Source organism: Pedobacter gandavensis, assembly GCF_032678465.1.
In the GTDB taxonomy this organism is placed as follows: Bacteria; Bacteroidota; Bacteroidia; order Sphingobacteriales; family Sphingobacteriaceae; genus Pedobacter; species Pedobacter gandavensis_B.
The window spans coordinates 57,672-114,945 of record NZ_JAVTSK010000014.1; the positions used below are offsets into that span (position 1 = coordinate 57,672).

62 protein-coding genes and 1 tRNA gene (2 of these 63 only partly in view) are annotated in these 57,274 nt (G+C 39.1%); 9 read left to right on the forward strand and 54 right to left on the reverse strand.

Going from position 1 to position 57,274, the window contains the following annotated elements:
• Both dnaK and R2Q94_RS20445 read right to left on the reverse strand, forming a co-directional pair.
• Positions 1–750 carry the 5' portion of a molecular chaperone DnaK gene (gene dnaK / locus R2Q94_RS20440; RefSeq protein ID WP_316823346.1) on the reverse strand. It extends 1,161 nt beyond the left edge of the window, so 750 of the gene's 1,911 nt are visible here — the first part of the coding sequence; it begins with the start codon at positions 748–750; its stop codon lies beyond the left edge, outside the window.
• A 172-nt stretch (positions 751–922) separates the two neighbouring features.
• Positions 923–2,134, reverse strand: coding sequence for an SAM-dependent methyltransferase (locus R2Q94_RS20445; protein WP_316823347.1), 1,212 nt, complete (start codon positions 2,132–2,134; stop codon positions 923–925).
• A gap of 228 nt (positions 2,135–2,362) precedes the next feature.
• Here R2Q94_RS20445 and R2Q94_RS22270 point away from each other — a divergent pair, with 228 nt between their 5' ends.
• A complete protein-coding gene (locus R2Q94_RS22270) occupies positions 2,363–2,719 on the forward strand; it encodes a 2'-5' RNA ligase family protein (RefSeq protein WP_410478579.1) in 357 nt (118 codons plus the stop codon).
• A 70-nt stretch (positions 2,720–2,789) separates the two neighbouring features.
• Here the strand turns inward: R2Q94_RS22270 and rplQ are convergent, their stop codons facing one another.
• The 31 genes from rplQ to R2Q94_RS20600 form a co-directional block, all read right to left on the reverse strand.
• Positions 2,790–3,299, reverse strand: a complete 510-nt coding sequence (gene rplQ, locus R2Q94_RS20450; protein ID WP_316823348.1) for a 50S ribosomal protein L17 — start codon at positions 3,297–3,299, stop codon at positions 2,790–2,792.
• 92 nt (positions 3,300–3,391) lie between these two features.
• Complete coding sequence (locus tag R2Q94_RS20455; protein WP_316823349.1) at positions 3,392–4,384, reverse strand: DNA-directed RNA polymerase subunit alpha; 993 nt, start codon at positions 4,382–4,384, stop codon at positions 3,392–3,394.
• Positions 4,385–4,462: 78 nt separating this feature from the next.
• Positions 4,463–5,071 (reverse strand): 30S ribosomal protein S4, encoded by a 609-nt coding sequence (gene rpsD / locus R2Q94_RS20460; protein WP_062550420.1) that lies wholly within the window; start codon positions 5,069–5,071, stop codon positions 4,463–4,465.
• 64 nt (positions 5,072–5,135) lie between these two features.
• Positions 5,136–5,525 (reverse strand): 30S ribosomal protein S11, encoded by a 390-nt coding sequence (gene rpsK, locus R2Q94_RS20465; RefSeq protein ID WP_041878538.1) that lies wholly within the window; start codon positions 5,523–5,525, stop codon positions 5,136–5,138.
• A 21-nt stretch (positions 5,526–5,546) separates the two neighbouring features.
• Entirely contained in the window at positions 5,547–5,924 is a 378-nt protein-coding gene (gene rpsM, locus R2Q94_RS20470) for a 30S ribosomal protein S13 (RefSeq protein ID WP_062550421.1), read from the reverse strand.
• An 81-nt stretch (positions 5,925–6,005) separates the two neighbouring features.
• Positions 6,006–6,122 carry a 50S ribosomal protein L36 gene (gene rpmJ, locus R2Q94_RS20475; protein ID WP_073232286.1) on the reverse strand — a complete coding sequence of 39 codons (117 nt, stop codon included), beginning with the start codon at positions 6,120–6,122 and terminating at the stop codon, positions 6,006–6,008.
• 1 nt (position 6,123) lies between these two features.
• The gene (gene infA / locus R2Q94_RS20480; RefSeq protein ID WP_008244555.1) at positions 6,124–6,342 is read right to left on the reverse strand and encodes a translation initiation factor IF-1; all 219 of its coding nucleotides are present in this window, start codon (positions 6,340–6,342) and stop codon (positions 6,124–6,126) included.
• 71 nt (positions 6,343–6,413) lie between these two features.
• Positions 6,414–7,199, reverse strand: coding sequence for a type I methionyl aminopeptidase (map, locus tag R2Q94_RS20485; RefSeq protein WP_316823350.1), 786 nt, complete (start codon positions 7,197–7,199; stop codon positions 6,414–6,416).
• An 8-nt stretch (positions 7,200–7,207) separates the two neighbouring features.
• Entirely contained in the window at positions 7,208–8,545 is a 1,338-nt protein-coding gene (secY, locus tag R2Q94_RS20490; protein ID WP_316823351.1) for a preprotein translocase subunit SecY, read from the reverse strand.
• Between the two features lie 13 nt (positions 8,546–8,558).
• A complete protein-coding gene (gene rplO, locus R2Q94_RS20495) occupies positions 8,559–9,005 on the reverse strand; it encodes a 50S ribosomal protein L15 (protein ID WP_062551181.1) in 447 nt (148 codons plus the stop codon).
• Between the two features lie 109 nt (positions 9,006–9,114).
• The gene (gene rpmD, locus R2Q94_RS20500; protein WP_062550424.1) at positions 9,115–9,294 is read right to left on the reverse strand and encodes a 50S ribosomal protein L30; all 180 of its coding nucleotides are present in this window, start codon (positions 9,292–9,294) and stop codon (positions 9,115–9,117) included.
• 4 nt (positions 9,295–9,298) lie between these two features.
• Complete coding sequence (gene rpsE / locus R2Q94_RS20505; RefSeq protein WP_062550425.1) at positions 9,299–9,817, reverse strand: 30S ribosomal protein S5; 519 nt, start codon at positions 9,815–9,817, stop codon at positions 9,299–9,301.
• Between the two features lie 18 nt (positions 9,818–9,835).
• A complete protein-coding gene (gene rplR, locus R2Q94_RS20510; protein WP_062550426.1) occupies positions 9,836–10,189 on the reverse strand; it encodes a 50S ribosomal protein L18 in 354 nt (117 codons plus the stop codon).
• 5 nt (positions 10,190–10,194) lie between these two features.
• Positions 10,195–10,752, reverse strand: coding sequence for a 50S ribosomal protein L6 (gene rplF, locus R2Q94_RS20515; protein ID WP_316823352.1), 558 nt, complete (start codon positions 10,750–10,752; stop codon positions 10,195–10,197).
• A gap of 18 nt (positions 10,753–10,770) precedes the next feature.
• Positions 10,771–11,169: a 30S ribosomal protein S8 gene (gene rpsH / locus R2Q94_RS20520; protein ID WP_316823353.1), complete on the reverse strand. Its 399-nt coding sequence runs from the start codon at positions 11,167–11,169 to the stop codon at positions 10,771–10,773.
• A 115-nt stretch (positions 11,170–11,284) separates the two neighbouring features.
• The gene (rpsN, locus tag R2Q94_RS20525) at positions 11,285–11,554 is read right to left on the reverse strand and encodes a 30S ribosomal protein S14 (protein WP_316823354.1); all 270 of its coding nucleotides are present in this window, start codon (positions 11,552–11,554) and stop codon (positions 11,285–11,287) included.
• Positions 11,554–12,123 (reverse strand): 50S ribosomal protein L5, encoded by a 570-nt coding sequence (gene rplE, locus R2Q94_RS20530; RefSeq protein ID WP_316823355.1) that lies wholly within the window; start codon positions 12,121–12,123, stop codon positions 11,554–11,556. The genes rpsN and rplE overlap by 1 nt, the downstream gene beginning before the upstream one ends.
• The gene (gene rplX / locus R2Q94_RS20535) at positions 12,123–12,461 is read right to left on the reverse strand and encodes a 50S ribosomal protein L24 (RefSeq protein WP_202986093.1); all 339 of its coding nucleotides are present in this window, start codon (positions 12,459–12,461) and stop codon (positions 12,123–12,125) included. Before rplX ends, rplE begins: the two co-directional genes overlap by 1 nt.
• A gap of 1 nt (position 12,462) precedes the next feature.
• On the reverse strand, positions 12,463–12,831 hold the full coding sequence (gene rplN / locus R2Q94_RS20540) for a 50S ribosomal protein L14 (protein WP_062550431.1): 369 nt from the start codon (positions 12,829–12,831) through the stop codon (positions 12,463–12,465).
• Between the two features lies 1 nt (position 12,832).
• Positions 12,833–13,087, reverse strand: a complete 255-nt coding sequence (rpsQ, locus tag R2Q94_RS20545) for a 30S ribosomal protein S17 (RefSeq protein WP_037442595.1) — start codon at positions 13,085–13,087, stop codon at positions 12,833–12,835.
• Positions 13,088–13,100: 13 nt separating this feature from the next.
• Positions 13,101–13,313, reverse strand: coding sequence for a 50S ribosomal protein L29 (rpmC, locus tag R2Q94_RS20550; protein ID WP_182957301.1), 213 nt, complete (start codon positions 13,311–13,313; stop codon positions 13,101–13,103).
• Positions 13,314–13,388: 75 nt separating this feature from the next.
• A complete protein-coding gene (rplP, locus tag R2Q94_RS20555; RefSeq protein ID WP_062550433.1) occupies positions 13,389–13,811 on the reverse strand; it encodes a 50S ribosomal protein L16 in 423 nt (140 codons plus the stop codon).
• A gap of 38 nt (positions 13,812–13,849) precedes the next feature.
• Positions 13,850–14,695, reverse strand: a complete 846-nt coding sequence (gene rpsC / locus R2Q94_RS20560) for a 30S ribosomal protein S3 (protein ID WP_316823356.1) — start codon at positions 14,693–14,695, stop codon at positions 13,850–13,852.
• A gap of 5 nt (positions 14,696–14,700) precedes the next feature.
• On the reverse strand, positions 14,701–15,063 hold the full coding sequence (rplV, locus tag R2Q94_RS20565; protein WP_316823357.1) for a 50S ribosomal protein L22: 363 nt from the start codon (positions 15,061–15,063) through the stop codon (positions 14,701–14,703).
• A 7-nt stretch (positions 15,064–15,070) separates the two neighbouring features.
• A complete protein-coding gene (gene rpsS, locus R2Q94_RS20570; protein WP_182957304.1) occupies positions 15,071–15,337 on the reverse strand; it encodes a 30S ribosomal protein S19 in 267 nt (88 codons plus the stop codon).
• Positions 15,337–16,161 (reverse strand): 50S ribosomal protein L2, encoded by an 825-nt coding sequence (gene rplB, locus R2Q94_RS20575; protein ID WP_316823358.1) that lies wholly within the window; start codon positions 16,159–16,161, stop codon positions 15,337–15,339. Before rplB ends, rpsS begins: the two co-directional genes overlap by 1 nt.
• A gap of 21 nt (positions 16,162–16,182) precedes the next feature.
• Positions 16,183–16,473: a 50S ribosomal protein L23 gene (gene rplW / locus R2Q94_RS20580; RefSeq protein ID WP_316823359.1), complete on the reverse strand. Its 291-nt coding sequence runs from the start codon at positions 16,471–16,473 to the stop codon at positions 16,183–16,185.
• 1 nt (position 16,474) lies between these two features.
• Positions 16,475–17,104 (reverse strand): 50S ribosomal protein L4, encoded by a 630-nt coding sequence (gene rplD / locus R2Q94_RS20585; protein WP_316823360.1) that lies wholly within the window; start codon positions 17,102–17,104, stop codon positions 16,475–16,477.
• Positions 17,105–17,108: 4 nt separating this feature from the next.
• Positions 17,109–17,726, reverse strand: a complete 618-nt coding sequence (gene rplC / locus R2Q94_RS20590; RefSeq protein ID WP_316823361.1) for a 50S ribosomal protein L3 — start codon at positions 17,724–17,726, stop codon at positions 17,109–17,111.
• Between the two features lie 148 nt (positions 17,727–17,874).
• Positions 17,875–18,270, reverse strand: coding sequence for a DUF1634 domain-containing protein (locus tag R2Q94_RS20595; RefSeq protein WP_316823362.1), 396 nt, complete (start codon positions 18,268–18,270; stop codon positions 17,875–17,877).
• Positions 18,267–19,103, reverse strand: a complete 837-nt coding sequence (locus R2Q94_RS20600) for a sulfite exporter TauE/SafE family protein (RefSeq protein ID WP_316823363.1) — start codon at positions 19,101–19,103, stop codon at positions 18,267–18,269. Before R2Q94_RS20600 ends, R2Q94_RS20595 begins: the two co-directional genes overlap by 4 nt.
• Positions 19,104–19,282: 179 nt before the next feature.
• Here R2Q94_RS20600 and R2Q94_RS20605 point away from each other — a divergent pair, with 179 nt between their 5' ends.
• Positions 19,283–19,888, forward strand: coding sequence for a hypothetical protein (locus R2Q94_RS20605; RefSeq protein WP_316823364.1), 606 nt, complete (start codon positions 19,283–19,285; stop codon positions 19,886–19,888).
• A 56-nt stretch (positions 19,889–19,944) separates the two neighbouring features.
• Here the strand turns inward: R2Q94_RS20605 and rpsJ are convergent, their stop codons facing one another.
• The 5 genes from rpsJ to R2Q94_RS20630 form a co-directional block, all read right to left on the reverse strand.
• Complete coding sequence (gene rpsJ / locus R2Q94_RS20610; protein ID WP_008244591.1) at positions 19,945–20,250, reverse strand: 30S ribosomal protein S10; 306 nt, start codon at positions 20,248–20,250, stop codon at positions 19,945–19,947.
• A 62-nt stretch (positions 20,251–20,312) separates the two neighbouring features.
• Entirely contained in the window at positions 20,313–22,427 is a 2,115-nt protein-coding gene (fusA, locus tag R2Q94_RS20615) for an elongation factor G (RefSeq protein ID WP_316823365.1), read from the reverse strand.
• Between the two features lie 18 nt (positions 22,428–22,445).
• Positions 22,446–22,913, reverse strand: coding sequence for a 30S ribosomal protein S7 (rpsG, locus tag R2Q94_RS20620; RefSeq protein ID WP_062550444.1), 468 nt, complete (start codon positions 22,911–22,913; stop codon positions 22,446–22,448).
• A gap of 16 nt (positions 22,914–22,929) precedes the next feature.
• Positions 22,930–23,343: a 30S ribosomal protein S12 gene (rpsL, locus tag R2Q94_RS20625; RefSeq protein WP_008244597.1), complete on the reverse strand. Its 414-nt coding sequence runs from the start codon at positions 23,341–23,343 to the stop codon at positions 22,930–22,932.
• A 370-nt stretch (positions 23,344–23,713) separates the two neighbouring features.
• A complete protein-coding gene (locus tag R2Q94_RS20630; RefSeq protein ID WP_316823366.1) occupies positions 23,714–23,935 on the reverse strand; it encodes a VF530 family protein in 222 nt (73 codons plus the stop codon).
• A 108-nt stretch (positions 23,936–24,043) separates the two neighbouring features.
• On the opposite strand from R2Q94_RS20630, the gene R2Q94_RS20635 reads away from it, so the two are divergent.
• The 3 genes from R2Q94_RS20635 to R2Q94_RS20645 all read left to right on the forward strand — a co-directional run bounded on the left by R2Q94_RS20635 (position 24,044) and on the right by R2Q94_RS20645 (position 27,246).
• On the forward strand, positions 24,044–24,685 hold the full coding sequence (locus R2Q94_RS20635) for a hypothetical protein (protein WP_316823367.1): 642 nt from the start codon (positions 24,044–24,046) through the stop codon (positions 24,683–24,685).
• An 87-nt stretch (positions 24,686–24,772) separates the two neighbouring features.
• Positions 24,773–25,903, forward strand: coding sequence for a sorbosone dehydrogenase family protein (locus R2Q94_RS20640; RefSeq protein WP_316823368.1), 1,131 nt, complete (start codon positions 24,773–24,775; stop codon positions 25,901–25,903).
• A 71-nt stretch (positions 25,904–25,974) separates the two neighbouring features.
• On the forward strand, positions 25,975–27,246 hold the full coding sequence (locus R2Q94_RS20645; RefSeq protein WP_316823369.1) for a mechanosensitive ion channel family protein: 1,272 nt from the start codon (positions 25,975–25,977) through the stop codon (positions 27,244–27,246).
• 79 nt (positions 27,247–27,325) lie between these two features.
• Here R2Q94_RS20645 and R2Q94_RS20650 read toward each other — a convergent pair whose 3' ends face one another.
• The 3 genes from R2Q94_RS20650 to R2Q94_RS20660 all read right to left on the reverse strand — a co-directional run bounded on the left by R2Q94_RS20650 (position 27,326) and on the right by R2Q94_RS20660 (position 30,507).
• On the reverse strand, positions 27,326–29,287 hold the full coding sequence (locus tag R2Q94_RS20650; RefSeq protein ID WP_316823370.1) for a M1 family metallopeptidase: 1,962 nt from the start codon (positions 29,285–29,287) through the stop codon (positions 27,326–27,328).
• 71 nt (positions 29,288–29,358) lie between these two features.
• A complete protein-coding gene (locus R2Q94_RS20655) occupies positions 29,359–30,093 on the reverse strand; it encodes a hypothetical protein (protein ID WP_316823371.1) in 735 nt (244 codons plus the stop codon).
• 63 nt (positions 30,094–30,156) lie between these two features.
• On the reverse strand, positions 30,157–30,507 hold the full coding sequence (locus tag R2Q94_RS20660; RefSeq protein ID WP_316823372.1) for an arsenate reductase: 351 nt from the start codon (positions 30,505–30,507) through the stop codon (positions 30,157–30,159).
• Positions 30,508–30,722: 215 nt separating this feature from the next.
• Between R2Q94_RS20660 and R2Q94_RS20665 the strand changes: the two genes are divergently transcribed.
• Genes R2Q94_RS20665 through R2Q94_RS20675 form a run of 3 tightly spaced genes read left to right on the forward strand, consistent with a single transcriptional unit; the run spans position 30,723 to position 36,652 of the window.
• Complete coding sequence (locus R2Q94_RS20665; protein WP_316823373.1) at positions 30,723–34,196, forward strand: response regulator; 3,474 nt, start codon at positions 30,723–30,725, stop codon at positions 34,194–34,196.
• 1 nt (position 34,197) lies between these two features.
• Positions 34,198–35,025, forward strand: coding sequence for a protein-glutamate O-methyltransferase CheR (locus R2Q94_RS20670; protein WP_316823374.1), 828 nt, complete (start codon positions 34,198–34,200; stop codon positions 35,023–35,025).
• 37 nt (positions 35,026–35,062) lie between these two features.
• Positions 35,063–36,652 (forward strand): response regulator, encoded by a 1,590-nt coding sequence (locus R2Q94_RS20675; protein WP_316823375.1) that lies wholly within the window; start codon positions 35,063–35,065, stop codon positions 36,650–36,652.
• Positions 36,653–36,657: 5 nt separating this feature from the next.
• On the opposite strand, the gene pth is transcribed toward R2Q94_RS20675, so the two are convergent.
• The 4 genes from pth to R2Q94_RS20695 all read right to left on the reverse strand — a co-directional run bounded on the left by pth (position 36,658) and on the right by R2Q94_RS20695 (position 39,011).
• Positions 36,658–37,218 carry an aminoacyl-tRNA hydrolase gene (gene pth / locus R2Q94_RS20680; protein ID WP_316823376.1) on the reverse strand — a complete coding sequence of 187 codons (561 nt, stop codon included), beginning with the start codon at positions 37,216–37,218 and terminating at the stop codon, positions 36,658–36,660.
• A gap of 107 nt (positions 37,219–37,325) precedes the next feature.
• Positions 37,326–37,904, reverse strand: a complete 579-nt coding sequence (locus R2Q94_RS20685) for a 50S ribosomal protein L25/general stress protein Ctc (RefSeq protein ID WP_316823377.1) — start codon at positions 37,902–37,904, stop codon at positions 37,326–37,328.
• A 23-nt stretch (positions 37,905–37,927) separates the two neighbouring features.
• Complete coding sequence (locus R2Q94_RS20690) at positions 37,928–38,869, reverse strand: ribose-phosphate pyrophosphokinase (protein WP_316823378.1); 942 nt, start codon at positions 38,867–38,869, stop codon at positions 37,928–37,930.
• Positions 38,870–38,940: 71 nt separating this feature from the next.
• Positions 38,941–39,011: transfer RNA gene (locus R2Q94_RS20695), tRNA-Gln, on the reverse strand.
• Between the two features lie 473 nt (positions 39,012–39,484).
• Here R2Q94_RS20695 and R2Q94_RS20700 point away from each other — a divergent pair.
• Positions 39,485–42,511, forward strand: coding sequence for a DUF2723 domain-containing protein (locus R2Q94_RS20700; protein ID WP_316823379.1), 3,027 nt, complete (start codon positions 39,485–39,487; stop codon positions 42,509–42,511).
• 228 nt (positions 42,512–42,739) lie between these two features.
• Here R2Q94_RS20700 and R2Q94_RS20705 read toward each other — a convergent pair whose 3' ends face one another.
• From R2Q94_RS20705 to R2Q94_RS20745, 9 genes are all read right to left on the reverse strand, one after another.
• Positions 42,740–43,702 (reverse strand): acetyl-CoA carboxylase carboxyltransferase subunit alpha, encoded by a 963-nt coding sequence (locus R2Q94_RS20705; protein WP_316823380.1) that lies wholly within the window; start codon positions 43,700–43,702, stop codon positions 42,740–42,742.
• Positions 43,703–43,830: 128 nt separating this feature from the next.
• Complete coding sequence (locus R2Q94_RS20710; protein ID WP_316823381.1) at positions 43,831–45,180, reverse strand: MFS transporter; 1,350 nt, start codon at positions 45,178–45,180, stop codon at positions 43,831–43,833.
• Positions 45,181–45,193: 13 nt separating this feature from the next.
• Entirely contained in the window at positions 45,194–46,951 is a 1,758-nt protein-coding gene (locus tag R2Q94_RS20715) for an alpha-amylase family glycosyl hydrolase (RefSeq protein WP_316823382.1), read from the reverse strand.
• Positions 46,948–49,263, reverse strand: coding sequence for a glycoside hydrolase family 65 protein (locus R2Q94_RS20720; RefSeq protein ID WP_316823383.1), 2,316 nt, complete (start codon positions 49,261–49,263; stop codon positions 46,948–46,950). Before R2Q94_RS20720 ends, R2Q94_RS20715 begins: the two co-directional genes overlap by 4 nt.
• Before the next feature lie 198 nt (positions 49,264–49,461).
• Positions 49,462–50,130 carry a beta-phosphoglucomutase gene (pgmB, locus tag R2Q94_RS20725; protein ID WP_316823384.1) on the reverse strand — a complete coding sequence of 223 codons (669 nt, stop codon included), beginning with the start codon at positions 50,128–50,130 and terminating at the stop codon, positions 49,462–49,464.
• Positions 50,131–50,140: 10 nt separating this feature from the next.
• Complete coding sequence (locus R2Q94_RS20730) at positions 50,141–51,985, reverse strand: glycoside hydrolase family 13 protein (RefSeq protein WP_316823385.1); 1,845 nt, start codon at positions 51,983–51,985, stop codon at positions 50,141–50,143.
• Positions 51,986–52,072: 87 nt separating this feature from the next.
• The gene (locus R2Q94_RS20735; protein ID WP_316823386.1) at positions 52,073–53,086 is read right to left on the reverse strand and encodes a SusE domain-containing protein; all 1,014 of its coding nucleotides are present in this window, start codon (positions 53,084–53,086) and stop codon (positions 52,073–52,075) included.
• 19 nt (positions 53,087–53,105) lie between these two features.
• Positions 53,106–54,692, reverse strand: a complete 1,587-nt coding sequence (locus R2Q94_RS20740; protein WP_316823387.1) for a RagB/SusD family nutrient uptake outer membrane protein — start codon at positions 54,690–54,692, stop codon at positions 53,106–53,108.
• 11 nt (positions 54,693–54,703) lie between these two features.
• Positions 54,704–57,274, reverse strand: the 3' portion of a protein-coding gene (locus R2Q94_RS20745; RefSeq protein ID WP_316823388.1) for a TonB-dependent receptor. It continues 411 nt past the right edge of the window; 2,571 of the gene's 2,982 nt are visible here — the last part of the coding sequence; the start codon falls outside the window, past its right edge — the gene reads right to left on this strand; it ends in the stop codon at positions 54,704–54,706.

A 57,274-nucleotide genomic window follows, 5' to 3' on the forward strand; every position in this document is an offset into this window, starting at 1 on the left:
TGGATCTTGATTCAAGTCCATACCATACTCGTTTTTGAATTCAGCGGCTAACCAATCAATAATAACGTGATCAAAGTCATCACCACCTAGGTGAGTATCACCATCAGTAGATTTTACTTCAAATACACCATCACCTAATTCTAATACTGAAACGTCATGAGTACCACCACCACAGTCAAACACAACGATTTTCATGTCTCTTTGTGCTTTATCCAAACCGTAAGCTAATGCAGCTGCAGTTGGCTCGTTGATGATACGTTTCACTGTTAAACCAGCAATTTCACCAGCTTCTTTAGTAGCCTGACGTTGTGCGTCATTAAAATAAGCAGGAACAGTAATAACTGCTTCTGTTACTTCATGACCTAAAAAGTCTTCAGCCGTTTTTTTCATTTTCTGCAAAATCATTGCAGAAATTTCTTGTGGTGTATATTTACGGTCGTCAATCTCAACACGTGGTGTATTGTTGTCGCCCTTAACAACTTTATAAGGTACACGACCAGTTTCTTTAGACACTTCAGCAAAGCTGCTGCCCATAAAGCGTTTGATCGAATAAATTGTTTTTGTTGGGTTAGTAATTGCCTGGCGTTTTGCCGGCTCACCTACCTTGCGCTCACCATTCTCTGCAAAAGCAACAATGGATGGCGTAGTACGCTTACCCTCACTGTTGGCTATAACTACAGGTTCGTTACCTTCCATTACGGATACGCAAGAGTTTGTTGTTCCTAAGTCTATACCAATAATTTTTGACATGCTATTTATCTCTGTTTATGTTTATGAATCTTATTTCTTATTATTTCTTGTTTAACAATGGATGTGCCAATTGAGTTTTGGCAGAAAATTTCCTATTTTTCCAATCATTAGGTAATTTTCTGTCCGAATCTTGTTACAAAAATGTGACAGGATGACAGAAATCCGACGCATTTCACTGGTCTAACTTCAATAGTCGCTCTAAATGATGGTAGCCAATTCCAAAATAAGCTTTGGTCTCGTGTAATTTCTGTTTAATCTCTGTTTGTTTCTGTTCCAGTGCTTTGCCTGATAATTTAGCTGATTTTACTCCCACCACCAATACATTTTTAGGAGTATGTGCATCTGAGATAAATTCAAATACTTTGGTCTTATATCCATAGTGTTCCAATATTAAAGCACGCATTGCATCAGTAACCATTTCCGCCTGGCGCTCCATGAAAATACCATACTTTGTTAACACAGCAACCTCATTCCTTACTTTATGCTTATCCATTTCTCTTCTAACTTGTTTGTGACAGCAAGGAGCCACGACAATCAAAGCTGCGTTAGCTTTAATACCCTTATAAATCGCATCATCAGTAGCTGTATCGCAGGCATGCAAAGCAATTAGCAAATCAATTGCCGCTACATCGTAATCTTGAATAGTCCCAGGCACAAAATCAAGTCCTTCGAAACCTGAGTTTTTAGCAATCCCATTACACAAATTCACCAAATCATCCCTGTATTCTACCCCTGTAACTTTCGTATCCAGTTTCAATACCTGATTGAAGTAATCGTATAAAGCGAAAGTCAGATAACCTTTTCCTGAACCCATATCAACCACTTTTTTAATCCCGTTCTGCGGAAGTTCTTTAATCAATGAGCTTAAAATCTCCACATATTGATTGATCTGTTTGTATTTATCCTGGGCATTTTTAAAAACATTTCCATCAGCATCGGTAATTTTCAACTCTTGCAAATAAGGTTTTCCAGCAGCCTGAATCAGCCGCTTCTTCTCCTTATTATGTGCCAGGGTTGGTACAGCCTTACCGTCCCCAGACAATACCCTTTCACGTATCGCAATGACATGATTTTTGCCATGTTCCAGAATCACTTCTTTTCCCATCGTGAACAAAGTGCAGACTTTAAAGTCATTACTGATAAAATGTCCTACCATAGTACAGCCATCATCAATAGGGAAATTTTTAACGATATCTCTGGTTTTATTTCTGTAAGTAAAAGAAAGCATATCTGCACGTTTGATCTTTACCCGGCGGACATAAACATTTTTTAATTCTTTATCATTTCCCCGATAATTGCCCAGGGAAACCTTTAAAAAAGTATTCAAAGAAATACTTTCAGCGAGTTGTTCTTGAAAACGCTGTAATTGGAGTTGATTTGACATGAAATTGGATTACGATACAAAGATACCCTTTTGAATATGAATACTAAATTAGCTATATGAAACAACGTTATTTAATTGCAATTCTTCCACCAAACAAACTCAGTACTGCGATTGATCGAATCAGAAAGGTGCTCCCAAAGATTTCATGTATTCAAAGCATTGAGACCACCAGTTCATATCACGCTAAAGTTTATACCTGATTTAGAATAAAGCTACGAAGATCGATTAATCCATTGCCTAACCCAGGCCAGAAATTTCAAACCTTTTACACAGCACCTCAACAATTATTTAGGCTTCCAAAATACAAAAGCAGTATACATCAGCGCCTTAAAAAACAGGCAAATCGAGGATTTCTATGAAAAGATAAAAATCCTTACAAAGGCATTTAGTAAAGATACTTATACAACCTTAAACCCACATCTTACTATTGCCTACCGCGACCTAAGCGAAAGTCTATATCTGGAAATTATGTCTTATTACAAGAAAAGATCTTTTAAAGCAACATTTGAAGTCAACCATTTCAGATTGTTAAAACATGATGGGAGGCATTGGGATACCACAGTCTACCTGGACCAGAACAATTAGAAATTTCTTTATAAAGAAAAAACCCCATCCGAATCGGACAGGGTTTTCCTTATAATGATAAGGGAATAAATTATTCGCCTTTATCTTCAGATTTAGTTTCAGCTGCTGCTTCTTCCTTTGCTGGAGTAGCCTCAACTGTAGTATCGTCAGCTTTTTTAGCTTTAGTTCTACCACGACGAGTAGTTTTCTTCTCAGCAGTTTCCACTTCTTTACCGTAAACTTCATTGTAATCAACCAATTCAATTAATGCCATCTCAGCATTATCACCTAAACGGTTGTTTAATTTAATGATCCTTGTGTAACCACCTGGACGGTTTGCAATTTTAGCTGCAACATCACGGAACAATTCAGTAACAACTTCTTTATCTTGTAAGTAACCGAATACAATACGACGCGAATGTGTAGTATCAGATTTAGATTTAGTCAAAAGAGGTTCTACATACATACGCAAAGCTTTTGCTTTAGCCAAAGTAGTTTGAATTCTTTTGTGCTTAATTAACGATGAAGCCATGTTAGCCAACATCGCCTTACGATGTGAATCTGTTCTTCCTAAGTGGTTATTTTTTTTACCGTGTCTCATTTTGATTTTATTCAGTGTATACCGTCTCTTTGATTTTTATCTGAGGGAATTATACACGATTAACAATATTGTTATTTTAAGGGTACTATTGATTACTCCTCGTCAAGTTTGAATTTCGATAAGTTCATACCGAAAGATAAGCTTTTAGATTTAACCAATTCCTGAATCTCAGTCAATGACTTTTTACCGAAGTTTCTGAATTTTAACATATCAGCAACATCATAAGAAACCAAGTCAGCTAAAGTACGGATATCGGCTGCTTTAAGGCAGTTTAATGCCCGTACTGAAAGATCTAAATCAACTAATTCGGTTTTAAGGATTTTACGCATATGTAAAATTTCCTCATCCACTTCTTTAGTCTCTTCTTTTGCTTGAGATTCTAATACTAAATTCTCATCAGAGAACAACATAAAGTGCTGGATTAAAATTTTTGCAGCTTCTTTTAATGCTTCTTCCGGATGGATAGATCCATCGGTAGAGATTTCTAATATTAATTTTTCATAATCTGTCTTTTGTTCAACACGATAGTTTTCAATCGAGTATTTTACATTTTTCATTGGGGTAAAAATCGAATCGATTGCGATTACGCCAACTACAGCATCATTGATTTTATTTTCTTCAGCAGGAACATAACCGCGTCCTTTATTGATAGTCAATTCTACCTCTAAAGTCACTGTTTTTTCCATGTTACAAATAACGAAATCAGGGTTAAGAACCTCGAAGTTGTTAGAGAATTTTGTAATATCTCCAGCGGTAAACTGATCTTGCCCGTTTACTAAAATGAAAACTTTTTCAGAATCACCAGAATCACCAACTTTCTTAAAACGTACTTGTTTCAAGTTAAGGATGATTTCCGTCAAATCTTCTACAACACCTTTCATTGTAGAAAACTCGTGAGATACGCCAGAAAAACGAATACTTGTAATGGCATAACCTTCTAATGAAGAAAGTAAAATTCTTCTTAGGGCATTACCAATTGTTACACCGAAACCGGGCTCTAAAGGACGAAATTCAAATATACCATCGAAATCTGTTGACTTCTGCATGATTACCTTATCGGGTTTCTGAAATGCTAAAATTGCCATTTATAATGTTTTTAGATCGTTATTAAAATTATGTAATGAAATAAAGTGAATTGCCCAGAAGGCAATTCACTAAATATATTACTTAGAGTATAACTCTATTATAAGGTTCTCTTTGATATTTTCTGGGATCTCATCACGGTTAGGATAAGTTAAGAACTTACCTGACAATTCACTTGCATTCCAGTCTAACCAATTGAATTTATTGATTACTCTACCTGCTACTGAATTAGTAATCGCTTCTAAAGTCTTAGACTTTTCGCGAACTGCAACAACATCACCAGCTTTTAATTGATATGAAGGAATGTTTACTACTTCACCGTTAACTGTTACGTGTTTATGGCTAACTAACTGACGTGCAGCTGAACGTGTTGTAGCAATACCTAATCTGTATACTGTGTTATCTAAACGAGCTTCTAATAATTGCAATAAGTTATCACCTGTGATACCTTCACGTGAAGATGCTTTGGTGAATAAGTTACGGAATTGACGTTCTAATACACCATAAGTATATTTAACTTTCTGTTTTTCCATTAACTGTACTGCGTACTCGGATTGTTTACCTCTTCTTTTGGAAGCACCGTGCTGTCCAGGAGGATAATTTTTTCTATCTAATACCTTATCAGGGCCAAAAATTGGCTCTCTGAATTTACGGGCGATTTTGGACTTTGGTCCTGTATATCTTGCCATTGTTTTTTGATTTAAAGTATCGTGCAGCCTTAAGCTACAGACTCTTAGCTTTAAAAATTAATTATTATACTCTTCTCTTTTTAGGAGGACGACATCCGTTGTGCGGAAGCGGAGTGATATCTTTGATAGAGGTTACTTCGATACCTGAGATCTGCAATGTTCTAATTGCTGACTCACGACCTGAACCTGGACCTTTAACAAAAACTTCTACTTTACGAAGACCTAAGTCAAATGCTACTTTACCGCAATCAGATGCAGCCTGACCTGCTGCATAAGGAGTGTTCTTTTTAGAACCCTTGAATCCCATTTTACCTGCAGAAGACCATGAAATAGTTTGACCGTTGTTATTTGTTAAAGTAACAATGATATTGTTAAAAGTAGCATTGATGTGTGCCTGACCAACAGGCTCAATCACAACAATACGCTTTTTGGTAACTTTTTTACTCTTAGCCATAATTCTTATTCAGTACTAATTTTATTTAGTAGCTTTTTTCTTGTTAGCAACTGTTTTTCTCTTGCCTTTACGTGTACGAGAGTTGTTCTTAGTACGTTGTCCACGTACCGGCAAACCTTTTCTGTGACGTAATCCACGGTAACAACCGATATCCATTAAACGTTTAATGTTCAACTGAACTTCTGAACGCAAAGCACCTTCTACCTTTACGCCGTCGTTGATGATGGTACGGATAGCCGATAACTCATCGTCTGACCAATCCTGTACTTTCTTGTTAAAATCGATACCTGCTTCCGTTAAAATACGTTGAGCAGTTGATCTACCTACTCCGAAGATGTACGTTAGACCAATTTCGCCTCTTTTGTTTCTTGGTAAATCAATACCTGATATCCTTGCCATATTTGTACTAAATGTTTGATTAACTGAATGAACGAGATTGAGTATCCTGTACATTCAATCTTCATCACAATCAATAATTTCTTAACCTTGACGTTGCTTGTATTTTGGATTCTTCTTGTTAATCACGAAAAGTTTACCTTTACGACGAATAATCTTGCAATCAGCGCTACGTTTTTTAATTGATGACCTAACTTTCATTTTATTTATATCTATAAGTAATCCTGCCTTTTGATAAATCGTAAGGCGACATCTCTAATTTGACTTTGTCTCCAGGTAAAATCTTGATGTAATGCATCCTCATTTTACCCGAAATATGAGCTATTATCTCATGACCATTCTCTAGTTCCACTCGGAACATGGCATTGGATAGTGCTTCTCTTATTACACCGTCTTGTTCAATTGAGGCTTGTTTAGCCATATAATATTGATATTTACTTAATTAGCTGCTACTAAACAGGGTTGCAAAATTAAATAAAAAAATTTAATTATTTACTTTTTTTTATTTAAAACTTCTTCAATTACTGAAAAGGTCGACAAAACATCTGCATTACCCTTTTTAACTGCCACCGTATGCTCAAAATGAGCCGATGGCCTATTGTCCTTACTGGTTACTGTCCAGCCGTCTGACCAGAACTTAACTCCCGCTGTACCTGCATTGATCATAGGCTCTATAGCGATCACCATTCCCTCTTCCAGTTTAATCCCACTTCCCCTCTTACCATAATTTGGTACTTCAGGTTTTTCGTGTAATTGAACACCAACTCCGTGACCTACTAATTCCTTCACTACACCAAATCCATTCGCCTCCGCATGAGCCTGTACAGCATAGCCTACGTCTCCGATCCTTGATCCTACGACAGCCTTCTCTATGGCAAGTCTTAAACACTCTTTAGTCACCTCTACTAACTTCTGTTTCTCTGTATCTACTTCACCAATGGAAAAAGTATAGGCAGAATCACCGAAGTATTTATTTAGAATGACCCCACAGTCGACGGAGATCAAGTCCCCCTCCTGTATCACATACTCGCCTGGAAAGCCATGAACAACCTGCTCATTAGGCGAAATACATAGTGAATATGGGAAGCCGTTATAGTTTAAGAAAGCCGGGATTGCTCCGTGGTCTTTGATAAACGTTTCAGCCAGGTCATTCAATTTTTTTGTAGTGATGCCCGGACCAATCACCTTAGCTACTTCAGCTAAAGTTTTAGATACAAGTAAAGAACTTTCTCTTATTAACTCGATCTCCTCTGGAGATTTGTAATAGATCTTAGACATACTATATTTTAGATCACCGCGTTGCTACCCGTGGCTGCAGCAGGAATTCCTGTGCGACCGGTAACTCTACCTGTTTTCATTAAACCATCATAATGACGCATTAACAAATAACTTTCAATTTGTTGCAAAGTATCTAATACCACACCTACCAGGATCAACAATGAAGTTCCACCATAGAAATGGGCAAATTCAGACTTGATACCGAATTTAACGGCTACTGAAGGAAGCACTGCAATGATGGCAAGGAAAACTGCACCTGGAAAGGTGATCTTCGAAATAACATCATCTATGAAGCTTGAGGTAGCCAAACCTGGTTTGATACCAGGAATGAATCCACCGTTCTTCTTCATATCGTCCGACATTTGAGTAGGGTTAACGGTAATTGCAGTATAAAAGAATGTAAATGCAATAATTAAAAATCCAAAAGTTAAGCTATACGCTAATGAAGTATAGTCACTGAACTGAATCAACCAGGTGTTCTGTAAAGAAGGAAAGAACTGAGGAATGAACCCAGGGATAAACATCAATGCCTGAGCAAAGATAATCGGCATTACACCGGCAGCATTCACTTTTAAAGGAATATACTGTCTTACCCCACCAAATTGTCTGTTACCAACAATCCTTTTTGCATATTGAACTGGTACTTTACGTACACCCTGAACAATCATGATGGTGAACATCACTACTGCAAATAAAGCCACAATCTCAAGAACAAGGGCAATTAAGCCACCGTCTCCAACGAATCTTGAAGTAATCTCTTGGTATAAAGCGATTGGTAATCTGGCGATAATACCAACCATAATGATTAGCGAAATACCATTTCCAATACCTTTATCGGTGATTTTCTCACCCAACCACATCACAAATAAAGTACCTGCTGCCAACACGAATGTTGCCATCACATAAAATAAAGTATGATCAATAACGATTGCTTCTGTAGGAACTTGTGTTTTAACATAACCAACAGCTTGAACAGCGGTAATGGCTACGGTTAGATAACGTGTAATCTGATTTAGTTTCTTCCTGCCACTTTCACCCTCCTTTTGCATTTTCTGGAATGAAGGAACAGCAATACCTAATAGCTGAACTACAATTGAGGCAGAAATATAAGGCATAACACCCAAGGCAAGGATAGATACCCGTGAAAACGAACCTCCGGCAAACATATCCAAGAGACCTAAAAGACCAGACTTTTCATTATTGCCTAAAAGAGTTGCGTCTACACCTGGTAGCACCACATGAGATACAAATCTATAAACCAAAAGAATCATGAGCGTAAATACAATACGCTCTTTCAATTCTTGAATTTTCCAAATATTACTTAAAGTAGTAAACAGCTTCTTCATTAATTACAATTAATTACAATTTTTCGATTGAGCCTCCAACAGCCTCAATAGCTTGTTGTGCGGTAGCAGAAAAAGCATGAGCTTTAACCTCTAACTTAGATTTAACTTCACCACGGCCTAGAACTTTTACCAGGTCATTTTTGTGAGCTAAACCATGGTCTTGCAATGTAGCAAAATCAATTGTAGTTAGGTTAAATTTCTCAGCTAATGCTTGAATTACGTCTAAGTTTACACTTACGTATTCTACGCGGTTAATTGGCTTGAAACCAACCTTAGGTACACGACGTTGTAATGGCATCTGTCCACCCTCAAAACCAATTTTGGTTTTGTGACCAGAACGAGATCCAGCACCTTTGTGACCGCGGGTTGAAGTACCACCACGTCCAGAACCAGTACCACGACCGATTCTTTTTACATTCTTTGTAGAACCTTTTGCAGGTTTCAGATTACTTAAGTTCATTTTTTGAAACTTATGTTGCCCTTCGCTTTCACTAATCAGGGACAACGGTTAAACATATTTAAAGGTTGCAAATGTAATTATATAAACCACATTTACAACCTTTAAAAATTTATATACTCTCTATAGCAACTAAGTGATTCACTTTTCTCACCATACCGATGATGGCAGCGTTAGCTTCCACTTCAACACTTTGGTTCATTTTAGTTAAACCTAATGCTTTCATCGTTCTTTTTTGGCGTTCGCTTCTATCGATAATGCTTTTTACCTGGGTTATTTTGATCTTCGCCATAATATTATCCGTTAAAAACTTTATTTAAATCAATACCACGTTGTTGAGCGATGGTATAAGCATCACGCATCTTAGTTAAAGCATCAACAGTTGCTTTTACCACGTTGTGAGGATTTGATGAACCTTTAGACTTTGCCAATACGTTGTGTACACCAGCACTCTCTAATACTGCACGCATTGCACCACCAGCGATAACACCTGTACCTACTGCAGCTGGTTTGATTAATACAAAACCACCAGAGAATTTACCGATTTGCTCATGAGGAACAGTACCGTTTAATAGAGGAACTTTTACCAAGTTCTTTTTAGCGTCATCGATACCTTTAGCAATCGCTTCAGTTACCTCTTTCGCTTTACCTAATCCGTAACCTACGATTCCGTTTTCATCTCCAACAACCACGATGGCTGAGAAGCTGAAAGTACGTCCACCTTTGGTTACTTTGGCAACACGTTGTATGCTAACTAAACGATCTTTTAATTCGATCTCGCTAGTCTTAACTCTTTTTATATTGATAGTTGACATTCTTCTCCTATTTTCAGATTAAAATACTAAACCAGCCTCGCGAGCACCTTCTGCCAACGATTTAACACGTCCATGGTACAAATAACCATTTCTGTCGAAAACTACTTCTTTAATCCCAGCTGCAATAGCTTTTTCAGCTACCAATTTACCTACAGCTACTGATTGCTCAGATTTGTTTCCAGTTCCAGAAAAGTCTTTTGATAAAGACGAAGCTGATACAATTGTATTACCGGTTACGTCGTTAATGATTTGAGCATAAATTCCTTTATTGCTTCTATATACCGATAGACGTGGACGGCTTTCAGAACCTGTTAATCTTTTTCTGATTCCTTTTTTTATACGATCTCTACGAGATAATTTTTTTCCTGCCATTTTGATTATTTTTTAGAAGCTGATTTACCTGCTTTTCTTCTTAACACTTCACCTACAAACTTGATACCTTTACCTTTATATGGCTCTGGAGTACGTAACGAACGGATTTTCGCTGCTACCTGACCTACCAATTGTTTGTCAATACTTTCTAAAATGATTTTTGGAGTCTGACCTTTTTCAGATACAGTAGTCACTTTAATTTCTTCCGGTAATTGGAATACATAGTGGTGAGAATAACCCAAAACTAGATCTAGTGTGTTTCCTGTGTTTGTAGCACGGTAACCAACACCTACTAATTCCTGAGAAATTTTATATCCTTCTGTAACACCAACAACCATATTGTTTAACAATGAACGGTATAAACCATGCAAAGCTTTGTGTCTTTTCTGATCTGAAGGACGAGTTACAGTAACTACGCCTTCTTCCTGACTTACAGTGATATCAGCATCAACTGCTTGAGTCAACTCTCCTTTTGGTCCTTTAACAGTTACTACGTTATCTTTAGATACAGTAATTGTTACACCTGAAGGTACATTAATTGGGGCTTTTCCTATTCTTGACATTTTGCTATCCTCCTTTAATTAATAAACGTGACACAAAACTTCGCCACCAATGTTCAATTTAGCTGCTTCTTTATCAGTCATAACACCTTTAGATGTAGACAAGATAGCGATACCTAAACCGTTTAATACTCTTGGCATATTTTCTACGCCGGCATATTGCCTTAAACCTGGTTTGCTGATACGGGTTAATGTACGGATTGCAGGAATTTTAGTGATCGCATTGTATTTCAAAGCGATTTTAATTGTTCCTTGAACCGTAGTTTCCTCAAACTTGTAATTAGCAATGTAACCTTTGTCAAAAAGAACTTTAGTGATTTCTTTTTTCAGGTTTGATGCAGGAATTTCTACAATTCTGTGATTTGCCTTGATGGCATTTCTTACTCTTGTCAGATAATCTGCTATTGGATCTGTATTCATTTTTATGTAATTGTGACGGTGGTTTCCTTCCTATTCTAATTCGGGACGACCTTCCATCGGTTAATTTTTTTGTTTCTAGCTTTGGGACTAAGCCCTTAGCGTAAAGTAAGCTGTTTTACCAGCTTGCTTTTCTTACTCCAGGAATTTTACCTGCTAATGCCATATCACGGAACAATACCCTTGATATACCGAAAGTACGCATGTAACCACGAGGACGGCCAGTTAATTTACAACGGTTGTGTAAACGTACTGCAGATGAGTTTTTTGGTAACTTATCTAATCCTTCATAATCACCAGCAGCTTTAAGTTCAGCACGTCTGTCTGCATACTTAGCTACTAATTTTTGACGCTTAATTTCGCGAGCTTTTACACCTTCTCTAGCCATTATGAATTTGTGTTATTTTGGTTTTTAAATGGTAATCCGAATTGCTTTAAAAGTTCCAATGCTTCAACATCAGTAGTAGCACTGGTAACAAATGTAATATCCATACCTAAAATCTTGTTGATTTTGTCGATGTTGATCTCAGGAAAGATGATTTGCTCAGTAACACCTAATGTGTAGTTACCTTTTCCATCAAAACCTTTATCATTGATACCTTTGAAATCACGGATACGAGGCAAAGCTACAGAAATTAAACGATCTAAAAACTCATACATGTTATTGTCACGTAAAGTAACACGCACACCTACTGGCATACCTTTACGCAATTTAAAGTTTGAGATATCTTTTTTAGACTTAGCGCCTACTGCTTGCTGACCAGCGATAGTAGTCATCTCTAAAATAGAGCTGTCCATGATCTTTTTGTCAGTTACAGAGAAACGTCCAACACCCTGGTTGATCGCGATTTTCTCTAACTTAGGAACTTGCATAACGCTTTTATAGTTGAACTTATCTTTAAGTGCAGCTACGATTTCCTCTTTATATTTACTTTTTAATCTTGGTACGTAAGTCATTATTTGATCTCCTCTCCTGATTTTTTACTAACCCTAACTAATTTCCCATCAGCATTAAGCTTTCTGCCAACGCGAGTAGTTGCACCTGTTTTAGGATCAACTAATGCTACGTTAGAAATATGAAGAGCAGCCTCTTTTTTAATGATACCTCCGTTTGGATTAGCAGCATTTGGTTTTGTATGTTTTGATACAAGGTTCACACCTTCTACAAGAATTCTGCTTTTAGAAATTAAGACAGAAAGCACAGTGCCTTGTTGGCCTCTTGAATCGCCAGCGATTACCTTTACTAAATCTCCTTTACGGATTTTAATCTTTGGTGTAGTTACTTTATTTTTCATTTTATAATACCTCCGGTGCTAATGACACAATTTTCATGAATTGTTTTTCACGCAGTTCTCTTGCTACCGGGCCGAAAATACGTGTACCACGCGGCTCATCTTGTGCATTTAATAATACTGCTGCATTGTCGTCGAAACGGATGTAAGAACCATCTTTACGTCTGATCTCTTTTCTCGTTCTTACAACTACTGCTTTAGAAACTGTTCCTTTCTTAATGTTACCAGAAGGCAACGCGCTTTTCACGGTTACAACGATTTTGTCACCAATAGAAGCGTATCTTTTTCCAGTACCACCAAGCACACGGATAACCAATACTTCTTTAGCGCCGCTATTGTCGGCTACGTTTAATCTTGATTCCTGTTGTACCATGTTATTTAGCTCTTTCTAAAATTTCCACTAATCTCCAGTTCTTGTTCTTACTCAGCGGACGAGTCTCCATGATCAGTACTGTATCACCAATACCGCAATCGTTTTTCTCGTCATGAGCCATAAATTTGGTAGTTTTTTTAACAAACTTACCATAGATCGGGTGTTTCACTTTACGTTCAACCGCTACAACAACAGATTTATCCATTTTGTTGCTTACCACCAACCCGGTTCTTGTTTTTCTTAATTGTCTTTCCATTTCGACTCTAAAGTTATTTTGTTTCAGTAGCAGACTCAGCTAATTTGCGCTTTGTCACTTCAGTGTTTAATCGGGCAATGTCTTTTCTTACCTTTTTAATACGGGTAGGATTTTCGATAGCCGAAATTGTATGTGCAAATTTCAACTTTACTAAATTTTCAGTTTCTTCTGCAATCCTGGCTACTAGTTCTTCTTTTGAAAGCCCTGTGATTTCTGAGTTCTTCATTTTATTAATTTTAATGCCTTGGGTCTAGCGGTTGTAATAACAAGTTACTTACAACATTGAACCCAAGAACTTTTTTTATGCTTCTACGTAATCTCTACGTACTACAAATTTTGTTTGAATCGGCAATTTTTGAGCCGCTAATCTCATTGCTTCTTTAGCGATTGCTAAAGGAACACCTTCGGCTTCAAAAATAATACGTCCAGGTCTAACAACGGCAACCCAATATTCTGGAGCACCCTTACCTTTACCCATACGAACTTCAGCTGGTTTCTTAGTTACCGGTTTGTCCGGGAAAATTCTAATCCACACCTGGCCTTCACGTTTCATGAAACGAGTTACCGCAATACGGGCTGCCTCTATCTGACGACTTGTAATCCAAGTCGACTCTAAAGATTTAATCCCGAAAGACCCGAATGACAATTCAGCACCACGTGTTGCTAAACCCTTCATTCTGCCTTTTTGCATCTTTCTGAACTTCGTTCTTTTTGGCTGTAACATCTTTATCTAATATTATCGTTAAACGATCTGTTAACTAATTATTTACGAGGACCTCTGTTAGGAGTATTCCCACCTCTATTATCTCTTCCTGCACCTGGAGCACCTTGACCTGGACCTCTTCCGCCACGACCTTTATTGTCGTTTCTTCTGTCGCCACCGCCACGGTTATCTCTATCTCTTCCACCGAAAGCACCTTCTGGTCTGCCACCTTTACCTGGAGCATTGCTCACAGAACCGATGTTTGGAGAAAGATCACGTTTACCGTAAACTTCACCTTTACAGATCCAAACTTTAACACCAATTTTACCATAAGTAGTTAAAGCTTCTGCTAATGCATAGTCAATGTCAGCACGGAAAGTATGCAAAGGAATTCTTCCCTCTTTATACTGTTCGCTACGAGCCATCTCAGCACCACCTAAACGACCAGAGGTCATAATTTTGATACCTTCAGCACCCATACGCATCGTTGATGCTATAGTAGATTTCATTGCTCTACGGAATGAGATCCTTGCTTCTAATTGTTTTGCAACACCTTCTGCAACTAGTTGTGCATCAAGCTCAGGACGTTTGATCTCAAAAATGTTGATTTGAATTTCCTTTTTAGTCAATTTCTTCAACTCTTCTTTGATTTTGTCAACCTCAGCTCCTGCTTTTCCGATCACAATACCTGGACGTGCAGTGTGGATAGTTACCGTGATACGTTTTAACGTACGCTCAATTACTACTTTCGCTACACCGCCTTTTGCGATACGTACAGAAAGGTATTTTCTTATTTTTTCGTCCTCAACTAATTTATCAGCATAGTTGTTGCCACCGAACCAGTTAGAATCCCAACCTTTGATGATTCCTAACCTGTTTCCTATTGGATGTGCTTTTTGTCCCATTTCTGTTAATTAGTTTGAGTTTCAACGTTTTTACTATCTACTACCAAAGTTACATGGTTAGAACGCTTACGGATTCTGTAACCACGTCCTTGAGGTGCTGGTCTAAGTCTTTTTAATTGACGACCACCGCCTACCATTATCGTTTTCACGTATAACTGGTTTTCTTCAGGGCGAGAACCTTCATTTTTAGTTTCCCAGTTTTTGATAGCTGACAATAAAAGTTTTTCAACTTTGATTGCTGCTTCTTTATTGGTAAACTTTAAAATACTTAAAGCTTTCTCTACACGCTCACCTCTGATAAGATCTACAACCAAACGCATTTTACGTGGTGAGGTTGGACAATTGTTTAATTTCGCTACTGCTTCCATCTCTTAATTATTTTTTCTTTTCAGAGTGACCCCTAAATGTTCTGGTTGGAGCAAACTCTCCCAGCTTATGACCAACCATGTTTTCTGTTACGTATACCGGAATAAATTTATTTCCGTTATGAACCGCAAATGTATGATTCACAAAATCTGGTGAAATCATTGATCTGCGAGACCAAGTTTTAATTACAGACCTTTTACCTGATTCATTCATAGATACTACTTTCTTCTCTACGTTATGGTCAATATACGGTCCTTTTTTTATCGAACGAGCCATTATTTCTTCCTTTTCTCTATGATGAAACGATTTGAGTATTTTTTAAGTGAACGAGTTTTGAATCCTTTCGAATACAATCCGTTTCTTGAGCGAGGCTGACCTCCTGATGAGCGACCCTCACCACCACCCATTGGGTGATCTACTGGGTTCATCGCTACCGGACGAGTTCTAGGACGACGTCCTAACCAACGTTTACGACCTGCTTTACCTAATACTTCATTTGCGTGATCCGAGTTCGAAACCGCTCCGATTGTTGCTAAACAAGTAACTAAGATAGATCTTACTTCACCTGATGGCATTTTAACAGTTGCATATTTACCATCACGTGCTGCCAATTGAGCATAAGCACCTGCGCTACGTGCCATTTGAGCACCACGACCTGGTTGAATTTCAATGTTATGTACAATCGATCCCAATGGGATTTTTGACAATGTTAAAGCATTTCCAACTTCTGGAGTTGCTGTATCACCCGAAACTACTGTTTGTCCTACTTGCAATCCTTCCGGTGCAATAATGTAACGCTTCTCTCCATCTGCGTAATGCAATAGTGCAATACGAGCGGTACGGTTTGGATCGTACTCAACAGTAGCTACTGTTGCAGGAATGTTAAACTTATCACGTTTAAAGTCAATTAAACGGTAAGATTTCTTGTGACCACCACCCATGTAGCGCATAGTCATCTTTCCTGTATTGTTACGTCCTCCTGATTTCTTAGAAGATACAACCAATGATTTTTCGGGCTTGGTTGCTGTAATCTCCGAAAAGCTGGCACCTACTCTAAAGCGGGTTCCCGGAGTGACTGGTTTAAATTTTCTTAAGCCCATAGTTATAAATTATTCACTTTATTAAATATTCGCGTAATAATCAATTGTTTCACCTGCTGCCAGGGTTACAATCGCTTTCTTGTATTTTGGGCTACGACCCGTTACTAATCCACCTTTAGTGTTTCTGGACTTCATTTTACCATTTACAACCATTGTATTAATGGCTAAAATGTTAACGTTGTACATTTGCTCTATGGCTTGCTTAATCTGCAATTTATTTGCTTTGTGTTCTACTTTAAAAGTAAAGCGGTTAGACTTTTCTGTTAATGCAGAAGCTTTTTCTGTTAATATTGGTTTCTTTAAAAATTCCATATTACTTGGCAAATGCCTCCTCCAATGTTTTAAGAGAATCAGCAGTTAACAAAAGCTTACCACAGTTTAATACATCATAAGTATTCAACTGATCTGCAGTAATTACTTTCGCTTTCTGGATGTTTCTGCTTGATAAATAGATATTGTTATTTTGTGAAGGTAAAACCAACAATGTCTTCTCGCCAGCTAAATCTAATGCGCTAACTAAATTCAAATAGTTTTTAGTTTTGATTGTATCAAAAGCAAAGTCTTCTAAAACAACAACGTTGTTATCTTGCGCTTTGTAGCTTAAAGCTGATTTACGAGCAAGTTGCTTTAACTTTTTGTTCAATTTGAAACTATAATCACGTGGTTGAGGACCAAACACACGACCACCACCATTGAACAATGGAGATTTAATACTTCCGGCACGAGCACCACCAGTACCTTTTTGTTTGTAAAGTTTGCGGGTTGAACCTGCAATTTCGTTACGTTGCTTAGACTTGTGAGTACCTTGACGTTGATTAGCCAAATACTGTTTTACATCTAAATAGATCGCGTGGTCAACAGGCGTAATGCCAAATACTGACTCAGGAAGTTGCACCTTGGCACCTGTCTCTTTTCCTGAAATGTTTAATACTTTAACTTCCATCTGCTTACTTATCTAAGATTACGTAAGAACCCTTAGCTCCTGGAATGGAACCACTAACTACAACAAGGTTTTGATCAGCATAAACTTTCAAAACTTGTAAGTTCTGAATTTTTACTCTGTCACCACCCATTCTACCCGCCATACGCATACCTTTAAATACACGAGCTGGATAAGAAGCAGCACCTAATGAACCTGGTGCACGCATTCTGTTATGCTGTCCGTGAGTTTGTCCACCAACACCACCGAAACCATGACGTTTTACAACACCCTGGAAACCTTTACCTTTTGAAGTACCAACAACATCCACGAAATCACCTTCATTGAAGATGTTCACAGTTACCGTATCACCTAAGTTCAACGATTCTTCGAACGGTTCAAATTCAACCAATTTACGTTTTGGGGTTGTGTTTGCTTTCGCAAAGTGGCCTTTAAGAGGCTTGGTAGTGTTCTTTTCTTTGGCTTCGTCGAAACCTAACTGAACGGAAACATAACCGTCTTTCTCTTCGGTCTTTACCTGTGTAACCACACAAGGTCCAGCTTCAATCACCGTACATGGAATGTTCTTTCCATCGGCGTCGAATATGCTGGTCATTCCTACTTTTTTTCCAATAATACCTGACATTTTCTTTTTTTAATTTAACACCCATCGAAGCAGTAGGGCTTCGTTCAAGGTGGATACAATTCCCTTTAAGGGAGGGCAAAAATACGAAAGAAATCTTAATTTTCAAATAGTTAGCTAATTATTTTTTCAAATAAGCGCTATTTATTTTTTAACCGACTAACTTGTCACTCAGGCTGTACAAGATCACCAGCAAAACAAATGATCCGATTAAAACATAGAGGTAATCCCGCTCAATGAGAAAGCTGAAGATGGAGAAAACCACCCTGGCTACAGGAGTAAAAATCAACAATAAAGTCCCAAACTGAATGATGGCTTTAGGATCCAATTCTCTTAATCCGAAAAAAATAGCAGGAATCGAGGATAATCCAGATTTGTTTGGGTTAAAATTACGGTAATCTATCGTTTCCGAATGATGAGATAAGAGGTAAAGAAAACCTCCTACCAACACTACAGACATAGACGTAATCACGCCAAGCCGGAGCAAAGTCCCCAGAATGAGCTGAATATCGCGATCCGCAAAGAAATTTTTTCGTATTGAACTCATAGCTTTCCTGATAAACCGTTATATATCATTTGCAAGGCGAGAAAAGTCACAACGATCGCAAATACCACTTTTAACTTATCCGTTTTGGTGCGAACCAGGATTTTGGAACCAATCGTAGCACCAGTTAACACGCCTATTGTAACCGGCATCGCAATTCCAGGATCAATTTGACCACGGTTTAAATACACAATTGCACTTGCAGCTGCAGTTACACCCATCATGAAATTACTGGTCGTCGTAGAAACTTTAAAAGGAATTCTCATGATGTTATCCATAGCTATTACTTTTAAAGCACCAGAACCAATTCCCAGTAAACCGGATATAATTCCTGCAAAAAACATCATGACAAAGCCTCCTGCTACCCGATGAACCGCATAGTCTTTCTGCCCATTCTCTGTAGGATAAGTACCATTTAGTTTAAGAAAAACAGCTAATTTGCCGGAAGTGTCATTATCTGAACGATCTACTTTCTTCATCACCATCATGACTGCAGAAAACAGAAGAATCAGTCCGAATACCACTGCAATAAAACTTGGGTTCAAATAAACCGTAATTACAGCACCAATCACAGCACTTACAGTGGTAGCGACTTCCAGAAACATTCCAATACGGATATTAGTAATCCCCTCTTTTACATAAGCTGCTGCAGAGCCAGAAGAGGTAGCAATAACAGAAACTATCGAAGCGCCAATCGCATAATGGATATCGACACCAAGTGCCAGTGTCAACAATGGAATAATGATCACCCCACCCCCTAAACCAGTCAGCGAACCAACTAATCCAGCTAAAAAAGCACCTGCTAAAACTATAATTGTAAATAGTAATACCGACATTGCTGCAAATATACTATCTATACTTAGAACACAATAAAATTACCAAATGAATGTTAAATTAAGCAGTACATCGGATCAACATCAGCAAATCTCCCGTTCAAAGCTCATTTAAAAACAAAACACATTCTAAATTAATACTGTTCCATAATTAAAAAATTACTCTACTAAACCAAGTATTTATGAAAAAACTGATATTCGCAGTTATAGCCGTACTCTTCTTCCAGTTAAACACACAAGCACAATTACCCGCCGACAGTGCCAAAGCCGATCCTAGTTTAAGAGGCCAATATGGGTTCATGTTGTCCAAATCGAAAACCATAAATGGTTATAAACTGATCAATCCCGCCAGACTGGCAGGATTTTGGAAAAGTGTATCAGATTCTATCAATCATAACCGCAAACAGCTCAGCAATATTAAGCTCAAACTTGCTGAACAGGAAAAAATAGTGGCCAGCCTAAAAGCGCAAATCTCAGGAGCGGAAAGTTCTTTAGCCAGCTCTAATGCGAAACTGGATGAGATCAAATTTTTAGGGATTTCATTTACAAAAAGTAATTACAATGTGATGGTTTGGAGTCTGATTCTGATACTGGCTGCTGCATTGGCAGTGGTCATCATACGCTCCGCAAAGTTCATTCATGAAGCCAAATACAGAAGCTCATTGTACGACGAAATTGCCCAGGAATACCAAAATTATAAGACAAAGGCTAATGATAAAGAGAAGAAACTCGCCAGGGAATTACAGGACGAACGCAATAAACTGGATGAATTAAGAAATAGAAATTAAACAAAAAAGCCTTCCGAAATAAATCCGGAAGGCTTTTTTACTATTCGTCTAAAAAGTTAAACTTTGATTTCAACTTCAACACCGCTAGGTAGTTCAAGTTTCATTAAAGCGTCAACCGTTTTAGAGTTAGAGCTATAAATGTCTAACAAACGTTTGTAAGCGCACAATTGAAACTGCTCACGTGCTTTTTTGTTCACGTGTGGAGAACGCAAAACAGTGAAGATTTTCTTTTCTGTAGGCAATGGAATTGGACCACTCACTACTGCACCCGTAGGTTTAACAGTCTTAACGATTTTCTCAGCAGATTTATCTACCAAGTTATAATCGTAAGATTTTAGTTTGATTCTGATTCTTTGGCTCATCTTATTTATGTATTAAGGCTGCCGGTTAGAGCTATTAATAACCGGCTGCCAATTTATTATTATTACTCTGCAGATTTAATTCTACCTTTTGACTTAGCAACTACTTCATCCTGTACGTTTTTCGGTGCTGGTGCGTAGTGATCAAACTCCATTGTTGAAGTTGCACGACCAGAAGTGATGGTACGTAACTGAGTTACATAACCAAACATCTCAGAAAGAGGTACAGTAGCTTTAATTACCTGAGAACCATTACGTGTATCCATACCTAAAAGTTGACCACGACGACGGTTCATGTCACCGATTACATCACCCATGTTTTCTTCAGGGGTTAAGATCTCGATTTTCATGATTGGCTCCATCAATACTGGGCTACATTTTGGTAATGCTTCACGATACGCCATTTTAGCAGCAAGTTCGAAAGATAAAGCATCTGAATCGACTGCGTGGAATGAACCATCAATTAAGCGAACTTTCATGTCTGGTAGTGGGTAACCAGCCAATACTCCATTAGCCATTGATGCTGCGAAACCTTTCTCAACTGAAGGGATAAATTCACGAGGGATTGCACCACCTGTGATTTCATTCACAAATTGTAAACCACCTTTTTCGAAATCCTCATCGATTGGAGAAATAACAACCTGAATATCCGCGAATTTACCACGACCACCTGATTGTTTTTTGTAAGTTTCACGGTGTTGTACCGAACCATTAATTGCCTCTTTGTAAGCAACTTGCGGTGCACCTTGGTTAACCTCAACCTTAAACTCACGTCTAAGACGGTCAATCAAAATATCTAAGTGAAGCTCACCCATACCAGAGATTACAGTTTGGCCAGTTTCCTGATCAGTCTGAACTCTAAATGTAGGATCTTCTTCAGCTAATTTAGATAAACCAATACCTAATTTATCGATGTCAGCTTGAGTCTTAGGCTCAATAGCTAAACCAATAACCGGCTCTGGGAAATCCATTGATTCCAAAATAATTGGATTTTTCTCATCACAAAGTGTATCACCTGTTTTGATATCTTTAAAGCCTACTACTGCAGCAATATCACCAGCACCTACGTTAGGAATTGGGTTTTGCTTGTTCGCATGCATCTGGAAGATACGAGAGATACGCTCTTTGTTCTCAGAACGTGCATTATAAACGTATGAACCTGCTTCTAAGTTACCTGAGTATACACGGATAAAGCACAAACGACCTACGAAAGGATCCGTTGCAATTTTAAACGCTAATGCTGAAAATGGCTCATTAACATCTGGTTGACGAGTTACTTCTTCACCTGTTTCCGGGTTGGTACCAGTGATACCATCCACATCCATTGGAGAAGGCAATAATTCCATTACCAGATCCAACATGGTTTGAACACCTTTGTTTTTGAAAGATGAACCACAAACCATAGGAACAATTTTAGCATCTAAAGTAGCCTGACGTAATGCATCAAGAATTTCACGCTCAGTGATTGAATTTGGATCCTCGAAGAATTTCTCCATTAAGGACTCATCATAATCAGCAACAGCTTCTAGTAAATTCTCTCTCCATTCCGCAACTTCAGCTAACATATCCTCTGGAATTGGCACTTCAGTAAAGGTCATACCTTTATCATGCTCATTCCAAACGATACCACGGTTGTTGATTAAATCAACCACACCTTTAAAGCTATCTTCCGAACCGATTGGTAATTGTAAAGGAACTGCATGGCTACCCAACATTTCTCTTACTTGTTTAACTACTTTTAAGAAGTCAGCTCCTGAACGGTCCATTTTGTTAACGAAACCAATACGTGGAACTGCATAGTTGTTAGCTAAACGCCAGTTAGTTTCAGATTGAGGCTCAACACCATCAACTGCTGAAAATAAGAATACCAATCCGTCTAGAACACGAAGTGAACGGTTTACCTCTACGGTAAAATCCACGTGTCCTGGAGTATCGATAACGTTTACCTGGTATTTATTACCACGGTAAGGCCAGAATACAGTAGTTGCTGCAGACGTGATTGTTATCCCACGTTCCGCTTCCTGTACCATCCAGTCCATTGTAGATGCACCTTCGTGTACCTCACCAATTTTGTGATTTACTCCGGCGTAATAAAGGATACGCTCAGTTGTTGTGGTTTTACCCGCATCAATGTGAGCCGCGATTCCAATATTTCTTGTAAATTTTAAATCTCTTGACATTTTATAATTCTCTATAAATTAGAAACGGAAGTGAGAGAACGCTTTGTTAGCCTCAGCCATTTTATGCGTATCTTCTTTTTTCTTAACGGCTGCACCTTCACCTTTAGCCGCTGAAACGATTTCACCTGCTAATTTTTCTTTCATGGTTTTTTCACCACGTTTACGAGCGTAAGAAATTAACCATTTCATGCCTAAAGCAATCTTACGGTCAGGTCTTACCTCTGTAGGTACCTGGAAATTTGCACCACCCACACGACGAGATTTAACCTCTACCGCAGGCATTACATTTGTTAAAGCACGTTTCCACACTTCTAGACCGTTTTCGCCTGCTTTTTTCTCAGCAAGTTCAACAGCATCATAAAAAATACTATATGCGATAGATTTTTTTCCATCGTACATCATATTGTTTACAAATCTGGTCACCTGAACATCGTTAAATTTTGGATCAGGAAGGATAATTCTCTTTTTTGGTTTTGACTTTCTCATTTGTTTTTCCTCCTAATTATTTCTTTTTACCTTTTGTTGGTGCCGCAGCTACTTGTCCTGGTTTAGGACGCTTAGTGCCATATTTTGAACGACGTTGGTTACGACCAGCAACTCCTGAAGTATCTAAAGCTCCACGGATGATGTGATAACGTACACCTGGTAAATCTTTAACACGACCACCACGGATCAATACAATGGAGTGCTCCTGTAAATTGTGACCTTCACCTGGAATATAGGCATTCACCTCTTTACCATTGGTTAAACGTACACGGGCAACTTTACGCATTGCTGAGTTTGGTTTTTTAGGGGTAGTGGTATATACACGCGTACATACACCTCTTCGCTGTGGACAGCTGTCCAACGCTGGAGACTTACTCTTGAACTCCAGTGCTACTCTACCTTTTCTAACTAATTGTTGAATGGTTGGCATTGTTCTTTTTTTGTTTTCTATTAATATTTAAAAACTTTACCCCTATAATAAGGGACTGCAAAGGTATGACAATACATTTTATAAATCAAGGGCTTAACGCAAAAATAATTCTAAATGAAGATCACTTAAAATCAATAGAATCAGATAGATGATCAGAACCCAGAATTATTAAGTTCCGAAATGAAAAGAGAAAATTTGTACGGGGAAAATAATGACGGTTGTGTCAAGGAAGAACGGCTCCCTCTGATGGGCTACAGTTGCAATCTGGTTGGTTATTAATATATCACCCTTAAGTGTATCTCAAGCGAATCTACCCCACAATCGCCAAGCCTCCATAAAAAAACAGCTGCCTTTACAAGCAGCTCCTCTTTTAATGAAATGTGTTTAAATAAAGTTTTTCGACTTTCTTTCTTGCCCAATCTGTTTTACGTAGAAATTTCAAACTGGACTTTAAACTCGGATTATTGATAAAACAATCGATGCGAATGAGCCTGCCCAATTCCGGCCAGTCATAATGCCATACCAATTGTTTCACAATAAACTCCAGTGTTTTACCGTGTAAAGGATTATTTGGCTGTCCTGATTCTGTCATACTGCAAAAATAATAAGAATTTCCGGCTCCTAAATGTCATCGGAATAAAAAGACTCTAATTAGTAATGACTAAATTTGTGTCATTCAGTTTTACTTTATTCCTACCTCATGCAATTTAAATTAGGAGAATTTGTTCGTTTCGTAGACGAAAATATTGAAGGTTATATCACCAGAATTATCGATAAAGATACCATTGGTGTAACCGATTCCAATGATTTTGAAATCCCGGTACTCGCTTCAAAAGTGACCCTGGTTCATGGCGAAATCCCAGAAAATGATATCGTTTCCAACCGTCCGGCTGTAGTGGTTCCTGAAGCCCAATTCATCAAAGATGGCGTATATCTAGGGTTGATCACCGATCAGCATAGTACTTCGGTTGCCCATTTCCATTTGGTGAATGAAAGCTCATTTCAACTACTGGCTAGCTTAACAACAGAAAAAGGCGATCACTACAAAGGAGAATTTGCAGCCATCATTCCTGCCCATTCGACCAAAAAGATCTATTCAGCTCAATTAGGAGATATTCAAATCTGGCCTAAATTCAAACTGGAAATCCTATTCCATACGCCGGCAAACGTAGCACCAAAAGCAGCTATCGTTTACCATGAACGCATTAAAGGAAAAGACCTGTCCGTCGCCAAAGTAGAGATCGCCCTGCTAAAACAAAAAGGCTGGTTGATCCGTCTCGATGCCCCGGAATCTTTAATAGATGCTGAAAAGTTAAAAGAAAGCTTTTTTAAAGCAAGATAAGGGAAACGCATCAGGCAACAAAACTACCTATTTACCAAACAATTAGAGGGATTCAGACGTTATGCCTCCACACCATTCTCTAATCTGATGAAATATTTAGCTCCTGTCTTTAGCCTGATGCTATGCATTCCACTCCTGGCGGTCACCTGTAACCGCCCAATGGAAAAACTCAAAGAACCCAGATTAAACGACATCAAACTGCCCGAAGGTTTCAAAATTGAAGTTTTTGCTAAAGTAGATAATCCCAGATCTATGGCCATGGGTAGCAAAGGAACTATATTTGTTGGCAATCGTGATGGTGATAAGGTCTATGCCTTAGTCGATGAAAATAAAGATGGTGTCGCAGAAAAAACCTATGTGATTGCCCAAGGTATAAAGGACATGCCAAACGGTGTAGCCTTTAAAGACGGAAGTTTATATGTGGCTGAAGTCAGTAAGATCTGGCGTTATGATCAGATTGAAGATCATCTGGCCAATCCCCCAAAACCTGTCCTGATTTACGATAAATTACCAAAAGATACCCATCATGGATGGAAATACATTGCTTTTGGTCCGGATGGAAAATTGTATGTCCCTGTTGGTGCACCCTGCAATATCTGCGACAATACCGATAAAGATAAAAGATATGCCTCCATTAGCAGGATGAATCCAGATGGAACTGGCTTTGAAATCTTTGCCAACGGTGTCAGAAACACAGTAGGCTTCGACTGGAATCCAACGACTAAAGACCTGTGGTTTACAGATAATGGAAGAGACATGCTGGGAGAAAACATTCCTGCGGACGAACTCAACCGCGCCGAAAAAGCAGGTATGCACTTCGGTTACCCTTTTGTTCACGCCGGAGACATCCTGGATCCAGAATTTGGCAAAGGAAAAAACCCAAAAGACTTTAGTCCGCCTCAAACAAAACTTGCCCCACATACCGCTTCATTAGGCATGAAATTTTATACCGGAGATCAATTTCCAAAAGCCTATAAAAATCAAATCTTCATTGCCGAGCATGGCTCATGGAATAGAAAAGAACCGATGGGATATCGCTTAACACTGGTTAAACTGGATGGCAATAAAGTACTGAGTTATGAACCTTTTGCCACTGGTTGGCTAAAAGAAGGAAAAGCCTGGGGCAGACCTACTGATGTATTACAATTAAAAGATGGCTCCCTACTGGTTTCTGATGATTTTGCCAACCTTGTGTATCGAATCTATTATGATCAATAATTTTTCAATACTGAATTTCGTCTTTCCGGGATATTTTTTGTAACCTGCCGCTATCAATAAAATTACTGGAAATGAGCTTTAAAGATTACGAATTTGACTTTGATGATATTGGACGCAGTACTTACAAGATTCTTGTAAAGTGGGGAGTGCCGGAAAGCCTGGCCACCTTTGTGAACCTATTTGCCTTGCTTACCCTACTGCTCATCGCTGTATATTTATTACACGATCTGCTCAGACGCTTATTAAGGATCACATTGATCCGCATTGTGAAAACTACTAAAATTGATTTCTTCCTACATTTACTGGAAAATCGATTGGCACATTATATTGCCTTACTAGCAGCAGTATCGCTCATTAGAAATGCACTAGAAGCAGTTTTCCATTCTTTTCCAACGCTTACAAAAATCTTAATTAAACTAACAGATGCTTACCTGGTGATTCTGATCATTTGGGTAATCATGACATTGATCAAATCAGGAGCAGAATCCTTAAGGAAAAGAGCTACTTTCCGCTCTAAACCAATAGAAAGCTACCTGCAGGTTATCCGGATTATATTATACCTGATTGCAAGTGTCATTATCTTCTCCATTCTTACCGGAAAAGATCCTGTTGTAGCTTTTACCGCAATGGGTGCAGCCTCTGCTGTGTTATTATTGATGTTTAAAGATACCATTATGGGATTTGTAGCCAGTATACAAGTCAGCACCAATGATACGGTACGGATTGGCGACTGGATTACAATGCCTAAATATGGTGCAGACGGGGATGTGAAGGAAATTAACCTGACTACTGTAAAAGTGCAGAACTTTGACAAGACCATTACCACTATTCCTACTTACTCCTTGGTCTCTGATTCTTTTCAAAATTGGAGAGGAATGAGTGAGTCTGGCGGAAGGAGAATCAAACGGGCGATATTCATCCGGCAGTCGACCATTCGTTTCATCAGCCCAGAGGAACTGGAAGAATTCAGAAAGATACAATCGTTAACAGCTTATATAGACCACCGTCAGAAAGACATCAACAAAAACAATGAACGCATTGGTGCTGATAAAAGTTTACTCATCAACGGAAGAAACCTGACTAATGCCGGGCTGTACCGAAAATATATAGACAACTATATTGCCAACCATAGTGGTATACATAAAAAGATGACTATGATGGTGAGGCAGCTGGCCCCCACTTCAACAGGACTTCCTATAGAGATTTATGCTTTTACCGGCACCACGAAGTGGATCGATTACGAATACATCATGGCTGATATATTTGATCACCTGTTGGCTTCAGCCAAATTCTTCGATTTACAGATCTATGAAATGGAGGTATTAAATCCAGAACAAAACTAAAAAAGGGCTTCCAGTTTTAAAACGGAAGCCCTTTTTTGAATTATTTATGTTTGCTTATGAAAACAAGCATCTGCCGTGTTTATTTCTTCCAGCTATTATTTTCGTCATTGAAATCTGGCAGTACTTTTTCAGGATCTAAGGTTACTGAGATCACTTCTTCAGTAGTCGGATAGTTTACCGTCCAGCTGTTATTTCTCATCCAGATATCAACTGGTAATTTGATGATGTCAGTCTTTCCACTTCTCGTTTTTACTTCAAGAATGATTGGCATTGGCATTTTTTCCAGGTTGGCCACCTGAATATTATAACCCACAATTGTACCATCTTTTGTCACCTGCTTCACCTCATTAATGGCCTGATCAGTTTTCCAGTTTTCCAGGAACCAACCTCTCCAAAACCAGGAAAGATCCTCTCCTGCACCATTTTCCATAGAGCGGAAAAAATCAAATGGAGTTGGGTGTTTAAAAGCCCAGTTTTCGATATATTTCTTAAATGCATAATCAAAACGATCGGCCCCCAATACCTGATTTCTCAATATATTTAAACCCTGACCAGGTTTATAATATAGATTGATTCCTATATTGGCCTCTTTCATGGCATCTGGAGTAAGCATAATATATTCCAGTTTATCATTTGCCAATGATTTACCAATCGCCTGCATGTTGTCAGGTTTACGTTTATATTCTCCGTTGTTAAATTCCGCACTGGAAAGACCGTTGATGAAAGTATTAAAGCCTTCATCCATCCAGCCATATTTACGTTCGTTACTACCCACAATCATCGGGAACCAGGTATGACCGAATTCATGATCTATTACTCCCCATGCACTGCCATTTTTAGCTTTCCAGCCGCAAAAAACAATTCCAGGATATTCCATACCACCTACATTACTAGCCACATTTATGGCCATAGGATAAGGATATTCGAACCATTTTTTTGAATAATATTCAATTGAAGCTTTTACATATTCAGCTCCACGGCCGTAACCATCTTTACCATTACTTTCTATCGGATGTGCAGAAACGGCCAATGATTTTTTTCCGCTTGGCAGGTTAATTCTGGCAGCATCCAATACAAATGCTTTTGAAGAAGCCCAGGCAACATCACGTGTGTTTTTGATTTTAAATTTCCAGGTCAGTTTTTTTCCTGCTTCCGGACGCGATTTTGGATCTGTCACTTCTTCTTCAGTACGAATGGTTACAGTTTTATCGCTTTGCTGTGCAGCATTCCAGCGCGACAATTCCTTTGCCGTAAATACTTCCTGAGGATTGAGCAACTCACCTGAACCCATCACGATATGATTTGCTGGTGCAGTCACACTGAAATCTACATCTCCATATTCACAGTAAAACTCTCCTGCACCCCAATACGGAAGCGTGTTCCATCCAATCACATCATCATAAACCGCCATTCTTGGGAACCATTGTGCGATGGCAAAAATCTCCCCGTTTTTAGTGGTTAGGTGCCCCATACGGTCAGAGCCGTTAATCGGAATGATAAAAGAGAAATTCATTTTGATTGTGACCAAGTCACCATTTGCAGCCAATGGCTGATCAAGGCGGATTTGCATCCTGGTATCTTCAGTGATAGAAGTAAAGGGAACCGATTTCCCTTTTTGAGCAACACTTAGTCCATCAATTTTATAACCACCTTCTACTTTTTCACCTCTGGCGCCATATCTGCTACCAGCAGCAATCAGTGAATTTCCACGGGAGTTTTCTGCAAAAAGATTCTGATCCATTTGCAGCCATAGATAAGGAAGTTTATCCGGACTGTTATTTTTATAGGTAATGGTAACGGTACCCGTTACCATATTCTTAGCCTCATCAAGATTTGCACTGATTTGATAATCTGCACGATTTTGCCAGTATTTTGGCCCTGGATAGCCACTTGCAGAACGGAATTCATTTCCATTCTGAGTGTAAAATAACGGATTAAATGCAGCATGAGGATCATAGTTACCTGTGGCTTGTTGCGCCATGGAACTAAAACCAAATGCACATAACACTACCCCTAATAAGGTAAACTTATTCAACATCATATTTAATTGGTTATAGATTCGAACTAAAGATATAAAATGAATATTTATACCAAACCATTGTAACGGTTTTATTAGTTCGTCTTTAACTTAGGCATCGGTGGTAATTTCCGCTGATCTACCGGAAGTTTCTTCCAGTTATTGTAAGCTTTCGCGATATAGTAATTGTAATTGAAAGGACGTTCGCTCATCACTAAAGCTACATTTGGACGATACATCACCATAAAATCTTTCAAGTCCTGGCCTTGTAATTTCACCAGTTTAGTAATGGTCTCTTCATTGAAATTATCCCTGATTTCTGTTTCATAGGCATCCCGTTCTTCCAGAAAACGAACCTTTTCCTGTTCTCTTTTCATTTTGCCATAGCCCAGATTCAGGATTACGCCTCCAGCTCTGTCATTATTCTTTTTACCTTCAAGGCCGTCTGTCATGATTCTTTTGACAGGTTTCCCGGTTCCATCCACCAATACAGAAGGGTTCACCTTTGCACTTTTAATTTCTACTCCTTTTAACTCCGTGGATTTTATCGGAAGGTAGATCATCTTTGGTTTCAAATCAATTAGATATAAAGTATCGGTATGGTAACCAGGATGAGAGATTTCGATTAAATCACCCACTTTCGCTGGTAGACTAAACTGTCCGGCAGCCTTAGTTTTTATGGACTTCTTATTGTCCAGATTTCTAACCAGCACATTCTGCATCGGGAATGACTTGTTGTCGAAGTCGTAAACCGCCCCGGTGATTGATGATTGTGCCCACAAACCTAAAGGAGCAAAACTAACGAAGAATAAAAATAAAAATTTAGTCATAACCAAATGTAACACTGTTTGTATCTATATGAAACTGTTTAACAAAAATTAACAGTAAAAGATTTAAAATTTTAGTATTGTTTCATAAGCCGGTTCATCAAAACCAATCAGCACTGCTTTTCCGTTTAATTCTACTACTGGTCTTTTAATGGCACTTTGATGATTTAAGAGGATCTGAACCGCGCTGTCCTGATCTACAACACTACCTTGTTGCTCTGGACTCAGCTTCTTCCAGGTAGTACCTTTTTTATTCAGTACCTTTTCCCATCCAAAAGTGTTGCACCATTCTTCAAGTTTTTCCACCGTAATCCCCTGCTTTTTGAAGTCATGAAAAACTGGACTAAATCCCTGATCTGCCAACCAGGTTCTTGCTTTTTTTACTGTATTACAATTTGGTATTCCGTATATGATCATAAGCACAAAAATAAAATTTATTATCGTTATTATTGTCTTGATTTTATCTAGCTCTGTGGGGGAGCGAAATGAATTTGAAAAAAACATCTACCAACAGCAGAACAGCTGCCATATTCATCTGAATGGTAGGCCAAAAAAGGCCTATGATGTGCTCATTTCATTCCTATTCCCTCCACAATTCAAGTTAATTTCCATATACTTAATAGTTCTAATTTATGTTTAAACTAACTTTTAAACAACAAGTATTAACAGGATTTACTGTTTCCTTATTGTTTGTACTTGTATCTGCCATCACCTCTTACCTCAGTGTAGAGAAATTAAAAGATGATACACAATGGCAAAGCCATACTTATGAAGTCATTAATCTACTTAAAAACACTGAAATTCAGGTATTGAATTCTGAAAGCGCTTTGAGGGGTTTTATTCTCTCTCAAGAAAGTGACTACCTAAGGCCATACAATAAGAATGCACCCTTAATACTGGAAACTGTTCAGGATCTAAAACGGATCACTTCTGATAATGCTGATCAGTCAGAATTGGCAGATTCTGTAGATTTTTATGCCCATAAAAAGGTAGCGGAAATGCAGGAAGTTATTCGCATTTACGACAAACAAGGCCAAGAAGCTGCAGCTTCACGCGTTTTGAACGGCGGCGGACAGCTTTATAAGAATAAGATTCTAGCCATCAGCAAAAAAATGACCGAGGTAGAATTTAAATTACTCGCGGCCAGGAAAGCAAATACGATTCAGAGTAGCCAAAGAAGTACCCTGATTATTTCCCTTAGTGCATTGATTATTTTCGCGCTGATTTTATTCCTGTTTAGCTATATCAAAAAGACCTTTGATCAACAAAAAGAAACTGAAGGTCACATCAGAGAAGCCAATTTACAATTAGAGACCATCTCTGCAGAAAATGAACAAAAGAACTGGTTACTTTCCGGTGCATCAGAAGTAAATGACGCCATGCGAGGCGAGCAAGAGATAGATGAGCTTTCTGCCAATATTGTTACCCGAATCAGCAATTATTTAGGCGCACCAGTAGGCGCATTTTTTCTCCTAAGCAGGTCAAAAAAAGTTTTCCGCTACAGTGGCGGCTATGCTTATCAAAGTAAAAAAGGAGAAATCAGCCAATATGGTTTTGGTGAAGGCCTTATTGGACAGGTAGCCGTAGAACAACAAGCAAAATTATTTAAAAATGTACCACTGGACTACCTAAAAATTAGCTCAGGTTTGGGCAATACACTTCCGAAAAGTATTTACCTGGTACCGATTGTTTTTGAAGAAGAAACACTGGCAGTAATTGAACTTGGTTTACAGGAAGATCCTGATGAAAAAACAATATTGTTCCTGAATACCATCAGCGAAAGCATCGGACTTGCAGTCAACAGTGCAATCGCAAGGGTGAAACTGAGGGCTTTATTTGAACAAACACAGCAACAGGCGGAAGAACTGGAAAGCCAGCAGGAAGAATTAAGAACGACTAATGAGGAGTTGATGTACAAAACAGATCAACTACAGTCTTCAGAAGAAGAATTGCGTGTGCAACAGGAAGAATTACGTCAGACCAATGCGGAGCTGGAAGAAAAAGCGCAGCAACTGGAGGAACGAAACATCTCCATTAACCAGGCCCGAGAAGCCATCAGCCTAAAAGCAGAAGAACTGGAAGTCTCCAGCAAATATAAATCGGAGTTTTTAGCCAACATGAGTCATGAACTCAGGACCCCACTTAATAGCATCCTTATTCTCGCCAGAATACTAAAAGAAAACAGGCCAGAGAACTTAAACGAAGATCAGATTAAATATGCCGGTGTAATTCATAATGCAGGCAATGATTTATTGAGCCTGATCAACGATATCCTGGATCTATCTAAGATTGAATCAGGAAAAGTGGACCTGAGTATTGAAAAGGTAAATCCTGTTGCGATCAGTCAGAGTATGGAATCCTTGTTTAATGAATTTGCAAAAAGTAAGAAAATTGACTTCCAGACATTATTGGCAGAGGATCTTCCAAAAGAGATCATCACTGACCAATCCAGAGTGGAACAGATTGTAAAGAATCTACTTTCTAATGCGTTCAAATTTACACCAGAGTATGGCCGAATTACTTTAAGCATCAACAAACCTGCTAAAGATGTGGCATTCTTCTCTGAGCGACTCAAAAACACCAACCAGGAGATCATTGGCATCACCGTTCAGGATTCCGGAATTGGTATTCCTCAAGACAAACAGAAGCTCATCTTTGAAGCCTTCCAGCAAGCGGATGGTTCAACCAGCAGAAAATTTGGAGGCACCGGGCTTGGATTATCAATCAGCAAGGAACTAGCCTATCTTCTTGGCGGAGAAATCCAGGTAAGCAGTAAGCCTAATGAAGGCAGTACTTTCACCTTATACATTCCAAAAGATAATGACTTCCAACTTTCTGAACCGCAACCTGCGGTACAGCAGGAGACTGATACTCCAGTTGCCATGAAGATAGAGCAGGAACAACCATTAGAAAGACATCATGACGAACCTCAAACCATTTTAATCATCGAAGATGATGAGGTATTTGCGGATGTGCTTAATGATTATGCCCTCGAAAAAGGCTTCCATCCCATTCTTGCACATAGTGGCGATATTGGTCTGGAAATGGCATTTGAACATTTACCAGATGCAATTGTCCTGGATGTTATGCTACCTGTAATGGATGGCTGGACCATTCTTAAAAAGCTAAAAGCAGATCCAAGAACCAAACATATACCGGTACACATGATGTCAGCAGGCAATGAAAAAGCCAGTAAAGCAAAAAAAGAAGGTGCCATTGGTTTCCTTAAAAAACCGGTGGAAAAGGAACAGCTGGACGAAGCCTTTAATTTATTAAGTGCGGCTTATCTAAAATACAATTTCAAAAGTGTACTCGTGATCGAAGACCAGGAATTACAAAGCAGGGCATTGACGGAACAGCTGACAGAAAAAGGAGTAGATGTGAAACAGGCATTTACCGGTAAGGAAGCCCTTGATCTTTTAAGTGATCAGATTTTTGATTGTATCATCCTGGATTTAAAACTCCCTGACATTTCTGGCTTCGACTTATTGGATCAAATAAAAGCTCAGTCTCAACATGCGCACATTCCGGTTATCATCAATACTGCGATGGAATTAGATCAGGAAAAAATGGCCCATATCATGCGATATACTGATGCCATGGTTTTAAAATCAAATAAGTCAAACGACCGTCTTATTGATGAGGTTAGTCTCTTTATCAATAAATTGAAACAGAATGGTCCTGCAAAACCAAGCACAGGTAAAGGGAAAAGTGTGTCTACCATGGAGAAAGTACTGAAAGACAAAACCATCCTGATCACTGATGATGATATGCGAAACATCTTTGCACTCTCCAGTGCCCTACAACTGTATGATCTTAAAATCGTGATTGCTAATAATGGAAGAGAGGCTTTAGAGAAACTGGAAGAGTCTGAACAGATTGATTTGGTATTAATGGATATCATGATGCCAGAAATGGATGGTTATGAAGCGATGAAAGCCATCAGAAAAGAAAAGCGTTTTGCAAAATTACCGATTATTGCACTCACAGCTAAAGCAATGAAAAATGACCGTGAGCGTTGTATTGAAGCTGGAGCGAACGACTATATTTCTAAACCTGTGGATATGGATAAACTGTTGTCAATGTTAAGAGTCTGGCTAAGTTAATATGCATAAAGAAGAAGAAGAGCACCTGAGCTATGATCAACTAGCAGAACTAATTGATTTTATAAAGAACATTCACGGCTTTGATTTCAGCGATTACTCGCCCGCTTCATTGAAAAGAAGAGTAACGAGAATCATGCAGTTGCAACAACTAAGTCTTTTCGACTTACGTACGTTATTAACAAACGACCACGATTACTTTGAGTCATTCCTCATTGAAATTACGGTAAATGTTACTGAGATGTTTAGAGATCCCGCTTTTTATAGGTCTGTAAAAGAAAATATCATCCCTTACCTACGCTCTTATCAGCGTATCAAGGTATGGAATGCCGGCTGCTCCACGGGAGAAGAAGTGTATTCCTTTGCCATTCTTTTTGCAGATGAAGAACTTTACGACAGAAGTTTCTTTTATGGGACAGACATCAACAATGATGTACTGGATTTTGCAAAAAATGGCATTTATGATTTACAAAAGATGAAGCAATTTTCAGAAAACTATCAAAAAACCGGAGCTATTCATACCCTTTCTGATTACTATACAGCAAGATATGAAGCAGCCTCCATCAATCATTCCCTTAAAAAGAATTTGTTGTTTTCAGCCCATAATCTAGCTTCAGATGGAGTATTTAATGAGTTTCAACTCATCTCTTGTCGCAATGTGCTCATCTATTTCAATACCGATTTACAGAAGAAAGTCATTGAGTTATTTTATAACAGTTTAGCCAATTTTGGCTTCCTCTGTCTTGGGGCCAAAGAAACCTTAAGAAGTACCGAGACCGGTCGCTTTAAAATCATAGATAAGAAGAATAATATTTACCAAAAAATAGCTTAACGGCCTTTATCAATTATCCCTCAGAAAGACCAGTAATATGGAAAAGATTAATATATTAATTGTTGATGACAGACCAGAGAATATCATTGCACTGGAAGCTCTCTTACAAAGGAAAGACATCAATATCATTACCACTACCAACCCAAATGAGGCACTCAGGATATCCTGGGAAAAGGATATCGCCATTGCAATGGTAGATGTTCAAATGCCGGAAATGGATGGCTTTGAACTGGTAGAAATCTTAAAAAGTAATCCCCGTACAAAAGAAATCCTTATCATATTTGTAACTGCGATATCTAAGGAAACCAAGTATGCCGTAAAAGGTTTAAATTCTGGCGCCGTAGATTACTTGTACAAGCCTTTGGATCCTTATGTTACTTCTGCAAAAGTAGATTCCTTTATTCATTTGGTCAGAACGGAGCGGGAAATCAAAAGAAAAAACCAGGAGCTGATAGATTACCAGAAGGAACTGATCAAAGCGAAGGAACAGGCAGAGCAAGGAAAACGCATTAAAGAAAATTTTTTGGCGAATATGAGTCATGAGATCCGTACGCCAATCAATGGAATTATTGGCCTGGCAAATTTACTTGGAAAAACAGACCTGAGTTTAGAGCAAAAGGAAATGGTTAGCCTTTTAGAAATCTCTTCAAATTCACTTTTAGGGGTAATTAATGACATCCTTGATTTATCAAAAATAGAATCAGGTAAATTCAAGATCAACCGTTCGGAAACTGATCTTTCAAAAACTTGCAAAGCGGTAGTAAATCTCCTCCGCATTCGGGCTATTGAAAAGGAACTCCAGCTCACAATGGATCTGGATTCTGAACTACCCAACCTTGTAATGGCTGATTCTTTAAGATTAAATCAGATCCTAATGAACCTGATAGGAAATGCCATTAAGTTCACCAACCAAGGTAGTGTCCATCTGAAAACACAAATTATCGATAGAAAAGGAAATAATTTACACATCAAATTTTCTGTGATCGATACCGGTATCGGCATTGCCAAAAACAACATTGAAAAAATATTTGAAACCTTTGAACAGGCCGATGAACAGACGACCGTGAAATTTGGAGGTACCGGATTAGGCTTATCAATCGTTAAAAATCTGGCAAGACTAAAAGGAGGTACACTAGAAGTTTCCAGCGATGAAGGGATGGGTAGTACATTCTCTTTTAGCAATTGGTATGAAGTAGTAAAAGATACAGTGGTCATTAAAACCAGTCCCAAAACAACTTTAGATGATTTCTCCGGCTTAAGAATATTGGTGGCCGAAGACAATCCCATCAACAAATTTCTAATTGTCAAAATACTAAAAGACTGGCAGGTCGTACCAGACGTAGTGGAGAATGGAAAGGAAGCCTTAGATCAGCTCCAGAAATCAGATTACGACCTTATATTAATGGATACATTCATGCCAGTGATGAATGGTCTGGATGCCATAAAGTTGATTCGTGAAGGCCTCGTAAAAGGAAAAGAAAACATTCCTATCATTACTTTTTCTGCGGCAGTATTAGAAAGCGACAAGCAAACCGCCATTAATGCAGGCGCAAACGATGTGCTGAGCAAACCATTCGAATTGGATGTACTACATCAAAAAATCAGGAAATATGCTTTTAATAAATAACCTGGTTATTTATTAAAAGCTGTCATAGTTAAAGCTGGACCAATGGTCACAAAACTCTTGATCAGGTCCACGCTTTTTGCAATCAGTGCAGGAAGCTCCGGTTGTTCCTCCCTATCAAATGGAGCCAATACGTAATCCGCTTGTCTGCCTTTAGCAAAATTATCACTGATTCCAAAACGTAATCTTGGATAACCCTGTCCACCACAAAGCTCTTCGATGCTTTTGAGGCCATTATGACCTGCACTGCTCCCCTGCATTTTCAACCGCAGCTTACCAAGTGGTAAGGCCAGATCGTCTACAATCACCAATACGTTTTCCAATGGAATTTTCAATTCCTTCATATAGTAATTCACCGATTTTCCACTCAGGTTCATGTAGGTAGTTGGCTTGATCACATGTAGTTTTTTTCCTTTAAAAGAAAGCTCTGAATAATAGGCAAGCCTGATGTTAGAAAATGAACCACCAAGCTCCTTTACCAATTCATCAGCGATATCAAAACCAATATTATGACGAGTATGCGCATATTCGGGACCTATATTCCCTAATCCAACAATTAAGTATTTCATCTATTGCAAATATAATAGTTTCACTGAGAACAGCTATCGAATCATTTTATTCAAAAAAAAAGCAGTACCCTTGCGGATACTGCTTTTTTAAATTGGACTAAAAGAAATTATTTCTTGTTAGCTTCGTTCTCAGCTTGTTTTAAAGCTCTTGACATTCCAACAGAAACGATAGTATCTTCTGGAGTGTTAGTGATAGTGTAATCAGCTTTCGCGATATCACGTACACGGAACAAGTTACCAACTTGTAAGCTTGCGATGCTTACTTCAACTGTCTGAGGCATATCTTTCGGTAATGCTTTAACACGAAGTTTACGTAATTTTTGTACTAATTTACCACCCATTTTAACACCTGGAGAAGTACCGGTTAATTTAACAGGAATTTCCATTAAGATTTCTTTGTCATCAAATAACTGAAGGAAATCTACGTGTAACAATAGGTCGGTTAATGGGTGAAATTGTAATTCTTTAATGATCGCTTTAGTTTTAGTACCATTAATGTCAATTTCTACAAAGTTTGCTTCTGGAGTGTAAATAGCATCCTTTAATTCAGTTGTAACTACAGCAAAGTGTTTTTGCTCTGTACCACCATACAATACTGCAGGAACTTTACCTTCATAGCGAAGCTCTTTAGCATCGCGTTTCCCTACGTTCTCTCTTGGAGAACCGCTAATTGCGATTGTTTTCATTTTATATATATTTATTATTAATATTAAACTCTAAACAGGTCACTGATTGAACCGTGCTCATTTACATTGGCAATTGCTTTTGCAAATAATTCAGCGGTACTCAATACCTTGATTTTATCACTCTCACGTTTCAAAGGTATGGTATCTGTAACGATCAACTCAGCTAACATAGAGTTTTCTACCGTTTCATAAGCCTTACCTGATAACACAGCGTGTGTACAAACCGCACGTACACTCTTCGCTCCTTTTTCCATAATCAGCGCTGCTGCTTTGGATAAAGTACCTGCGGTGTCGCAAATATCGTCAATTAAAACGACATCTAAGCCAACTACATCACCAATGATAGACATCGATTCAATTTCATTGGCACGTTTACGTCTTTTATCACAAATCACCACCTCTGCGTTAAAAAACTTCGCAAAAGTACGTGCTCTGTAAGAACCACCCATATCCGGTGAAGCAATGGTTAAATTCTCCAAACCTAAGCTTTTGATATAAGGTACGAAAATCACTGAACCATCTAAGTGGTCTACAGGGATATCAAAGAAACCTTGAATCTGAGCAGCATGAAGGTCCATGGTCATGATTCTGTGAATCCCAGCGGATTTTAACAGATTGGCCACCAATTTAGCGCCTATCGCTACACGTGGCTTGTCTTTTCTATCCTGTCTGGCCAAACCATAATAAGGAACTACTGCAGTGATGTAATGAGCAGATGCACGTTTTGCTGCATCAATCATTAACAACAACTCCATTAAGTTATCATTCGGCTGGTAAGTAGAATTAATAATAAAGACATCACAACCGCGTACTGTTTCGTCGTAAGAAGGTTGGAATTCGCCGTCGCTAAACCTGTTCAAGGTGACATCGCCCAGAGGCTTGCCGTAGCTTTCGGCAATTTTGATTGCTAAGTCTTTTGTACCTGTTCCGGCAAAAAGTTTAACTGGATTGAACTGCAGTGGCATGATTAGGTGTGTATCAATGCTGGTTAAAAAAAATCGGATTGTGAAATGAACCACAATCCGAATATGTTTTGTTGCCCGACCAGGATTCGAACCTAGACAAACGGTACCAAAAACCGTTGTACTACCTTTATACTATCGGGCAATCTTTCAATTTTAAATTTCGAAGCGGTTAATGTTGCTCTGAAATCTGATGCAAATGTACGCAGATTTTTGATATCTGCAAATCCTGTCGCAAAAAAAGTTTAAAAAAAATCGGCCATACAATTCAGAAAGGAAATAAACTATTTAAAATGAGGAAGTTGATCTGGATAAAAAAAATCACTTTTTTTTGAAAAAAAATTAGGCCTCTTGTGATTTTCTGAAAAAGTAGCTCCATTTATCCCCCAGCCACGAATAAAATATTTAAAAATAATTTGAAATCGGGTAAAATGCAGGGATTGTAAGCAGACTAAAACTACTATATATAGTGACTCAGGAATTCAACAACAGAAAAGATCCCGGATTATGGGATGTTAAATTTGTTAAACTCCCCCTTACTTTGTTAGTTTATCAATCTTATTCTTTATTTTCGGCTGCATTTAATTAGCGCGACTTTAATAACTATTTAATTAAGAAATGAATTATTCAAAAATCAACAACCTTACCGGCTGGCTTTGTTTTCTGATTGCTGCAGTGACGTATATTCTAACATTAGAACCCTCAGTGAGCTTTTGGGATTGCGGTGAATTTATCGCATCAGCCTTAAAAATGCAGGTGGTACACCAACCAGGAGCACCACTATTCTTAATGATACAGCGGTTCTTCTCCCTTTTTGCTTTTGGTGATCTTAGTAAAGTCGCTTACTTTATGAATGTAGGCTCGGCGATCGCCAGTGCCGCAACAATCTTATTCTTATTCTGGACCATCACCGCATTAGCGAAAAAAGTTCTGGTTAAAGAAAATGAAGAAGTCAGTAAATCTAACCTGATCTCCATTATGGGTGCGGGTGTTGTAGGTGCTTTAGCTTATACCTTCTCCGACAGCTTTTGGTTTTCGGCAGTAGAATCTGAAGTATATGCACTTTCTTCCTTATTTACTGCGATCGTATTTTGGGCCATCTTAAAATGGGAAGCCGTTGCCGATGAGCCTCGCGCAGATCGTTGGTTGTTATTTATTGCCTATATCATGGGTTTATCTATCGGGATTCACCTGTTAAACTTATTAACCATCCCGGCAATTGCCTTCGTTTATTATTTCAAGAAAACCAAAAACCCAACTACTGCCGGAATCATTAAAGCTGGTATTGTTGGGATACTGATCCTTGCCGTAGTTCAATATGGTATCATTCAATATGTGGTATCATTTGGTGCTTACTTCGATCTATTCTTCGTAAATACGTTAGGAATGGGCTTTGGAACCGGCGTTCTGGTATTTGCAATCCTGTTGATCGGTGGTTTCATTTGGGGAATCAGGTATTCTATTAAACATGAGAAAAAAATCCTTAACCTGGCCTTACTTTCAGCGGTGCTGATCATTTTTGGATATAGCTCATTCTCGATGATCATTATTCGTGCAAAAGCAAACCCTAACTTAAACAATAGTGCCCCAGACAATGTGTTCTCTTTCTTAGGATACCTGAACAGGGAACAATATGGAGACAGACCTTTATTATTCGGCCCTAACTATAATTCACAGGCAGTAAACTCTGTAGAAGGAAAAACACTATATAGAAAAGGTGCAGAAAAGTATGAAGTAGCCGGTAAAAAATCGGATTATGAGTACGATAGAATTACACCTTTCCCACGTATGTATAGTGATGATCCTGGTCATGTGGCATACTATAAAGATATGATGGGCTTTAGTGACGATCACTTCCCGAGCTTAATTGACAACATCGGATTTCTGCTTTCGTACCAAACCGGACAAATGTACATGAGGTACTTCCTGTGGAATTTTGTGGGTAGACAAAATGACGACCAGGGACAAGGTAGTATCTATGAAGGTCAATGGTTGAGTGGGATTAAGCCAATTGATGCCTTACACCTTGGCAGTCAGAAAAACCTGCCACCATCGATTACAGAAAGTAATGCTTACAACCGCTTCTTCTTCCTTCCGCTGATTATGGGACTATTAGGTGCAATCTGGCACTTCAAAAGAAACCAGAAAGACGCAGGAATTGTAGCCTTATTATTTTTCTTTACCGGTATGGCAATTGTGTTGTACCTGAATCAGAAACCGATGGAGCCGAGAGAACGTGATTACGCTTATGTGGGATCATTTTATGCCTTTGCCATCTGGATTGGTTTCGGTGTCCTTGCCCTTCGCGAATGGTTGTTTAAGAAACTAACCCCGGCTACTGGTGGTATTTTAGCTACAGTAATCGGTTTATTTGCCGCGCCGGTAATTATGGCGGCACAGGGATGGGATGACCATGACCGTTCTACTAAAATGGTTGCACATGATATCGCAGTAGATTACCTGCAGTCTTGCGCTCCAAATGCCATCCTCTTTACTTATGGTGACAATGATACCTATCCACTATGGTATGCGCAGGAGGTGGAAAATATCCGCCCTGATATTAGGTTAGTTAACCTGAGTTTGTTTGACACCGATTGGTACATCAACGGTATGAAACGCAAAATGAACGAATCTGAGCCTCTCCCAATCTCTATGAATGAATCTCAGTATGTACAAGGGGTTAGAGATGTGATGTATTACCAAAATGCAGATATTGCAGGAAATATTGAACTCAAGAATATTGTAGAACTCCTGCTTTCTGAAAACAGTGAGGATAAACTGCCCTTAAATGATGGCAGAAAAGTTAACTTTATTCCTACTAAGAACTTCAAAATTACAGTAGATAAAGCAGCTGTCCTTAAGAATGGTGTGGTTAGCCCTGCTGATTCTGCAAAAATTGCTCCTGCAATAGAATGGACATTCAACAAAAACTATGTAACAAAAGGGACTTTAGCGATGTTTGACATTCTGGTTCATAACAACTGGAAGAGACCAATCTATTTTGCAAGCACAGTACCTTCAGAACAATATAACGGACTGGATAAGTATCTTTACAATGAAGGCTTAGCTTTACATTTGATGCCTTTAAAAGTAGATACGACGGTTTCCAGGAATGAGCTGATCAATACGCCTGTATTATACAATAATGTGATGAACAAATTTGTATGGGGTAATGTGAAAAACGCCAAATATCTGGATCCACAATCTGCAGACGACATTTCCATCTTTACCAATGTATTTAACAACACCATTAGTGGATTGCTGAAAGAAGGTAAAAAAGAAGATGCACAGAAAGTAGTAAACCGTTATTTTGAAGTAATGCCAGAGAAATTCTATGGTATGCGTTCTATGATGGGTGCTTATTTCATGGCGGAAAATCTATATCAGCTGGAAGATACCAAGAGAGCAAATGCACTAATCGAAAAATCAGCTGCTTATATCATGAAAGAACTGACTTACCTGGCTGATGTTTCTGAAAGCAAGAAAAGGTTTGTAGGTGGACAGAATGTACAGTTAGGCCTGTCTTTCCTGAATTCTATGGCCAGAACGACTGCTGAAAACAAACAGGAAAAATTAAGCAAGGAATTAACAGATATGTTTAATGTGTTAGAAGCAAGGTTCTCTCCTTTCTTCCCTGCACAATAACCCAATACAAAAAACAGAAAACGAGTATCCCCAAAAAGGATGCTCGTTTTTTTATGCTGATCATTTAAAAAGGTTTACTAAAGCATACCTATCCTTTTTATAGCGTTCCGATAATTCCTCTTTCAATAATAGCGAAGATTTCAGCGCTATTGAAAGCTAAAAATTCAGACAAAAAGAAAGGGCTGTAATTTAAATTACAGCCCTTTCTTTTATATAGATGGAAATATTTTATTCATTTACCACGCCCATTGCGCAGAATTTATCAATTCTCTTGGTAATCATGACATCCGTTTTTAACTTCTTGATCGCTGTAAGATCGTTTAAGATCTGATCCTTAATCGTTGCAGCCATAGCTTCCGGATTCTGGTGTGCACCCCCCAGTGGTTCTTTAATGATGCCATCAATCAATTGATTTTTGTACATATCATCAGAAGTCAGTTTTAAACATTCTGCTGCTTTTTCTTTGAAGTCCCAGCTTCTCCATAAAATGGACGAGCAAGACTCAGGAGAAATTACAGAATACCAGGTATGTTCCAACATATAAACACGATCTCCGATACCAATACCCAATGCACCACCTGATGCACCTTCACCGATTACGAAACAAAGAATTGGTACTTTTAGAACAGACATTTCCAGGAGATTACGTGCAATCGCCTCTCCTTGTCCACGTTCTTCTGCTTCCAATCCAGGATAAGCACCCATCGTATCAATAAAAGAAACTACTGGTTTATTGAATTTTTCAGCAAGACGCATTAAACGCAATGCTTTTCTATAACCTTCCGGATTCGCCATACCAAAATTACGGTATTGACGTTCTTTAGTGTTTTTACCTTTCTGGTGTCCAATAACCATTACCGTTTCACCGTTAATCGTTGCGAAACCACCAATAATGGCTTTATCGTCTTTTACTGTTCTGTCGCCATGCATCTCTATGAAATCATCACAGATCATACTGATGTAATCCAGGGTTTGTGGCCTTTCCGGATGACGGGACATCTGAACTTTCTGCCAGCCTGTAAGGTGGTTGTAAAGCGTTTGCTGTGTTTCAGCTAACTTTTCTTCCAGTTCAGTCAAGGTAGCAGACATATCTACTTTCGTTTTATCGGCAACCTGTTTAACCTTTTCAATTTGCTGAGCTAATTCAACCAAAGGTTTTTCGAAATCAAATGATGTTTTTATCTGTTCCATAAGTGGGCTGTAAAAATAGGCATTTTATTTAAAACTTCGCAGACCACCAGGTTTTAGCTAAAAATTTTAATCCAAATTCTATAATATACCCGTATTTCGGGCGTTCAAGCAGAATTTACTACAGCTGATTACACTTCTTTTTCCTGGTTATTCTGAATATACAGTACGGAAATGGCACCCATTATCATAAAAATTCCTGCCAATACGATCGCATAAATCGCTTTCCCATCGTAGAATTTCTCGACAATCATTCCACCAAAAAATCCGTTTATGATTTGTGGCATCGTTATAAAGAAATTAAAAATCCCCATATATACCCCCATTTTACGTGCAGGGATAGAGCTGGATAGGATCGCATAAGGCATAGAAAGAATACTCCCCCAGGCCAGGCCTACGCCAATCATAGAAAAAATCAGCAATTGTGGATCTGTGATGAAGTAAATGGATAACAAGCCCAATCCACCTGCAGTTAATGAAAAAGCATGGGCAATTTTCCGACTGGTTGCCCTTGCTATAGCAGGTAAGATAAGGGCATAAATCGCAGATACACCATTGTAAATCCCAAAAAGAATCCCTACCCAGTTTCCTGCGTCCGCAAACTGTACGGAGGAGGTGTCACCCGGAGCGACCTTATATATATGCTGTGCAATGGCTGGAGTGGTAAAAACCCACATGGAAAAAAGAGCAAACCAGGAAAAAAACTGCACTAAACCCAATTGCCTCATCGTTAATGGCATTTTGGAAAAATCTGTAAAAATGGACATGATGCCCTTGGTTTCCTCTTCTAAACTTCCATCATGGTAACGTTCCATTTCTTCCGGTGGATATTCTTTAGTAGTAATCACCGTCCATAATATAGTGCCAACCAATACCGCAGCTCCTACATAAAAGGAATAAATCACATTGTGTGGAACCTGTCCCGCTGCTGCCACTTTAGAAACCCCCAGGTATTCGGAAAGAATATAGGGCAACCAGGAACCTGTAATTGCTCCTGCCCCAATTAGAAAAGTCTGCATGGAAAATCCGAAACTCCTTTGGCTTTCAGGCAGCTTGTCTGCAACCAGTGCCCGAAAAGGCTCCATCGCTACATTGATCGATGCATCCATGATCATCAGCATACCCGCACCGATTATAATAGGGGGTAAGAAACTCGCCATTGCCGCCGAATTCGGCATTAAAATCAAGGCAATTGCTGTTAACACAGCCCCAATCAGGAAATATGGCCGTCTTCTGCCAAATCTATTCCAGGTTTTATCACTATAATATCCAATGATGGGCTGTACAATCATTCCTGTTAAAGGCGCTGCTAACCAAAAAAGTGACAAATGCTCCACATCAGCTCCATATGTTTGTAGGATTCTGGAAGCATTTCCATTTTGTAATGCAAATCCAAACTGAATACCAAAAAAACCGGCACTCATGTTAAAAATCTGTAAAGGAGACAATCTTGGTTTACTAAGCGTGATTTTCTTTTCCATCAGGTACTAATAATTAGAATTCAATGATTTGAGCAGTCCCAGGTAATATTTTTAAATATAGTGATTGCGAGGTGTTTTCTACTTTATGTTTAGACAATAAATCTTTAGCATTTTTAATTTCTTCGTTTTTCAAAACACTATCAGGAATTTCAAGATTTCTTTCCAATACTTTATTGCGGTCGAAGTTGGCCACAATCAGTAATCGCTGGCCTTTGGTATACCGCAGAAAAGCATACACTCGGTTCTCATTAAGTGGAATTTCCAAAATCTCGCCTTTGGTAATTGCCTCGGAATTGGCCGAGATCTGCATTAAGTCCTTGTAAAAATGCCTAAGTTCCTGCTGTTTTGAATCTAATAAGGCAGCATCGAAAGCGCCATTGTTCATCCATTTTTGATGTTCAGGTACACCCCAGTAATCAAAAATAGTGGTACGGTTGTCTTCTTTTCCGAAACCTTCAAGTCCTTTTCCAGGCTCTCCTACTTCCTGTCCGAAATATAGCATCACCGGACCTGCAGACAAGGTCGCAGAAACGACCATTGCAGGAATACCATGAATTGCATCACCTGCAAACCCAGCAGATGCAATTCGTTCTTCATCATGATTCTCTAAAAAGCTCAACATATGGTTTCCAAAACCAGCCGTTTGTACTTGCCATACTTTCGACACCTCCTGTACATTCGCCTCAGGCTCATTTCTGATCAGCTTTTTTAAGCCATCATATAAGCCAACTTTATCATACAAGTAATCAAAATGACCTTTAGTCAGATAGGTATGATAAACAGCAGGATTGTAAGCTTCACCAATAAAAATCAGTTCTGGGTACTCTTTTTTCAATTCAGGAATCACCCACTCCCAAAATGCTACAGGTACCATCTCTGCCATATCACAACGAAAACCATCAACTCCCTTTCCCGCCCAATAGCTTAGAATGGCTTTCATTTTCAACCAGACACCTGGGCTTGGGTTAAAATATTCCTTTTCGCCATTGCCATAATCCAGACCGTAGTTTAGCTTAACAGTTTCGTACCAATCGTCTTTTGATGGCGCTGCTGAAAATACATTATTCCCGGTCGCTTTAGCCGGACTTTCCTTAAACTTTCCGTCTTCTAAAGCTGTTAAAGGATTTACCTCTTCCTGCTTTGGCGGAACCACAAAGTCTTTTCCCGGAACATAATAGTAATCATTATCCGGACTAAAACTTTTAGTCTGGTCGTCATCTGCTCCAAAGTCCTTTACTCCTTTCGGCTTTACTAAAGAATGGTAGGAACGTGCCACATGATTGGGTACAAAATCAATGATGACTTTCATTCCTTTATCATGCGTTCTCTTAATTAAAGCTTCAAACTCCTGCATCCGATGATTTACATTCAACGCCAAATCAGGATCTACATCATAGTAATCTCTGATGGCATAAGGAGATCCCGCAAGACCTTTTACGACATCTGCATCATCCGCAGGAATTCCAAAAGCAGTATAATCAGTCAGGCTGGCATGGGCTATAACCCCGGTATACCAGACATGACTTACACTCAGGTCCTTGATCCCATCTAATGCCTTATCATTGATATCTGCGAACTTCCCTACCCCATTCTGTTGGATACTGCCATAAGGAATATTCTGGCTTTGCTTATTCCCAAATAATCTGGGCACTAATTGATAGATAATAGGTTTACTTTGAGCCATACCCTGACTTGAAAATCCGACAAACGTACATCCAGTTAAAATGGTTCCGAGGACCAGCCCTCTTTTACTACTACTCCATTGTATCATACCAATGAGCCTTTATATGCAATCGCTTTTTCACCCGGAGGGATAGCATAAAACTGTTCAAAAACCCTCAGTTCTAAACTCTCCGAACTATGATTTCTAATGATAAGTTCCGATTCATTGATCTGAACCTTTAATTGTATGCCTCTAAAACCGATGGTAAAAGAAAAAGCAGCCCAATTTTTCGGTAGGAAAGGCTGGAAAGATAATTTTCCATCACGCACACGCATTCCAGCAAAGCCTTCTACCACACTCATCCAGGTACCAGCCATCGAAGTGATGTGCAACCCATCTTCTGTATCATTATTATAATCGTCTAAATCCAGACGCGCGGTGCGTAAGTAAAATTCATAAGCTTTTTCTTCATCATTTAGCTTTGCTGCCAGGATGCTATGTACACAGGGTGATAAGGAGCTTTCATGAACTGTTCTACTCTCGTAAAAGTTGAAGTTTCTTCTCAATGTTTCCAGGTCAAACTCTTCTTCAAAGAAGTACATTCCTTGTAATACATCTGCCTGTTTGATATAGCAGGAACGTAAAATACGGTCCCAGCTCCATTTTTGATTCAATGGCCGTTGATCTGCAGGCAAATCTTTTACAAGAATCTGCTCTTTATCCATAAAACCATCCTGCTGCAGGAATACCTGCTCCCCTTCATGATAAGGATAGTACATCTGACTGGCCACAGCAGTCCAGTCATTAAACTCAATTGATTCCTCAAGTTTTGTTTTCTCCAGAATTTTCAAATATTGCTCCGGAGCCTGCACTTTTAATTGCCCGGAAACCTCCATTGTATAGGTTAAACACCATGCTGCTAATTTATTGGTGTACCAATTGTTATTGATATTGTTTTCATATTCGTTTGGTCCCGTGACGCCAAGCATGACAAACTTGTTTTTTTCTGCGCTCCAGTTTACCCTTTGTTTCCAGAATCTGGCAATACCGATCAGCACCTCCAGGCCATATGTTGCCAGATAGCCATCATCTCCTGTATAACGAACATAATTGAAAATCGCGAAAGCAATGGCACCATTTCTATGGATCTCCTCGAAAGTAATTTCCCATTCATTGTGGCATTCTTCTCCATTCATGGTCACCATCGGATATAATGCTGCACCATTATTAAAGCCTAATTTAGCCGCATTTTCTATCGCCCGATCCAGGTGTTTGTAACGATAAACCAACAAGTTTTTGGCCACTTCCTGAGGAGCAACAGAAAGGTAAAAAGGAATGCAGTAGGCTTCAGTATCCCAATAGGTAGAACCTCCATATTTTTCACCTGTGAAACCTTTAGGGCCAATATTTAAACGGGCATCCTTCCCGGTGTAGGTCTGATTCAGTTGAAAAATATTGAATCTGATGGCTTGCTGCGCAGACACATCACCTTCAATCACAATGTCTCCCTCTTCCCATTTCTGAGCCCATGCCATTGCTTGTTCTTTTTTCAATTGTTCAAAACCCTTCTCCGCGGCATTCAACATTGATTCTTTTGCAGCATTCAATAAATCGGATTTATCATAATTCAATGAAGACACATTGGCAACAATCTTATATAAATCGATGCTTTCATTTTGACTCAAGGTAAATGAAGCATTTTGAGCCAGGTATTTTGCTTTTGCAATAGGACTCAATTCCTGTAGCTGTTCATTTTTGAAGATACTGGTCCTGCTCGCGGTACACACTTCAAATTCTGTCTTTTTGGTTCTTAGGACCAGATAATCTGTATTTGACTCCTGTTGTTGTGCCACCTCTTCCCAGAATTTCTCATCATAATTTGAGTCCTGATTTTTCACATCTCCATCAATAAATGACGTGATGCACATTTGAGCCTGAAAATTAAGCGCAGTCAGTCGATAATGCAATGCGGCTACCTCATCATCTACAATGCTACAAAAGCGAACAGATGTTACCTTCAGTAATTTACCGCTTTTCAATCGGGCTGTAAAACTGCGACTCAGTGTTCCTTCTTTCATGTTCAGCACCCGTTTAAAATCGGATACTTCTGCAGTATTCAGGTCCAATGTTTCTCCATCAATCTGGATATGAATTCCGATCCAATTCGTGGCATTCAATACTTTAGCAAAATATTCCGGATAACCGTTCTTCCACCAACCTACCCGGGTTTTATCCGGATAATATACGCCTGCCACATAATTGCCTTGCAAAGTTTCTCCTGTATAATCTTCTTCAAAATTGGCGCGTTGCCCCATTCTGCCATTCCCGATACTGAATAAACTTTCTGATATTTTATTTAGCTGAGGATCAAAACCTTCCTCAACAATGTTCCATTCGTCTGCTTTTATATAATTTTTCATAGTATATGCTACGCTGTTATTCCGGAGGTTGATGTAACCGGAATACGTTATATTCTGTTCTTCCTTTTTAATCGGGGTTTCTTCTTTACTTTATGACAGATCACTGATCCTATTCCAGAATTACTCCATCATTTTAGCTGAATGATCAACTGAGCAAGCCCAGATTTTTCATCCATTGATGGATTAGTCCGCTGTTATTTAAGTGAATCTCAAGGCTTCAATCTCTCTTAATGTAATTTGAGAAAGGTCTTTAACCACAACCTTTGCAGCAGCTAAGTTTTCCGGCTTCCCAATACCTACTACCATCATTTTGGCAGCAAGAGCAGCTTCAATACCTGCTACTGCATCCTCAAATACTACACAGTTTTCATTTTCAGCATTTAATAATTCGGCGGCCTTCAAAAAAACTTCAGGATCTGGTTTAGAGCTGCTCACTGAATTTCCGTCTACAATCGCATCAAAGAAATGAGCCAACTCAGTCCGCTCCAGAATAAGGGCAGAATTTTTACTGGCAGAACCAAGTGCAATTTTGATTCCCTCAGCTTTCAAAGCGGTTAACAGCTCCAATGAGCCTGGTAATACTTCCTTTACTGTCATTTTTTGAATCATAGCCACATATTGCTCATTCTTTTTTGCGGCTAATTTTTCCTTCTCTTCGGATGATTTTTCAATCCCAGCCCATTGAAGAATCATATCTAAGGATCGCATTCTGTTCACGCCCTTCAGTTGTTCATTCTGTGCCTCTGTAAAATCAAAGCCCATGGAATTGGCCAGTGATTTCCAGGCCTGATAATGATAAACAGCGGTATCTACCAATACGCCATCCAGATCGAAAATACAAGCGATAGGTGCTGTAGTCTGTTGCATTTATATTGTATTAATTTAATTCTAACACCATTGTGGTCTTTGCAGGCACAGCAATGGTTTTTAAGGAGTTGATTTTTTCTTTTGTGATCACATTTATAGCGGAACTGGCCTGACTCATCCTTTCCTCAAACCTTGAGGTTTCCAGACTTTTCGCCTGATCGTCCATGTTCAGGATCACCATCACAGTTTTAGCCCCTTCAGGCAGGTACCTGAAATAAGTATAAATCCCATTTTCCGGTACATACTGCATCATTTTTCCATTATGCAAAGCAGGACTGTTTTTTCGGTAATTGGCTAGATTTCGAACAAAGTTCCAGGCTTCATTCTCTTGCCCTGTACGTCCTGCGGCGCTGAACTTATCTGTTTGATCTGCTGGCCAGCCACCAGGAAAGTCGGAACGCACCAAACCATCAGGATCAGAATAATTCTTCATTAAGATCTCTGTTCCATAATACATTTGTGGAATTCCTCTAAGCGTAAGCAGTAAAGCCATTCCAGACTTATACTTATCAATGTCTTCTTTCACCATGGAAAAGAACCTGCTCATGTCGTGATTGTCCAAAAAAATCACATTACGATCGGCATTCTGGTATAGAAAATCCTGTGCAATGGTCGTATACAATCTGAATACCCCATCTGTCCAGCCTGATTTCCCATTCAAAGCTTCATAAATCGCATTTTTAAGTACCGCATCGGTTACACCTGGCAATTCTGTATCAAAACCTCTGCTTACCGTATTTCCACCAGTAAAGAAAGCTTGCGCAGCTGCTGAATTCACTAAGGTCTCGCCAAAAATGGAGAGTGTTGGAAACTCTGCTTTTATCTTGATCGACCAGTCTCTCATATAGTCTGGATCGTTATATGGATAAGTATCTAATCTCAGTCCGTCGATACCTGCATCTTCAATCCACCAGATGTGGTTTTGGGTCAGGTAATTCTGTACATAAGGATTTCTTTGGTTAAGGTCAGGCATACTAGGTACAAACCATCCGTCCAGCATTTTCTTTTGATCTGCTTTTGATGCATGAGGATCCATTACCGGTTCATCGCGGTAGCTGGTCTGTGTATAAACCGGCCATTGATTCAGCCAGCTTTTCATTGGCATATCTTTATAAAACCAATGCCCCGTTCCCACATGGTTGTGTACAATATCTTTCACTACTTTCATTCCTTTCTCATGTACTTTATCTACAAATGATCTATACAATTCCAGGTTTCCATAGCGTGGATCTATTTTATAGTGATCCGTTGCAGCATAGCCATGATAAGAGGCTTTTGCCATATCATTTTCAATTTCAGGTGTCATCCAAATAGCGGTAACACCCAGGTCATTCAGGTAATCTAATTTGTTGATCAGTCCTTGTAAATCTCCCCCATGGCGGTAATACATCGAATCTCTATTCAGTTTTGTTTCCTGCATTCCTTTGACCACATCATTCTTCGGGTCGCCATTAGAAAAGCGATCTGGCATCAGGAGGTAGATCAAATCCTTACTGGTAACTCCTTGTATCCGATTCGCATGAGTTGATCTGTTCTTTAGCTCATAGTTATATTGCAATAATTTCTTCCCTCTTTTGGTAAACACAATAGGGAATTTTCCCGCAGCTGCGGATTCGGAAATCTCAAGATCCAAAAACAGGTAATTGGGATTTTCCACTTTGTTAACAGCCAAAAGTTTTACCCCTGGGTAGTTCATTGTTACCTCAAGATCGGCGATACGATCTCCATGAACCAGCAATTGAAGCTTAGGATTTTTCATTCCTACCCACCAGTTCATTGGTTCTATTCGTTCCAATTTTTGAGCAATAGCAGTTCCGGAAATACTCAGAAGGAGTAAAAGAAGGATTTTTTTCATAAGCAAAAGATTGAGCTAAGGATCAGTTTTTTGAAAGAACAGGTAGTCTTTTAGGGAGTAAAACCTAGCGGACTACCTGCCTGGGAATTAATTTTTAACGAGTGTATATTTCAAATTGGGAATATCAAAGGTAACGGTGTAGTTTCCTGCTTCTGAAACTGTAATATTTCCACCATTAAATACAAGACCACCACCGCTTCCACCATAATTGGCATCATAAGCATGATTCTTTCTGAATTTCATCTCTCCGGCCAACAGATTGGCTGTAACTTTCCAGGTACCTTTTCCATCATTGATAAATTTCATATCAATATCACTACCCCAACCCAGTGGAGTCGCACTACCGGTCATAGACCATTGATCTGCATCTACAATACTGAATGTTTTCGTATTCAGGTCTACTGTCACCCGTTGAAGTCCGGCTTTTGGAGCAGCTAAGTTACCCGCATTCCCTGCGCTACTTAGTGCAGCATCAATAACACCATAAGCCAGATCCCAATTCTTTCTAGGGGTAATTTTAAACTCCAGCTGAGCTGCTGGAAATGAAATAATTCCAGAATATTTACCATCACTTTCGGGCGAAGCCAAACTATCAGCTGTAGCAGGCGACCAGCCTTGATACGCTCCCGGCGCATAAACCCATGAAGTGGCAAGGTAAGGAACTGCTGTTAAGGTCAACACATTCGAATAAGTAATGGCATTGGCTGCTGGCGCAGATTTCAACCTTACTTCCAGTTCTGCTGGAAGCTCTGCCTTTAATCCAAGTCCCAGTAGGATCGCATTCATTGCTGCTACAGTTGGTGCATAACTATTGGTAGCCACAACCACCTCTTTAGGATTGGCAAAATTCTTGCCTTTCACATCCATCTGAATGGTGGTCACCACCGGAACTACCGTTCCTGTCACTACAGGAGCAGGAAAAGTTAAGGTTACCGCCGTATTTGCTGCTGCGGCCAATGATAAATTGAGGCTGGCTGTATTCGCAGTAAGTGTACCTGCCGGGCTCACATTTGCCACCAGTTGTTTTTCATCCTTTTTACAGGACCATAAGCCTATGGCCACTAAAGCAAAGGAAATCGATTTTATAATGTTTGATTTCATATCAAATTCTTTCTTAAGATTAGTAACCTTTATTCTGAACCAGATTGGTATTGGCAATCATATCTGCCGTTGGCAATGGGTATAAATTACGCGTTGCATCGACTCCGGCACCTGCTTTAACGCCACCTTTAAATGGCCATAGATAGCTCGCTGAGCTGAACTTATTGTAACGGATCAAATCTGTACGACGGAAACCTTCCCAATACAATTCTCTACCACGCTCATCCAGGAAGAAGTCTACCGTTAAAGCCGATACATTTCCCGAAGCATCGCCATAAGCACGCTGACGCAAATTATTTACATAAGCTAATGCCTGATCAGCAGTACCACCTGAACCTCCACGGGTTACAGCTTCAGCATAAATCAGGTATTGTTCAGCCAGTCGGAACAATGCAAAATCCAAAGAGCTGAATTTTCCTTCAATAGAAGGTGCTGCCACATTTTTAGAATCGATATTTTTAAATTTCACTACTCTTAGACCATCAGTAAAAGTATTGACATCATCATTTTCCAGTTTTGTACCAAAAAACAAGGCTCTTTTATCGGTAGCTCCGCTGTAATCTGCAAACAATTTCGGAAGGTTAATGCGGCTGCGATTACCACCCCATCCACCGGTTGGCACACCAAAGGAAGCAGGGTTCATATCTCCATTAATTGCGGCATTGATCAGGTAAGTAGTTCCACCGTCATTTTGCGTATGCAATCCATCATAATTGATCGTTAGAATGTTTTCTTTGCTGGTGATGCGGTTATCTGTCAGAAACAGATTTTTATAATCAGCTGACAAACTATAACCACCCTTAATGACCTTACTTGAATAAGTGATCGCATCTGTATATCTGGCTGTACCGGTATACACTTCTGCATTCAGGTATAATCTGGCTAACAAGGACCAATCGGCTCCCTTGTCGGCACGGCCATATTCATTGGCCATTGGTTCAGCCAATTCTCCTTCTATCGCTTTCAGTTCAGATTCAACATATTTAAACAGATCTGCTCTTTGAATTTGTTTAGGGGCAATTTTTCCAATCTGATCATTCTCTGTTACGAAAGGAGGATTTCCATAACCATCTAACAATACCCAGTATTGGAAAGCACGTAGAAAACGGGCTTCTGCACGATAACGCTGAATATCCATTGCATCCTGCCCAGTGATTTTACGACCAGCTAATTTTTCAGGTGTACTCTCCCTCAGGAAATCATTACATACAGTAATCTGATAAATACTTCTTGAATACAAACCACGGATAAACATATTGTCAGCAGTCCAGGTCATTTGATTCATATCTGGAATTCCGGTATCATTCCAACCACAGATGGCTTCATCTGTCGGTAATTCCTGTGACATCCAGAATAACCTCAGGAAATCAGTAAAACCCGGATTTAATCCGCCTATATCACTTTCTCCTGTCGCACCGGTTGGATGCGTCAATGCATAACTGGCATACAATTTAGCCAATTCACTTTTATACCCTGCAGGTGTGGCATACACCTGATCCGCTACTAAATCATTAGTAGGTCGTAAGTTCAAGCTGTCTTTTTTACATGAGCTGATAAAGACCAGTAAAATGCCTGATATGGTAAATATTTTAAATAAATTTCTCATCCTGATTAAAATTAAAAGCCAACATTTAAGCCCAGTGTATAAGTTCTTGGTCTTGGGTAAAGGTTATAATCGATACCCGACGAAATTTCCGGATCCAATCCTTTATACTTGGTCCATACAAAGACATTCTGAACATTTGCTGATACACGAAGTCTGGTGTTTCCTCTTCTGGAGATCTTTCCTGCATCAAATGCCAATCCTGCATTGTCCATTTTCAGGAAGGAAGCATTCTTTACATAATAGTCGCTCAGGTATTGGTTATTGGTAAAATTGGTTTGGTAGATATCGGAATTGGCATTATTGATCAGGCCACTCGGACTTAGGATATTACTTCTTACCCCAAAGTTTGAAGAAACGTTATCGTAGATATAATTGCCAATATTCGCTCTCATTACCGTGCTTAAAGTCCATTTCTTATAGCTGAAAGCACTATTGAAACCGAAAGTAAATTTCGGATCCGGAGAATGATAGAAGTATTGATCTTTATCATTGATTACACCATTTCCATCAAGATCTGCATACACACCTTCCAAAGGCATCCCACTTTCATTATAGATTTGTTTCTTCACATAGAAAGAACCTGGTACCTGATTGATTGCATTGTATTTAATATTGATTCCAGTACCACCGGTGATTCCACCAGCATCAATAATGAAGTTCGGGTCAGGGTTCAGAGAAAGATTGGTCACCTCTCTTTTGTTATAAGCCATATTGATGCCTAAATCCCAGTTGGTGTGCTCCGACTCGATCAGGGCCACATTGATGCTGGCCTCTAAACCACGAACATCCATATTCCCTACGTTTGTCAACAAACGGTTATTGTAATTCGTTCCTGAAGAAATATCTACGGTGGATAAAAGGTCTTTTGTTTTTTTGTAGTATACATCTACACTACCATAAACCCTGCCTTTAAAGAATCCGTAGTCTAATCCCGCATTATAGGAAGTCGTTGTTTCCCATTTCAAATCAGGCTCATAAGCTGCCGGGGTATAATAATCGTAAAAAGTATCACCCAATTGATATTGTCCCTGGTTGTTATTTCTAAAGTATTTAGACATGTAGTTATAATTCCCGATTCCGTCTTTATTTCCGGTTTCTCCATAACTCAATCTGAATTTCAGATCAGAAAACACCTTACTATCCTTCATAAAATCTTCTCCGATTGCTCTCCAGGTAAAACCTACAGAAGGGAAATATCCCCAACGATTGCTTTCCGAGAACCTGGAAGAACCATCTGCACGCATCGTAGCAGAAAGAATATAATTATCAGCATAGGTATAAATTAAACGTCCATAGTAAGAAAGTAATTTCTCTCTTTCCACATTGAAGGGTACAACAGGTTTCACAATGATGCTCGTTCCATCTGCTTTATAATCCGCAAAATTGTGAGTAGTGGTTGAGTTATCATAATAACCGTAACCTGCAGTTGCGTCGATTCTACTTTTTATACTGGTGATATCTTTCGCATAATTAAAATAGAACTCTGATATTTTATTGTTTTGGGTGGCTAAAGACTGACCTTGGAAACCAGCTGTTGAAGCATTTTGTGCGGCATATGCAGGTACAAAGATTCTTCCCGATCCTTTAGAAACGTCGTATCCAAGATTTAAATTCGCATGTAATTCCGGAAGGAAGTGGAAGGAATAATCAAATCTTGCATTTCCGAAACTTCTTTCTGTTTTACCCATATTGTTGCGAAGACGGGCCAGTGCAACCGGATTACGTGGTGCATTCGGATTAGGTACAGCACCTTTGATCCATTCAAAATAGTCGCCAAACTGATTGTCGGCATAAACCGGTTGTGTCGGGTCAAACTGAATGGCCGCAGCTCTTGCTCCTTCATTTGCAAACCTTGCTTCGGTTAAGGAACCTTTCAAGCTCAGGTCAATTTTCAAATGATCCTTAAATAATCTTGGAGCAATATTGAAAGTACCGGTTGCACGTTCAAATTTATCTGTGATTAACAAACCTTGTTTGTCCAGATAACCTGCAGAAACACGGTAAGGTACATTCTTGAAAATACCTCCGATGCTTAGCGTATTATCCGTAGAAAAGGCATTTCTATAGATTTCATCCTGCCAGTCGGTATTGGCATTTCCCAATAAGGCTTTGTAAGTATGTGCAGGATTATCATCGTAGCTCTTGTTACCGTACTGGTTTACATAAGCACGAATCTGATCTGCAGAAAGTACATCTACTGTCTTGGCAATGGTTTCATAAGAGTTATTGGTATTGAAATTAATCTCAGGCGCTATGGAAGCACCTTTTTTGGTGGTGATTAAAACAACGCCATTTGAAGCTCTGGAACCGTAGATGGCAGTTGCGTTTGCATCTTTCAGAATAGTGAAGGTCTCAATATCATTTGGGTTGATCAATGCAAGAGGGCTTGGTGCATTTCCAATGGTGTTTCCACTAAATGGCACTCCATCAATCACCACTAATGGATCATTACTGGCATTCAGTGATGCTCCACCGCGAATACGAATCGTACTACCTCCACCCGGCTGGCCTCCATTGGACACTATATTTACCCCGGCTACTTTACCCTGGATCAATTGATCTGGTGAAGTAATGGCACCTTT

Excerpts from the sequence above, each read along its gene's own strand:
- rplW (WP_316823359.1), bottom strand. The coding sequence starts at position 16,473 with ATGGAATTTTTAAAGAAACCAATATTAACAGAAAAAGCTTCTGCATTA.
- map (WP_316823350.1), bottom strand. The coding sequence starts at position 7,199 with ATGTCTAAGATCTATTACAAATCTCCAGAGGAGATCGAGTTAATAAGA.
- rpsS (WP_182957304.1), bottom strand. The coding sequence starts at position 15,337 with ATGGCTCGTTCGATAAAAAAAGGACCGTATATTGACCATAACGTAGAG.
- rplE (WP_316823355.1), bottom strand. The coding sequence starts at position 12,123 with ATGACTTACGTACCAAGATTAAAAAGTAAATATAAAGAGGAAATCGTA.
- rpsK (WP_041878538.1), bottom strand. The coding sequence starts at position 5,525 with ATGGCTAAGAGTAAAAAAGTTACCAAAAAGCGTATTGTTGTGATTGAG.
- R2Q94_RS20675 (WP_316823375.1), top strand. The coding sequence starts at position 35,063 with ATGGAAAAGATTAATATATTAATTGTTGATGACAGACCAGAGAATATC.
- rpmJ (WP_073232286.1), bottom strand. The coding sequence starts at position 6,122 with ATGAAAGTTAGGTCATCAATTAAAAAACGTAGCGCTGATTGCAAGATT.
- rplV (WP_316823357.1), bottom strand. The coding sequence starts at position 15,063 with ATGGAAGCAGTAGCGAAATTAAACAATTGTCCAACCTCACCACGTAAA.
- rpsJ (WP_008244591.1), bottom strand. The coding sequence starts at position 20,250 with ATGAGCCAAAGAATCAGAATCAAACTAAAATCTTACGATTATAACTTG.
- R2Q94_RS20665 (WP_316823373.1), top strand. The coding sequence starts at position 30,723 with ATGTTTAAACTAACTTTTAAACAACAAGTATTAACAGGATTTACTGTT.
- R2Q94_RS20630 (WP_316823366.1), bottom strand. The coding sequence starts at position 23,935 with ATGACAGAATCAGGACAGCCAAATAATCCTTTACACGGTAAAACACTG.
- rplN (WP_062550431.1), bottom strand. The coding sequence starts at position 12,831 with ATGGTACAACAGGAATCAAGATTAAACGTAGCCGACAATAGCGGCGCT.
- rpsE (WP_062550425.1), bottom strand. The coding sequence starts at position 9,817 with ATGTCAACTATCAATATAAAAAGAGTTAAGACTAGCGAGATCGAATTA.
- rpsL (WP_008244597.1), bottom strand. The coding sequence starts at position 23,343 with ATGCCAACCATTCAACAATTAGTTAGAAAAGGTAGAGTAGCACTGGAG.
- R2Q94_RS20640 (WP_316823368.1), top strand. The coding sequence starts at position 24,773 with ATGAAATATTTAGCTCCTGTCTTTAGCCTGATGCTATGCATTCCACTC.
- rpsD (WP_062550420.1), bottom strand. The coding sequence starts at position 5,071 with ATGGCAAGATATACAGGACCAAAGTCCAAAATCGCCCGTAAATTCAGA.
- rplQ (WP_316823348.1), bottom strand. The coding sequence starts at position 3,299 with ATGAGACACGGTAAAAAAAATAACCACTTAGGAAGAACAGATTCACAT.
- rpsQ (WP_037442595.1), bottom strand. The coding sequence starts at position 13,087 with ATGGAAAGACAATTAAGAAAAACAAGAACCGGGTTGGTGGTAAGCAAC.
- R2Q94_RS20650 (WP_316823370.1), bottom strand. The coding sequence starts at position 29,287 with ATGATGTTGAATAAGTTTACCTTATTAGGGGTAGTGTTATGTGCATTT.
- rpsN (WP_316823354.1), bottom strand. The coding sequence starts at position 11,554 with ATGGCTAGAGAAGGTGTAAAAGCTCGCGAAATTAAGCGTCAAAAATTA.
- rplD (WP_316823360.1), bottom strand. The coding sequence starts at position 17,104 with ATGGAAGTTAAAGTATTAAACATTTCAGGAAAAGAGACAGGTGCCAAG.
- rplF (WP_316823352.1), bottom strand. The coding sequence starts at position 10,752 with ATGTCAAGAATAGGAAAAGCCCCAATTAATGTACCTTCAGGTGTAACA.
- R2Q94_RS20720 (WP_316823383.1), bottom strand. The coding sequence starts at position 49,263 with ATGAAAAATTATATAAAAGCAGACGAATGGAACATTGTTGAGGAAGGT.
- fusA (WP_316823365.1), bottom strand. The coding sequence starts at position 22,427 with ATGTCAAGAGATTTAAAATTTACAAGAAATATTGGAATCGCGGCTCAC.
- rpmD (WP_062550424.1), bottom strand. The coding sequence starts at position 9,294 with ATGGCGAAGATCAAAATAACCCAGGTAAAAAGCATTATCGATAGAAGC.
- R2Q94_RS20690 (WP_316823378.1), bottom strand. The coding sequence starts at position 38,869 with ATGCCACTGCAGTTCAATCCAGTTAAACTTTTTGCCGGAACAGGTACA.
- R2Q94_RS20740 (WP_316823387.1), bottom strand. The coding sequence starts at position 54,692 with ATGAGAAATTTATTTAAAATATTTACCATATCAGGCATTTTACTGGTC.
- R2Q94_RS20645 (WP_316823369.1), top strand. The coding sequence starts at position 25,975 with ATGAGCTTTAAAGATTACGAATTTGACTTTGATGATATTGGACGCAGT.
- rplR (WP_062550426.1), bottom strand. The coding sequence starts at position 10,189 with ATGGCAGGAAAAAAATTATCTCGTAGAGATCGTATAAAAAAAGGAATC.
- R2Q94_RS20635 (WP_316823367.1), top strand. The coding sequence starts at position 24,044 with ATGCAATTTAAATTAGGAGAATTTGTTCGTTTCGTAGACGAAAATATT.
- R2Q94_RS20655 (WP_316823371.1), bottom strand. The coding sequence starts at position 30,093 with ATGACTAAATTTTTATTTTTATTCTTCGTTAGTTTTGCTCCTTTAGGT.
- R2Q94_RS20455 (WP_316823349.1), bottom strand. The coding sequence starts at position 4,384 with ATGGCAATTTTAGCATTTCAGAAACCCGATAAGGTAATCATGCAGAAG.
- rpsG (WP_062550444.1), bottom strand. The coding sequence starts at position 22,913 with ATGAGAAAGTCAAAACCAAAAAAGAGAATTATCCTTCCTGATCCAAAA.
- rplP (WP_062550433.1), bottom strand. The coding sequence starts at position 13,811 with ATGTTACAGCCAAAAAGAACGAAGTTCAGAAAGATGCAAAAAGGCAGA.
- rpsH (WP_316823353.1), bottom strand. The coding sequence starts at position 11,169 with ATGAATACAGATCCAATAGCAGATTATCTGACAAGAGTAAGAAATGCC.
- R2Q94_RS20670 (WP_316823374.1), top strand. The coding sequence starts at position 34,198 with ATGCATAAAGAAGAAGAAGAGCACCTGAGCTATGATCAACTAGCAGAA.
- R2Q94_RS20660 (WP_316823372.1), bottom strand. The coding sequence starts at position 30,507 with ATGATCATATACGGAATACCAAATTGTAATACAGTAAAAAAAGCAAGA.
- R2Q94_RS20605 (WP_316823364.1), top strand. The coding sequence starts at position 19,283 with ATGAAAAAACTGATATTCGCAGTTATAGCCGTACTCTTCTTCCAGTTA.
- R2Q94_RS20595 (WP_316823362.1), bottom strand. The coding sequence starts at position 18,270 with ATGAGTTCAATACGAAAAAATTTCTTTGCGGATCGCGATATTCAGCTC.
- infA (WP_008244555.1), bottom strand. The coding sequence starts at position 6,342 with ATGGCTAAACAAGCCTCAATTGAACAAGACGGTGTAATAAGAGAAGCA.
- pth (WP_316823376.1), bottom strand. The coding sequence starts at position 37,218 with ATGAAATACTTAATTGTTGGATTAGGGAATATAGGTCCCGAATATGCG.
- R2Q94_RS20685 (WP_316823377.1), bottom strand. The coding sequence starts at position 37,904 with ATGAAAACAATCGCAATTAGCGGTTCTCCAAGAGAGAACGTAGGGAAA.
- rpsC (WP_316823356.1), bottom strand. The coding sequence starts at position 14,695 with ATGGGACAAAAAGCACATCCAATAGGAAACAGGTTAGGAATCATCAAA.
- pgmB (WP_316823384.1), bottom strand. The coding sequence starts at position 50,130 with ATGCAACAGACTACAGCACCTATCGCTTGTATTTTCGATCTGGATGGC.
- rpmC (WP_182957301.1), bottom strand. The coding sequence starts at position 13,313 with ATGAAGAACTCAGAAATCACAGGGCTTTCAAAAGAAGAACTAGTAGCC.
- R2Q94_RS20705 (WP_316823380.1), bottom strand. The coding sequence starts at position 43,702 with ATGGAACAGATAAAAACATCATTTGATTTCGAAAAACCTTTGGTTGAA.
- R2Q94_RS20730 (WP_316823385.1), bottom strand. The coding sequence starts at position 51,985 with ATGAAAAAAATCCTTCTTTTACTCCTTCTGAGTATTTCCGGAACTGCT.
- rpsM (WP_062550421.1), bottom strand. The coding sequence starts at position 5,924 with ATGGCAAGGATATCAGGTATTGATTTACCAAGAAACAAAAGAGGCGAA.
- R2Q94_RS20600 (WP_316823363.1), bottom strand. The coding sequence starts at position 19,103 with ATGTCGGTATTACTATTTACAATTATAGTTTTAGCAGGTGCTTTTTTA.
- R2Q94_RS20445 (WP_316823347.1), bottom strand. The coding sequence starts at position 2,134 with ATGTCAAATCAACTCCAATTACAGCGTTTTCAAGAACAACTCGCTGAA.
- R2Q94_RS20700 (WP_316823379.1), top strand. The coding sequence starts at position 39,485 with ATGAATTATTCAAAAATCAACAACCTTACCGGCTGGCTTTGTTTTCTG.
- rplO (WP_062551181.1), bottom strand. The coding sequence starts at position 9,005 with ATGAACTTAAGTAATCTGAAACCTGCAAAAGGTTCTACAAAGAATGTA.
- rplB (WP_316823358.1), bottom strand. The coding sequence starts at position 16,161 with ATGGGCTTAAGAAAATTTAAACCAGTCACTCCGGGAACCCGCTTTAGA.
- R2Q94_RS20735 (WP_316823386.1), bottom strand. The coding sequence starts at position 53,086 with ATGAAATCAAACATTATAAAATCGATTTCCTTTGCTTTAGTGGCCATA.
- secY (WP_316823351.1), bottom strand. The coding sequence starts at position 8,545 with ATGAAGAAGCTGTTTACTACTTTAAGTAATATTTGGAAAATTCAAGAA.
- R2Q94_RS20715 (WP_316823382.1), bottom strand. The coding sequence starts at position 46,951 with ATGATACAATGGAGTAGTAGTAAAAGAGGGCTGGTCCTCGGAACCATT.
- rplX (WP_202986093.1), bottom strand. The coding sequence starts at position 12,461 with ATGAAAAATAAAGTAACTACACCAAAGATTAAAATCCGTAAAGGAGAT.
- rplC (WP_316823361.1), bottom strand. The coding sequence starts at position 17,726 with ATGTCAGGTATTATTGGAAAAAAAGTAGGAATGACCAGCATATTCGAC.
- R2Q94_RS20710 (WP_316823381.1), bottom strand. The coding sequence starts at position 45,180 with ATGGAAAAGAAAATCACGCTTAGTAAACCAAGATTGTCTCCTTTACAG.